Source organism: Xanthomonas sp. NCPPB 3761 (assembly GCF_041475705.2).
GTDB classification, from domain to species: Bacteria; Pseudomonadota; Gammaproteobacteria; order Xanthomonadales; family Xanthomonadaceae; genus Xanthomonas; species Xanthomonas phaseoli.
This window is the reverse complement of sequence record NZ_CM191262.1, coordinates 3,911,674-3,969,344: the sequence shown is the minus strand read 5'-3', so window position 1 is coordinate 3,969,344 and position 57,671 is coordinate 3,911,674. Positions and strand designations below refer to the sequence as shown.

Below are 57,671 nucleotides of genomic sequence, written 5' to 3'. Positions count from 1 at the left end.
ACCGTGACTGCGACCAAGGTCATCACCGCGGGCGGGCGCACCTTCGACCTGTGGGAAGGCCTCAATTCCGGCGCCGGCTATTACGTCTACACCTTCATTCCGACCGGGACCGCCGGCCAGCCGACGCTGAAGACCAGCGGCAGCCTCAACGTGGATGCCAAGCCGTTTCTGACCTGGCTGCAGAACAATCGCTCCAAGGATGGCCGCTACAGCAACAGCATGTATCTGCATGCGGCCGAAGCGGGGTTTGAAGTGGTACGCGGCAATGGATGGGCCAAGGTCAGCGCGACCTTGGATGCGAAGTAAGCGCAGTCCCCGCTGTGTTGTGCGTGTCGGCGGTACCGGTCGGCACGCACACGGTGTGTGTCGACGTTGGACAAGTCGCCGCCTGTGCGTCGTTCGCTAGTCAATGCCTGCGCAGCGCGCTGTGCACATGACAACGACATGCCGTGTGTGGCACCTGTCGTTTTGGCGTCGCATATCGGATGAGCTCACGGTGAGCAATGCGCAGGGATGACTGCGCCCGCGTGGCATGTGGTCGCGAAGGTGCTGGCGCGCAATGATGTGGAGCAGCGAACAACGTGCCGCTACACGGCCGGTGCCGGTGCGAAGAACATCGGAACAGCTGAGCGCTGCATGCCGACGCCACGCACCGGCTGCACGTGCCTGGCCGCTGCGCGGATCATGTGTTCGGACGCTGCTATAACGCCACCAGCTGAATGCTGTCGAACACGATTGCCGGGCCGAGGTAGCCGTTGTCGGGGGAGCCGGAGGCAATGCCGATCTCGATGCGGTTGTTGCCGGCCTGCAAGGCAGAGGCGGGGATGTCCACTTCGTAAAGGGTATTGTTGCCGCGCGCAGTGCCGCGCGTGATGCCGCGTGTCTTTGGTTGCGTGGGCGCAGCAGGCAGCGGGCCGTTCCAGCGTGCATTCACGCTGATCTGAGGCCGTGCGCCGCCCTGTGCCAACGGCACGAAGACACGCAGGCGATAGCCGCGCACCTCATTGGCGGGCAGGGTGAAGTCGATCCGGCTCGGGGTGTTGATGCCGCGCCACTGCACTGCCGGAAAGCTGCTCAGGCTGCTCGATCCCACGGTGTAGGTCGCCGCCGACCAGTGCATGCGCGCATCGGAAGGGTGCGCCCGCGGCAACAGGTCCGCATATCTGAATCCCGCTGGCGTGCCATCGGGAATGCCGATCTGCCACTTCACCGTGCCCGGCAAGGCAACTGCCTGCAGTGCGGCGTGCGCAGTGGCGCCGGCGGAAACCTCGATGTCGCGTTGTGCGACCTCCAGTTCGTTTTGATAGAGCGTCATGCGATAGCTGCCCGGGCGAACACCCGTCACCTGGTAGTCCCCATTGCCGTCGGCGGTGGCCCAGTACTGCGCCTGCGCGTTGCGCAGACCGATGACGGCCGGCTGGCCCTGCAGCACGCCGCCGACGTGCCCGCTCACGGTGCCGCGCCCGCTTGCCGGCACATCACCGCTCAAGCCCAGCGTGGCATCGACGAACGCAGTATCCAGCTGCGCACTCGACGGCAAGCTCCCATCGGTGAACAGCAGCCCGTACACCCCGTGCAGGCCGCCGCGAAAGGCCTCGGTCTGGGTGTGATCGGAATACATGTAGTTATAGAGCTCATGCGTCACGCTGGTTTTCTGGGTGGCGATGTCCTTGAAGAACGGGCCGCCCGCGCTGTGCTCGCGGTTGCCCATCAGCATGAATACCGCGACGCCAGGTCCACTGATGCCATGCACCTGGTCGTCCATCATTCGACGTGCGGAATAGAATTTGGAACTGGTGCGCCCATCCGGCAACACGAAGACATCGTTGCCTTCGATCGCTGTGCCGACGTTGGAATCGGGTTCCTGCTGCGCATTCGGCAACTTGGACACGTTCAAGCGGGCGACGAAGCGTAATTCGCCCACCGGCAGCAAGGTTGGCGCAGCGGTGGCCATGTAGATCGCGTTGCGGCCCTTGCGTGCGATGTAGTACTGGACCAGGTCGCCGGCCTTGGCCGACACCACGATCGTCCCGCCAACGATGCGTGCATCCACGCTGGCACTGCCTAGCCCCGACGCGAGGTGCGAGCCCTTCGATTCGGTGGTCTGCAGTTCGTTGCCGCGATAACGCATCGAGACGATGTCGCCATTTCGGGCATCGATGGCAAACACCAGCTCGGCGCCGGTGTCGACGATCACGCGGTCGCCGCTGCGGCTGATCCCGAAGTCGGCCAGCGCAGGTGCGCTGACGCCGGCATACAGCAGCAGTACGCAGACGAAGTGATGCCGACGATGGCGAAGCAGTCTGGCCAGCATTCGGAAGCAAGGCATGGTCGCGATGCATGCGCGCGATGCTAGGCGAGTGCTGAAGACAAAGACTGTGCGCACTGTTCGAAATTCCAGCGATCGAGTGGGGAGTCGTTGGCCAACCGCGGCATCGCCGAGCGTCGGCACAGTGGGCAACCGCAAAGCGCCGGCCTGGCGCCCGCAGTCGAAGAGGCTACCAAAAACCTTGAGAGCCGTTGCCGGTTGTCGGTTGGCGTGGACGGCATCCGGCAACCGCGCTGCACGAGCGGGACATGCGGCACGGATCTGCGGCCGCTTTCGGCCTGGCGGTGACGCAGTCGCCTTGCCAGCTGCCTCTGCGACGCACCGGCGTCGGTGCGCGGCTCAGCGCAAGGCATCCTGTGCCGAGACGATGTCCGCCATCCATTGCGTGCGCTTGCCGATCACGAAGCGGTATTGCGTTTGGTCATCCAGCCGCACCGCCAGCGACGTCGGCGCGATCGGCAGCAGGCCGAGCAGGCGCGTCTAGCAGGGCCGGACCGCCACGATCTGCCGCAAGGGCACGCTCAGCGACTGGCGCTGCACATTGAACGCATGCGGCTGAAACAGCAGCGCATCGGCGGTGAGAATCAGGCGCCCGCCCACTGCTTCCATTCCGCGCTGCAGATTGGCAGGTGCCTGGCGCAATACCGCACGTTCGATCGAACGCAAGCCGCTACCGTGGAAGAGCGAGCTCACGGTTGGGCAATGGCGAGGTGGGTACGCGGCGTGTGCCGTGGCAAGACGCCAAGGCGGCCAAGCGCTCTCAGGAGCGAAACCGAAAACATGCGATAGGCCTAGTGGGAAACATCATGACAGCGAAGGCGGCCGGCAAGATGCGGCAGGACTCCCTGACAGTACATCGCCTGTGCACAGCAACGAGGTGGTGAAGCGGTGCGCCGGTACCCGCTGTGCCGGCACGCTAACGATGAAAGACATGCTCAGGTGGCGCTTGAGCACCCCAGCGCACGCCTACTTCAGGTAGGCGCGCGGCAGCGGGCCGGCCTGCTGCAGGTAGCGGTCGCGCAGCTCGCTCTGGCGCGATCGCATCGGCATGTCGCGGCCGCCCAGCCAGACCTGCTCGGCATAATGCGCCACATCCAGCGGGTCGCCTTCCCACAGCACCAGGTCGGCCTGCTTGCCGACCGCAATGCTGCCGATGCGATCGCCCACGCCAAAGATGTCTGCGGGCACGCGGGTCAGACCGGCCAGGCCGGCTTCCCAGGGCAAGCCATTGGCAACTGCATTGCCGGCCAGCTGGCGCAGCTTGCGCGCGTTATGCGAGGCATCGCCGTTCTGGGTAAAGCTGACCTCCACACCGGCAGCGCGCAGACGTGCAGCATTTTCCAGCGTCGCGCCAATCTGGTCGAAGGTCGATGGCAGATCCGCCAGCGCGTCGACCAACACCGGCACCTTGGCCTGCGCCAGTTGCGGCGCGAGCTTCCAGGCTTCGGCGCCGCCGGCAATGGCAATGCGCACCTTTTCGCGCTGCGCCCAGCGCAACAGCTGGCGGATGTCGGCTGCCCGTTCCACCTGCACCACGATGCGACCCTGGCCGGCCAGATAGTGCGCGAGGACACCGCGTCCAACCGGGGTCAGCAATGCATGCGGCGAATCGGCCGGGATACGCCCGCGTGCCTCGGCGACCAGTTGATCCAGCAACATCCACTGCGCCGCGCGCGAGCTGCCGGTGAGATCTGACGCCGCTGCACCGATGCGAACAAACAAGGCATGCGGACCGACCGGATCCGGACTGCCATCCAGCCGCACGATGCCGCCCTGGCCGGCGATGAAGGCGCCACTGGTGGTCGCCCCCAGCGCGGTGAAGCCGATGCCCTCCACGCGCGCCACCGGCACCAGCACCGAGTCGGGGTTGTAGGCCAGGGTGACGTCGAATTCCGGGCGCATCGGTTGATCGGCCAGTTTGACGCCGCTGTCCACCGTGCTCTCTTCGCCAGAAACCTCTTCGATGCCGATCTCGGTAATGCCGCCGAACAAGGCCGGCGTCAGTGGCCGGCCGTTCGCTTCGACCACGCGGCCATCGGCAGGCGCTGCCAGGTTGCGGCCGATGGCGCGAATCACGCCGCCCTGCACCAGCACGTCGGTGTGCTGCAGGGTGCCTTGCGCGGTGGCGGTGTGCACGGTGGCGCCGCGAATCAGCACCTGCTGGCCGAAGGCCGGCAACGCCAGCGCGGCCATCACCAGTGCCGCGATCGCGCGCAACCGCGGGTGCACAACGGTGGCGCGGCTCATCGTGCCACCTCCTGGCCGAGCATGAAGTCCGACACCGGCTGCAGTGCGCGGTTATGCCGGTCGTAGACCTGGGCGCCGTCGATATACACCTGTTCGGCCAACGCATACGAACTGAAAGGGTTGCCGTTCCAGACCACCACATCGCCCATCTTGCCCGGCTCCAGTGCGCCGGTCTGCTGCTCGATGCCGAGTGCCTTGGCAGCATTGCTGGTGAGCCAGCGGATGGCGCGCTCCGGCGGAATCTCCATGCCACTGCGGCGCGCGTTGGCGATCACCTTGGCGGCCTCCTGATTGAGCCGCTGGATGCCTTCTTCCGAATCCGAATGCACGATGGCGCAGCTGTTGGCCGGGCGATCGACCAGTGCGATGTTTTCCTGGATGCCGTCGAAGGCTTCCATCTTGAAGCCCCACCAGTCGGCCCACAGCGCGCCGCAGACGTTGTCTTGCGCCAGGCGGTCGGCCAGCTTGTACGCCTCCACGCCGTGGTGGAAGGCGGCGATGTGGAAGCCGAACTCCTTGGACAGATCCAGCATGGTCGCCATTTCATCGGCGCGATAGCAGTGGATGTGCACGCGGATATCGCCGTTGATGGCACCGGCCAGCGTGTCGAGCTTGAGATCGCGCTTGCCGCCGGCATCGCCGCTGCTGTCGTTGTCGCCGCCGCGGCTCCACCAATGGCGCTTGTTGGCGGCTTTCTTTTTCGGTGTGTTCTTCTGCAGATACTCGGCCGCATCGATGAACGCGGCGCGGTAGCCGGCCACGTTGCCCATGCGCGTGCCAGGGCCACCTTTCTGGCCGTACACGCGTTTGGGGTTTTCGCCGCAGGCCATCTTCAGGCCCCATGGTGCACCGGGGAATTTCATGCCCTGGTAGGTGGTGGAGGCGACGTTCTTGAGCGTGACGCCGCGACCGCCGATCAGATTGGCCGAGCCCGGCAGCACCTGCAGCGAGGTGATGCCGCCGGCCAGCGCAGTGCCGAAGCCGGGGTCCTGCGGCCAGATCGAATGCTCGGCCCACACGTTGGGCGTCACCGGTGCGGTCATCTCGTTGCCGTCGCTATGCGCGCTGACGCCTGGGCTGGGATACACGCCCAGATGCGAGTGCACATCGATGATGCCGGGCGTCACCCACTTGCCGGTGCCGTCGATACGGCGCACGTCAGCGGGCGCCTCGAGCGCCTTGCCCACTGCAGCCACCTTGCCGTCGCGCAGCAACACGTCGGCATCGTCCAGCCGCTCGCCGGTGCCGGTGAGCACGGTGGCGTGCTGGATCAGCACCGGAGCGGACGCGAGCGCGCGATAGGTGCTGGGATACGGGTCTTGCACGAAGCGCGATGCCGCCGCTGCCGCAGACGCAGGCCCGCACAGCACCGCCGCGCCCAGCGCGGCGAACAGGATGGAACGCATGGATTTCCCCGGTCACACGAAAACGTCAGCCGCCAACCTAGTCGTCGGCGGCGTGCTTGCCAAGTGCTGCAGGTCGAGAGCGGCGGGCTCATCACATGTATCCGTGCATGCTATGCCGAATTCGTCAGGGGATATGTCGATGATTGCCAAAACAGAGCGCAACAAGCAGGCCGATGTGGTGTTGGCTTTCTGGGAGCTGGCCGGCGCGGCGCGCTGGTTCACGCACAACGACGCCTTCGACGCCAACTTTCGCCAGCATTTCAGCGAGCAGCACTTCGCTGCCGCGCGTGGCGAGTACGCGCAGTGGATGGCGCGCGCCGAAGACGCACTGGCCTTGCTGATCCTGCTGGATCAATTTCCACGCAATGCATTTCGCGGCAGTGCGCATGCCTATGCCACCGATGGCCTGGCACTGCGGCACGCCAAGCAGGCGCTCGCCAGCGGCTTCGATCAGCAGGTGTCGGCACAACTGCGGCTGTTTTTCTACCTGCCCTTCGAGCATGCCGAAGACGCCGAGGAGCAGGCGCGCGCGGTGCAGCTGATCACTGCACTGGGCGATGCGGAGACCACCCGTTGGGCGCTGGAGCATCAGCGCATCATTGCGCGCTTTGGCCGGTTCCCGCACCGCAATGCGGTGCGGGGACGTGAAACCACGGCAGAAGAGCAGCAGTTTCTGGATGACGGCGGATTTGCCGGTTGAAGACCGGCATCGGCCATCTGCATGCCCGAAGATCGAGGTCTGCCGCGCGGCGCGGATAGCCACCGTGCGATCGCCGGGCAGACGTGGGCATAACACCGCAGAAGATGCCACCATGCGCATGCGCACCAGGCAGCGTGCAAGCCGTCAAAACCGATCAGCAGCCGCCCGGCAATGCTTGCGAACGCCAGCTGGCGCCTTCGCCGAGCAGCAGATAAAACCCGTAACTTTCGTAGCCGCTTTCGGCCAGCACGAAATCAAGCGTGCCGTTGCCGTCGACATCGCCGAACTGCAGCAGATGCGTGCGCAGCGGCAGTTCTTCGCAATCGTCGCAGCCGCTGGCAGCGTGACCCTTGCGGAACTGCCAACGGCTGCCGTCATGCTCGAAGATCGCAAGGACGACGAGCACGCCGGTGGGGTTGTCCGGGTTACCGGTCTCGATGGGATGGTTGGAGGTCAGGATCGCCACGCGTCGCTGCGGTTGCTGCGTATCGGTGACGATCTGCAGCGCCGCCAGATCCTGCGCGCGATCGGCCTTGAACGCGGCCAGCGCCTGCGCCAGGGCTGCCGGCTTGACGCGCTTGCGCAGCTGCGCGGTGCTGTTCACCTGGGCAAACAGCTCGGCCTGTTCGCTGGCAGTGGCTGCGCGGCCGGCAAAGCGCTTGCCGGAATTCACATCCACGTTCGCCAGCAGCGGCGAGTCGGGTAGCGTGGGGTTGCCCTTAAGGCGCAGCTTCGCGGTGCCGCCGCACATGCTGTTGTCGTCCACCATCAGTGCCGCAAGCCGCACGTTGCCGGCGGAAGCGCCGGCGTTGAAAACCTGTAACGGCTGGCCCAGCAGCGTCTTGGGCAGGGTCGATTCCCTGGCGACGTCCTTGCCGAGCCAGACCGGGATGTATTCCAGCGGATCGTCGCTCGGCTGGTTGTCGTAGGTCTGAACCAACAGCACCGCGCGCGACGGCTGGGCAGCGTGGGTAGCCAACGGCAGCAGCGCAGCCAGGGCGACAGAGAGCAGGCGGGTATGCATTGCAGCGATGTCCTTATGCAGGTTGATCCATGAAAAAACGGACGCTCCAGGGAGCGCCCGTTTCGGTATGCGGTGTGCCGGCCTAAGCTGCCTGCGGGCAAGCTGCAGTTACGCGCTTGTCGCAGGCGCGGCAGTCCACACAGGCAGCATGATCGGTGAGCGGCAGCCGCGACCGTGCGACGACCGCTGATGTGTTGCTCAGTATTTCGCCACGCCGTTGTCCACCTCGTCCGACCAGGCATCGATGCCGCCGGTGACGTTGTAGACGTTGGTGAAGCCCAGGCCACGGAAATGTTCGGCGGCCTGCAGGCTGCGGCCGCCGCGGTGGCACAGGAACGCCAGCGGGGTGTCCTTGGGCAACTGTTCGATGGCGGCAAGCTCGTGCGCATCCAGCGTGCGGAACGGTGCGGCCACCGTGGCCAGCGCGCGCTCGTCGGCCGGGCGCACGTCCACCAGGGTCAGGCTGCCGGCCTTGAGCCGGTCGTCGGCGTCGCGCACCGACAACTCCTGCACCGGCTTGGGCGCATTGGGGTTATCGATGGCCAGGCCACGGCCGCGGATGTCGTCGACCCAATCGATGGTGATGCCATCGGCACGACGCGCGCTGGCCAGGTCGAACTGCACGCGCAGCCCGTTGGATTCAGCCGCAATCGCGTTCGGGTTGGTCGGCGCCAGCTGGAAGTTCGGCTGGAAATTGGCATCGATGGCCAGCGTCAGCGAGGCATCCGGCGCATCGGCCAGCGCACCCTTGAGCATCTCGACCGCGGCGGGGGTGATGGTGATCTTGGGCGGGCTGCGGTCGGGCGCCTGCAGGCCGAGCATGCTGCTCAGCTCGCCGCTGTCGGCCATCTGCACGATGATGTCGCTGCCGCCGATCAGCTCGCCGTCCACGTACAGCTGCGGAATGGTCGGCCAGTCGCCATAGGCCTTGATGCCCTCGCGGATTTCCTGGTCGGCCAGCACGTTGACGTGGGCATAGTCGATGCCCAGGCCGTCCAGTACGCCGACCGCCTTGGCCGAAAAACCGCACTGCGGCATGCCGGGCTGGCCTTTCATGAAGAGCACCACGCGGCTGGATTGCAGCAGCGTATCGATACGGGAACGCAGGGCGGGATCGAGAGACATGGCAGCACTTCGGTGGCAGCGTGGAGACCGGGCATTCTACGCCGCATGGCATCATTGGGCATGACCACGCCGGAAACGCTGTATCGCACCCCTTCGCGCCCGTACCGCTGGGTGGGCCTGTTTGCCCTCTCGCAGGTAGCGGTGGCCCTGCTGTGGTGGCATCTGGGCTGGGCCTGGGGGCTGCCTGCGCTGCTGCTGTCGCACGCGCTGTTCGTGGTGCCGGTGTTCCTGCCACGCGCGCGGCTGTATGCGCCGGTACTGGCGCGGCTGCCCGGTCGGGCGCCGCAGGTGTGGCTGACCATCGACGATGGCCCGTCCGACGATACCCCGGCCATCCTTGACCTGCTGGATGCGTACGACGCCAAGGCAACGTTCTTCGTGGTCGGCGCGCGTGCCGAGCAGCGTCCCGAGCTGGTGCGCGAGATGGTGCGGCGGGGGCATGGCATCGGCAACCACAGCCACACCCATCCGCAGGCCTGGTTCTGGGCGCTGGGGCCGCGCCGCATGGCGCAGGAAATCGGCCAGGCGCAGCGCGTGCTGGCCTGCATCACCGGCCAGGCGCCACGGCTGTACCGCTCGGTGGTGGGCATGACCAACCCCTTCGTCGCCTCGCCGCTGCGCGCGCACGGGCTGACCCGGGTGGCCTGGAGCGCGCGTGGCTTCGACGGCGTGCGCTGCGAGCCGGACACCACAATCGCCCGCATCGTGCGCGACCTGCAACCCGGCGCCATCGTGCTGCTGCATGAAGGCGCCGCGCACGGCCACAACCTCACCATCCTGCGCGGCGTGCTGGAGGCGATGCGGGCGCGTGGGTTGGTGGGGCGGCGGCCGGATTAAGCGCGACGAACAAAACGACTGCGCTCACCGCCTGGCGGGCGCGGCGCGGCATGTCACGTCCATGCATGCCAGGTTCTTCGCCCCTTCGACATCCACTCCACGATTGCTCGCCACGTGTAGCGCGTCGCCTGTCGCGCTCAGCGTGGCTCGGCCACGATCAACCAGTTGTTGAACGGCGTGTTGCCATACAGCGGCGCAAACGTGGCGCGCAGGCCGGCCGCATCCAGATGTTCCTGCAGGCTGTCGCGGGTGGGATAGCTGCGCGGCATCCGCTGCATCCAGCCGCTCAGGTGCGCCAGGACATCGGTAACACGGCTGGTGCGGCCACGGCTGCTGGCATCGCCCAGTGCGCTGCGAATCACCAGCTTCGCGCCAGGCGTGAGCATCTGCGCCACGCTGCGCAGCAGACTGGCCTGCATGTCCGCTTGCAGATACTGCAGCACATCCAGGATGGTGACGCTGCCCCGATGCTGCGGCCACGCCACGCTCAGATCGACCACCTCGAACTTGGTAGTGCCCAGGTTGGCGCGCTGCGCGATGTGCTGTGCGCGGCGAATCTTGGACGCATCCACGTCCACACCGTGATACGCCAATGCCTGACCATCGGCGTGCAGTGCATGGGCCAGCAGGCCGAGCCCGCAGCCCAGGTCCAGCACCGGCGCAGCGGTATTGCGCAGCTCGGCCAGCACGCCCGGATACAGCGGGTCGGTGCGCAGCTTGGCTTGCGTGTAGTAGTAGTCGTAGCGGTTGCCCAGCGGATGCGCCGGCAAAAAAGCGCGTGCAATCGTCAACGCCTGCGCGCGGCTCATCGGTTGGGTGGCAGTGGTGTGCAATGTCGTTCCTTGGCAATCAGGCGTGCTGCGCCGCTAGCTTAGGGCCTGCCGGGCTGGTTGGGGTAGGGCGGGTTGGCAGTTTGCGATGCGTGCCCACGGATGCATCGGTGCCTGGTATCTGACGTGCGCGCATTGAAAGGCCTGGCCGCGTCGCCCGTTGCTACCGCATGGCCTTGAAGGATGAGTGGCACAGACCGGATGCAACATTTCGCGCTACCCAAGCAAGCGCGAACCCACGCGCACAAAGCCATCGCGCCGATAAGCCCAGAACGCCACGTTGGCGTGGTGTCTTGCCAAGATCCTGGCGCGCAGTCATTCGATGGGCCTGGGCTACATGCAGGAACTGCAGCGTACGGTTGGTAGATCCTGGTCTCCGGCGCCGGCCGCAGCCACCTGGCGGCGTCGCAGTCTGTGTCGCCCAGCCTCGTTTTAGACGATGGTGTCCACCGAGCCAGTTGCCCCCAGCGCATCGCGCGCTGCCGGTAGCGCCAATGCTGTCCAGCGCGCATACATTGCACCGGAAGGATGCAAACCGTCGTCCACCAGCATGTCCACCGCATCGCCGCCATCGCGGCTGGTGGCCGTGATGTCGACAAAGCGCACGCCATGCGCACTGCAGCGGTCGACAGCGATTGCATTGAACGCATCGATCTGCGCACCGATCAATGCGACATCGCCACTTTGCGCGCGCGCAAACGGGGTCAGGCCCCAATCGGGAATCGACAGCACGAATACACGTGCCGGGTGTCCGTCTGCGAATGCAACTGCACGCAGCAGCAGGGCGTCGAACTGCTGGCGGTACTCGTCTAACGGACGCCCGCGGTACTGATTGTTGACGCCGATCAACAAGCTCACCAGCGCGAATGGCCCCTGCGGTGCAGCCGCGTCGATCCCGGCCTGCAATTCGTCGGTGGTCCAGCCGGTGGTGGCGATGATCTGCGGCGGCGCCACGTTCCAGCCGTATGCACGTAAGCCGTCGACCAGTTGCAGCGGCCAACGCTGCGCAGGCGCAACGCCTTCGCCGATCGTGTACGAATCGCCGAGCGCCAGATAGCGCAGCGGCGCGCCAAGCGCGGCCATCAGGCCACGCTGCGTGGCTTGAGTGGAACCACCTTGGTGACCGCTTCGGCGCGGCGTGCCAACGCACGGTCGATGCGGGCAAACACATCGCGCATCACACCGGCTTCCGGCATCAAGGTCACGCGGAAATGATGGCGATACGGCACGTTGAAGCTGGAGCCGGGCACCACCAGCACGCCTTCCTCGTTCATCAGATCGAGTGCGAATTCGTGATCGTCGAAGTTGCGCGCCGCCGCGCCCACTACCGCCGGGAACGCATACAGCGCCCCGGCCGGTGCCACCAGCTGCAGATGCTCGCTGGCCGCACAGGCCTCGATCACCGCGCGGCGGGTTTCATACAGACGTCCGCCGGGTGCGCACAATGCCGAGATGGTGTCCGGCCCGTTCACCGCCGCATCAATGGCGTACTGGCCTGGCACGTTGGCGCACAGGCGCAAGGCGCCGAGCAGGTCCATCGCGTTGCGCAAGTCGTTGATGCGCGCCTGCTCGCCAGAGAGCAGCGCCCAGCCCACGCGCCAGCCGCACGCGCGATGCACCTTGCTTAGCCCGCTGAAGGTGATGCACGGGTGCGTGCCGGCCAGCGGCGCGACCGGCACGAAGGCTGCGCCGTCGTACAGCACCTGGTCGTAGATCTCATCGACCATCAGCAGCAGGTTGTGCTTGGTGGCGATCGCCACGATGCGCTCCAGCAGCTCGCGCGAATAACTGGCGCCGCTGGGGTTGTTCGGATTGATCAGCACGATGGCGCGGGTGCGCGAGGACACCAGCGTCTCGATCTCCACCGGGTCCGGCTGGAAGCCGTTTTCCGGTGCGCAGCGGTAATACACCGGGCGTCCGTCGTTGAGGATGGTCGCCGCCGACCACAGCGGGTAATCGGGCGAAGGCACCAGCACTTCGTCGCCGGGATTGAGCAGCGCACGCAGCGACAGATCGATCAGTTCGCTGACGCCGTTGCCGATGAAGATCCGGTCCGGATGCGCGTCCGGATGTTGGCGCCGCGAGTACGCCTTGGCGACCGCTTCGCGCGCCTCCGGCAGGCCTTGCTGATGGGTGTACGGATCGGTGCGGCCCATGTCGTCGGCGATGGCACGCTGCAGATGCTCCGGCGCACGGAACCCGAATGCACCCGGGTTGCCGATATTGAGCTTGATCAGCTTGCGGCCCTGCGCCTCCAACTCCCGCGCTCGCAGCGCCAGTTCGCCCCGGATTTCGTAGCGGACTTCGGACAGACGCTCACGAATCGCGAGCGGCTTTTGCGGGGCAGTGGACATGCGATGGGCCGGTTGTAGGCGTGAGGCTTGGCATGGTATCGGAAATATGACAAGCGGACATGCTTGCATCAGCAACGATGTCAAGCGGCGCGTCAGCCTCCGGCCAACACACGCTTGCACAAGCCGCTGCGGCCAGCCAGCTAGAATCGCCCCATGAGCACGCCTTCCCCCGACTACCCCACCCTCCAATCCATCGGCTGGCCCTGGCCCGGGCCGCCGGAAGAGGCGGCCTGGCAGGCGATCTTCGCCGCGCATCCGCAGGCATTGCCGGCGCGGGTGGTGGAACAGCACCGTACCGGCTATGTGGTGGCCGATACGCCGGAGGCCAGCCTGAAGGCCGAGTCGTTGCCGGAGTGGCAGCGGCCGCGCTTTCCCAGCCATGAGCGGGCGGCGGTGGGCGATTGGGTGTTGATGGAGGGCAAGCGCATCGTGGCGTTGCTGCCGCGGCGCACCTCGATCAAGCGGGGGGCGGCCGGCGAGCATTACCACCAGCAGGTGATCGCGGCCAATATCGATACGGTGTTCATCGTGTGCGGGCTGGATGCGGACTTCAATCCGCGCCGCATCGAACGCTATCTGTTGCTGGTCGGCGGTGGCGGTGCGCAGCCGGTGGTGGTGCTGACCAAGGCCGACCAGACCGAATACGCCGAGGATGCGTTGGCGGTGCTGGAAGAGCTGGAGGCGCAGAATATTCCGTTGCGCGCGGTCAATGCCAAGGATCCGGCCAGCGTGGCCGCGTTGCGGCCATGGCTGGGCGACGGCCGCACGGCGGTGCTGGTGGGTTCCTCCGGTGCGGGCAAATCGACCCTGACCAATACCTTGCTCGGCACGCAGAAGATGAAGACCAATGCCGTGCGCGAGAACGATTCGCGCGGCCGGCATACCACCACGCACCGTGCGTTGATTCCGTTGCCTTCCGGCGCCTGCCTGATCGACACGCCCGGGATGCGCGAGCTCAAGCCGACCGGTGAAGAGGATCTGGCCGAAGGCGGTTTCTCGGACGTGGAGACCTTGGCGGCGCAGTGCCGCTTCAACGATTGCGCGCATATCGCCGAGCCGGGCTGTGCGGTGCGTGCGGCGATCGATGCAGGCGAGCTCGACCCGGAGCGCGTTGCCAACTACATGAAGCTGCGGGTGGAAGTGGCCAGCGCGGCCGAAAAACTTGCCACCCGTGTTGCGCAGAACAATCGCGGCAAGGGCTCGGGCAAGCGACCGGCCAGCGTCGATCGCCCCGGGCGGCGCTGATGCCGCCGCGCAAGGGGCCGCCGGACATCGTCCATCACGCGGCGCTGGATGCGCGCCTGGTCAAGGCCGTACGCGGTGTGCGTCTGCTGGCCTTGGCCAGCTGGCCGCGCTCGCTGCAGGAGCCGTTTCTCGACAGCGTGGCGCGCGGGCAGCCTAAATTGCCGCAGGTCGAGTACCCGGCACTGGATTTCGCCGATACCCGGCGCGAGCTGGCCGCCATTGCCAAGCACGCCGACCCGCATCATCCGCTGGGTGAATACCTCATCGATTCGGCGCATAGCTGGAGTCTTGCCGCAGGGTTGCTGGAGTCTTTGGGCACCACGGCGGTGAGCGATTACTCGGCGCAATTGTTCGGCGTGCCGGAGGACCCGATGCCGGGCAACGGGCCGAGCACCCGCGAAGCGGCGCAGCATTTCATCCAGATCGCGCAGGAGCTGGATCGCGAACTGATGGCGCCGGAAGAGCAGGTGCCGGTCTCGGCCACCGCCTTGCGCATGCAGTTGCAGAACGACCTGGACGGGTTTTTCGAAGGGCGCGTCATCACCGTCACGCTCGATCCGGATCTGCTGGCCAAGGCTGCGGCCGGCGCGCATCGCATTCGCTTGCGTACCGGTGCCACGTTCAGCGATTACGACCGCGCGCAGCTGTTCCATCACGAAGCGCTGGTGCATTCGCTGACGGCGCTCAACGGGCGCGCGCAGGTGCATCTGCCCAGCCTGGGCATTTCTTCCCCGCGCACGACCGCAACGCAGGAAGGCCTGGCCACGTTTGCCGAGCAGATCACCGGCAGCATCGATATCGAGCGCATGAAGCGCATCAGCCTGCGCATCGAAGCGATTGCGATGGCGCGTTCGGGTGCGGATTTCATCGAGGTATTTCGCTATTTCACCGCAGGCGGGCAGAGCGCTGCAGAAAGTTTTTCATCGGCGCAGCGCGTGTTCCGCGGCGTGCCGACCAGTGGCGGCGGTGCCTTCACCAAGGACACCGTGTATCTGCGCGGTTTGGTGGCGGTGCACACCTTCTTCCGCCATTCGTTACAGCGCGACCAGCTGCAGCTGTGCCGTTACCTGTTCGCCGGCAAGATGGCATTGGGCGATGTGGCGCGCTTTGCGCCGTTGTTCGACAGCGGCGTACTGGTCGCGCCACGCTGGCTGCCGCCGTGGGTGAGCCGTATCAGCGGGCTGGCCGGTATGTTGGCGTTCTCGTTGTTCGCCAACCGCATCCGCATGGATCAACTGCAGCCGCCGGCAATGAATGTGTGAGGCAAGGCGTTTGCTGCGGTTACGGCGCATCGCGGCGCCAGACAGTTGCTGGCGAGGCTGGCGAGACGTTGTTGGGTGAGCGCGGATGGCGCGCAGCAGCCGGCAAGTGAAAGACACATGCGGCGCCCCGAATACCGACGGCGCCTGTTAGCCGCACTCGCTTGTTGGACGCAATCGCTATGTTCATGAACATATGCAGCGGGCACCACGCGCTCTACACGGGGCTGCAACGGGCTGAACCGCACACTAGCCGCCTTGCCCGTTTGGGCCATGACACGAGGCGATACGATGAACGTTTTGATGGTGCTGACGTCCCACGACCAGCTCGGCGACACCGGCAAGAAGACCGGGTTTTGGCTGGAAGAGTTTGCCGCGCCGTATTACGTGTTCAAGGATGCAGGCGCGCAGATCACCCTGGTCTCGCCCAAGGGCGGCCAGCCGCCCCTGGACCCCAAGAGCGACGAGCCCGACGCACAAACCGAGGCGACCAAGCGCTTCAAGCAGGATCCTGAGGCGCAAAAAGCCCTGGCAAGCACGCACCGTCTGGTCGATATCAAGGCCGAGGACTTCGATGTGCTGTTCTACCCGGGTGGCCACGGCCCGCTCTGGGATCTGGCCGAAGACGCCGATTCCATCGCGCTGATCGAAGCGTTCGCCAAGGCCGACAAGCCGCATGGCCTTGTCTGTCACGCGCCGGGCGCGCTGCGTCGGGTCAAGGGCAGCGACGGCAAACCGCTGGTCAACGGCCGCCGCGTCACCGGCTTCACCAATAGCGAAGAAGAGGGCGTGGGCCTGACCAAGATCGTGCCGTTCCTGGTCGAGGACGTGCTGACCGAACTCGGTGGCAAGTACGAAAAGGGCGCCGACTGGGGCGTGTACGTGGTCACCGACGGCACCCTGGTCACCGGTCAGAACCCGGCCTCGTCGGAGAAGACCGCACAAACGCTGCTCGCGATGGCAAAGCGCTGATCTTGGCAACCGACGGGCCCTAAAAAAGCCACTTTTTCGTCGGGATTTACGGCACAGCCCGCGCTCCGCTGGTGCGCGGGCTGTGCTGCACTTGCACTAGCAAAGGGGCAGCGAAGTGGCTTCAAGCGACGGTGCGGCTCATTAAACGCCCGGCAATCTGCTGCTCACGCCGATCGAGTGCATGTTCAGTTCCCACGCTGCAGCCAACGCACGCCATAAGCCGGAAGCACGATCGATCCATCGTCGCTCGCGGCTGCGCCATCGACCGCGTCATCGATCGCCAGCAATGTCCATCCATCGATGCCGGTTGCCGCAAGCTCCACGTCGAGCGACTGGTCGCTGAAGTTGTGCAAGGCGATAAAGCTGTCGCCGCGCGTCAACGCGAACACGCGAGAGTCATTCAACGCAATGCTGCCCAGCGCCTGATCTGCCGCCAGCGCGGTGAGCGCGGCACGTTGCCGGATCAATCCACGCAAACGCCGGTACACCGTGCCACTCAGGCTCTTGGCATCGTGACGCTGGGCGGCACGCTGCCAATCCATCGCCGGCCGATGCAGCCAACGGCCTTCATGCCGGCGCTGCGGATCGTCGCGATAGCCGGGGTCATTGACCATGGCCAATTCGTCGCCCATGTAGATCAGCGGCACACCTGGCATGGCAAGCGCAATGGCATACAGCAGCACCAGCCGGTCCACTGCAACGGCCAAAGCAGCAGCATCGCCTGCCTCCTGAGCGGACTGGATGCCCGCCAACGCAGCTGCCATGCCATTGGTGCCATGCACGCCGTCGCCGCTGCTCTGGAAACTCTCGCCGCGCGCGTAACTGCCCGGCACCGCGTTTGCATAGAAGCGCGCCACATCGCGCAGCGAAAACGGCGGTTGCGCGGCATTGCCGGAGGCTTCGTGCTGCAGCACATTCCAGCCAATATCGTCATGGCACCGCACATAGCTCAGCCACGCACAGTTGCGCGGCAGCGGTGGGCTGTGCGCGATCACGTTGTGCAGGATGTCGCCGCGTTGCAGCGCCAGTGCCGACCAGCCGGCCGCCATCAAGGTGCTGTGATACGCCAGGTGGCATTCGTGGCCCTGGTCCGTGCCGCTACCGAAGTACGGTGGCAGTTGCGTCATCGGCACGATGGCTTCGGCCTTCATCACCACCGCCGGTGCGACGATATCGGTCACCGCACGCAGCGCCACCAGCAGGGTGTGCGCTTCGGGCTGGTTCATGCAATCGGTGCCGAGGCGCTTCCACAAGTAAGCCGTGGAGTCCAGGCGGAAAGCTTCCACGCCCAGGTTGGCCAGCTGCAGCATCGCCAGGGCCATGTCGCCGAAGACCGCCGGGTTGCTCCAGTTCAAATCCCACTGATACGGATAGAACGTGGTCCACATCCATGAAGCGGCATCGTCCACCCAGGTGAAGTTGCCGGGCGCGGTGTGCGGAAACACTTGCCCCAGCGTGACTTCGTACCGGTCGGGCAAGATGCGGTCGGCAAAGTGATGGTAGTAGTCGAGATAACGCGCGTCGCCGGCGCGAGCCGCCCGTGCCCAGGCGTGATCGTCGGCGGTGTGATTGAGCACGAAGTCCGCGCACAGGCTGATGCCGGCGTCGCGCAGGCGCGTGGTGAGCGCGACCAAGTCGTCGTTGCTCCCCAGGCTGGGTTCCACCTGGCCGTAATCGCTGACAGCAAAGCCGCCATCGTTGTCGCCAGCGCGTGCGCGCAGGAACGGCAGCAGATGCAGGTAGCGCACGCCCAGTTCCTGCAGATAAGGCACGTGTTCGGCCACGCCTTGCAGCGTGCCGGCGAAGCGGTCTGCGTAGGCGCTGTAGCCGAGCATGTCTTGTTCGCCGAACCAACCGGCGTGCCGGGTGCTGTCGAGCGTTTGCAAGGCTTGCGTGCGTTGCCGGGCGATAGTGCCTACCTCGCCCAGCCACTGCGCCAACCACGACGCATAGTCGGCACGCTGGCCGTAGAGCGCGTCCAGGGCATCCAGCAAACGCGACGCGTGCTGGTCGTAGCGCGACAACAGCACCTCGGCGCGTTGCGGGTCCAGCGGCGCGGCAAAGGCCGCGCGCATTGTGGCGGTATCGATCGGGCAGGTGCTCATTGGAAGCCGCCGGGCAGGGCCCGGCGCGGGGTCCTTAAAAGTCGTAACGCAGGCTGATGCTGGTGGTACGGCCGGCAATCGAACGCGCACGGATGATTCCATTGGCCGGAATGGTCGCTTCTTCTGCTTCGGTCAGGCCAAAGGTGTTGAACAGGTTGTTGACGTTGAGCGCCACGGTGAGCGCATCGGTGATGCGGTAGTCGCCGAACAGGTTCACCTGCGTGTAGCCGGGCATCTTCAACTGATTGGCGTCCTGCGTGTAGGCGTCGGTGGTGCCGATCAGGTTGACGCCGAACTGGTAGCTGTCGCCACGGTAGCTGGGCGTGAGCTGCCACACCACATCGGCCTGCCGACGCGGCACGTTGCCGGCATTTTCCGGGGTGATCTGATCCCGCGAGATTTCTGCATCGGTCCAGGTCAGGCCGCCGTTGAGGGTGAACCCTTCATGGCGATAGCTGGCTTCCAGTTCCACGCCGTGCGCTTCATAGCTGCGATTGAAGAAACGCTGGCTGGTGATTTCGAAGTTCTGCTCCTGGGTACGTGCCGAGAACGCAGTAGCGAACAGGCTCAGCCCGTCGCGGCGCCACTTCAGGCCGGCTTCGGCCTGGCGCACCACATTGACGCCTTCCTCGGAGGACACCGAACCGTCGTCGCGCACCACACCGAACAACAGCCGGTCTGCGTTGGCGCGTGCGCCGCGGCTGATACGCGCAAACGCGCCCAGGTCGTCGGTGATGAGGTAGTTGCCGCCCAGCGAGTACGACAGGTAATTCCAGTCGTAGTCCACCGGGCGCGAATTGGCGGTGTCCACCGTGGCCACGCGCTGTTCCACCGGCTGGATCACGCCATCGCCGTTGACGTCCAGGTTCTGAGCGATGGCAGTGCCGTTGTAGCTGCCGCGCGCGTCGCCCATGTCGTAGCGCAGGCTGCCGTCGATGCTGAACTTGCCGCTGTCGAAGGTCAGCGCAACGTAGGGTGCGTTGACGTCGTAGCGCACGTCGTAGCTGCGGGTGACGCAGCAGTCGCCCCAGAACGGCGTGCCGTAGGCGTACAGGCCGTTCTGCGAGCGCGACATGCCCGTCGCATCCACCACGTTGAGCAAGCGCGAATTGCGGCCCAGACTCTGCACGTACGAGTTCCAGGTCCAGTCCATGTCGATGGTCTGGCGCGAGCTGTAATAGCCCATGCGCAGGTTCAGCGTACGCCCGTCACCGCCGAACTCGCGCGAGACGCTGAGGTCGTTGGTGACGTTGCCCAGGTCGTTGATGGCCACGTTGAACAGGTGCGTGCGGATCGCAGTGCCGGTATAGGTCTGGCCGGCGTCGGGGCCGCTGGCCTGCACCAGCTGCGCGCCGGCACCGCCGATGGAAGCGGCCAGCGACGCGGCGTCGGTGACTTCGGCCGGGAACGGGCTGACGAAGCGGCCGCTATTGTCGGCGACGCGGAACTTCTCGCTCAGGTTCCAGCCATTGCCCAGGTCGAACCAGGCTTCGGCACCGATGGTGCGCGAGATGGGGTGCATGCCGTCGCCCAGATCGGTGCGGCGCGGCTGGTTGTTGCCGTCCAGGCCCACGTCGGTTCGGAAATTGCGGCTGTACAAGGTGTCGTTGCCGGGATCGAAACCGGGAAAGCCGCCCAGGTCTGGCGAGCCATCGCGGCCGCGCACCGAGGTGGGTACCGGCAGGTAGCCAGCGGCGCGGTCGTTGAGGTATTTGCCGTACAGGCGCACGTAGCCGTTCTCGAACAGGCGGGTGAGGTTGGCCTTGAGTTGGCCGCCCTTGTCGGTGGTGTAACCGGCATCGCGCACGCCATCGCCCTGGCGGAAGAAGCCGCCGATGTTGAACTGCCACTGCTCGGCGAACGGTGCGCCGTAATTGAAATCGATGCGGGTGTTGTCGTAGTCCAGGCCGCGGCTGACGCCGACGCTGCCGCCTGCGGTGTCGCCGGTTTTGCTGATGAAGTTGATGATGCCGCCGGGCGCATTGCTGGTGAAGGTGGACGCCGAGCCGCCGCGGATGGCTTCGATGCGGTCCAGGGTGAAATCCGAACGCAGGAAGATGTCCGAGTTGCCGAAGGCGATATCGCCGAACTCCATCACCGGCAAGCCGTCTTCCTGCAGCTGCAGGAATTTCGCGCCGCCGGAGGCCACCGGCAAGCCACGCACGGCGATGTTGGCATTTCCTTCGCCACCGCTGGACTCGGAGCGGATACCGGGAATGTTGCGGAAAATTTCTGCGGTGCTGCGCGGCGCCGATTGCTCGATGGCCTCGGCACCGACGGTGCTGACCGAGACGCTGGACTTGAGTTTGGTGGTGGCGGTGGACGTACCGGTGACGAACACCGAATCCAGGTTGACCGCGGCGCTGTCGGCAGCCGGCGGCGTGGCCGGCACAGCGGCGGCGTCCTGGGCCAGCGCGGCGGGCGCGCACAGGCAGGACACGACCGCGCAGGCCAGAGCATGCAGGCGCATGGTGTGCAGGGTGGACATTGCGATTCTCTCTCTCACAGGTGGTGGTGTGCCGACGCCTGCATCGTCCCCTCCCAGGGAGTGGCCATGTGTGGCCTGCAGTGCGAGCGCAGTAATACGCTGCAATACAATCGATTGCAATCTTGCGGCGCAGCATAAATTGCAATCTTCGTAAGCTTTATTTCAGAAAGGCACTGTGTTGCGACGCAGCTTTACAATCGATTGCAAAGGCGGCAAGTTACAGTGCGCTGCGGCCAGTGGGAGCCGCACCGATGCCCAGGGCCTTGCATGTCGTCGACCGTTCCTCCGCTCTCCTTTGTACGCATCCTGGCGCTCAATGCCGGGTTCTTTGGCGTGCAATACAGCTTCGGGCTGCAGCAGAGCAACATGAGCCCGATTTACAACTACCTGGGCGCCGACCACGCCAACCTGCCGTACCTGTGGCTGGCCGGGCCAATCACCGGCCTGGTGCTGCAGCCGTTCGTTGGCGCCTGGAGCGATCGCTCGGTGACGCGGTGGGGCCGGCGCATGCCGTACATGGTGCTGGGCGCGCTGGTGTGCAGCCTGTGTCTGCTGGCGATGCCGTTCAGTACCGCGCTGTGGATGGCAGTGTGCCTGCTGTGGGTGCTGGATGCGGCCAACAATGTGGCGATGGAGCCTTACCGTGCACTGGTGAGCGACGTACTGGCGCCGCCGCAGCGGCCGCTGGGTTATCTGACGCAGAGCGCATTTACCGGCCTTGCGCAGACGCTGGCCTACCTGACGCCGCCGTTGCTGGTGTGGCTGGGCATGAACCAGGATGCTGCCAACGCGCACCACATCCCTTACGTCACCATTGCCGCGTTCGTGATCGGCGCGGGCTTTTCAGCAGGCTCGATCCTGCTCACCGCGCGCAGCGTGCGCGAGCCGGCGATCGCGCCGGCAGAGATCGCGCGCATCCGCCAGAGTGGCGCTGGGCTGGGCGCGACCGTGCGCGAAATCGGCAGCGCGCTGCGCCAGATGCCGCCCACCATGCGCCAGTTGGCGCCGGTGATGTTGTTTCAGTGGTACGCGATCTTTTGCTACTGGCAATACATCGTGCTGTCGCTGTCGACCACGTTGTTCGGCACCACCGACCCCACCTCGCATGGGTTTCGCGAGGCCGGCCTAGTCAATGGGCAGATCGGCGGGTTCTACAATTTCGTCGCGTTTCTGGCGGCGTTTGCGATGGTGCCGGTGGTGCGTCGCTTCGGTCCCAAGTACACGCATGCGGCCTGCCTGGTCGCCGCCGGTATCGGCATGTGGCTGCTGCCTGGCATCGAAAATCGCTGGCTGATGTTGCTGCCGATGATCGGCATTGGCCTGGCCTGGGCCAGCATGATGGGCAACCCTTACCTGATGCTGGCCGACAGCATCCCGCCCGAGCGCACTGGCGTGTACATGGGCTTGTTCAACCTGTTCATCGTGCTGCCGATGCTGATCCAGATCGTCACTTTGCCGCTGTATTACGAGCATGTGCTGCATGGCGACCCGCGCAACGTGGTCCGCCTGGCCGGCGCGCTGATGCTGGCAGCGGCAGCGGCGATGCTGTGCGTGCGCGTCCGCAAGCCGAAAGTGATCCTGACAGATTCTTAGCAATACCTAGCTGACATCGCCGGCTGCCGAAGATGCGAGACGTGCATGCCTGCCGGGTTGCCGAGTACGGTGGAGCCACTGGCCGCCTGCTCCCCTCATCCGCCCTTCGGGCACCTTCTCCCGCAGGCGGGAGAAGGACGCGGACTGCCGGCTGGTATCTCCGAATCCGCAATCCGCAATCCGCAGTCCGCAATCCCGAATCCGCAGTCCGCAATCCCGAATCCCGAATCCCGAATCCCCAATCCCCAATCCCCAATCCCCAATCCCCGCTTCACGCCGACTCGCGCACCACCAGCTTCACCGGCATTTCAACCGATTGCACCTGCTCGCCTGCAATCAGCGCCAGCAGCCGGTCTACCAACAGCCGCGCAGCCAGGCCCAGATCCTGCTGCACGGTGGTCAGCGGCGGTTGGCTATAGGCGGCCAGCGGGATGTCGTCGAAGCCCACCAGCGAGATGTCCTGTGGCACGCGGTGGCCGGCCTCGACCAGGGCACGGATGGCACCCACGGCGATCACATCGGAGGCGGCGAACAAGCCATCGGGCGGGTCGGCTTTCTTGAGCATCGCGCGGGTGAGGCGGTAGGCATCTTCGCTGACGAAATGGCTGCGCGCGTGCAGCCGCGTATCGAATTCCAGCCCGTGCCGTTCCAGCGTGTGGCGATAGCCGGCAAACCTTGGCGCCACCTCCGGCAACTGGTCATCGCCCAGAAAGGCGATGCGCTGGCGGCCGCTGGCGATGAGATGTTCGGTGGCGAGCACGCCGCCCTGGAAATTGTCGCTGCCCACGCTGATGTACGACTGCCCATCGATGCGGCTGCCCCATACCGCCATCGGCAGGCCGTCGCGTGCGGCTGCATCCAGCGCGGCGTGTTCGAAACTTTGTCCCAGCACGATGACGCCGTCGGAGCGGCTGCCGCGCGCAAGTTGTTCCACCCAGCCATCCTGATGCCGGTCCAGCTTGGAGAGCAGCATGCTGTAGCCGCGTCCGGTGAGCTCTTCGGCCAGCAGCGCCAGCATGGTCATCAGGAACGGGTCGGAAAGCGGCTGATCCAGCGCATGCATCATCGGCACCGCCACGCTCACGGTGTTGGAGCGTTTGGCGCGCAGGCTGCGTGCCACCGGGTCGACCTGGTAGCCGGCATCGGCCGCAATCTGCTTGATGTAGGCGCGGGTGCGTTCGGCCACGACCGGGCTGCCGGCCAGGGCCCGCGACACAGTGGATTCGGATACGCCCGCCATCCGCGCGATGTCGGCCATCTGCGGACGGGCAGTGAGCGTGGTGCGGTCTGAAGGTTTGGCCATGGCAGCGCGCTGCGGAAAAGCCAGAGTGTAATCAGTTCGCACTAGAGGCGGGTTGTCCGCGCGGTGGCGGCTGCTTGTGCACGCGGGCAGGGCGCACACGCGCACGAATCTCCTAGCCTTGTGGGCGCTCCCGTAGATCGGGCGCCGGACGTGCAGGGGAGGCGGGCAGCGGGGCATCGGCAGTGCGCGGTGACAGTGTGGTGCGCCCGCTCAACCCATGTAGAGCCCGCCGTTGACCGCGTAGTCGGCACCGGTGACATACGCGGCATCGTCAGACGCCAACCAGGCGCACAGGCCGGCCACTTCGACCGGTTTGCCGAGCCGGCGCACCGGCACCGAGGTGGCCAGGCGATCGAGCACATCCGGCGGAAAACTGCTGATCGAGGCGCTGGCGATATAGCCGGGCGAGATGGTGTTGACGGTGACCCCGCGCGAGGCGACCTCTTGCGCCAACGCGCGACTGAAGCCATGCATGGCCGCCTTGGCGGTGGCGAAGTTGATCTGACCGATCTGGCCCTTGTGCGCGCTGACCGAGCCGATATTGACGATGCGTCCCCATCCGCGCGAGGTCATGCCATCGACCACCTGCTTGGTGATGTTGAACAACGAATGCAGGTTGCTGGCGATCACCGCATTCCAGTCGTCGCGGCTCATCTGCCGGAACAAGGTGTCGCGGCTACCGCCGGCATTGTTGACCAGCACATCGATCTCGCCGACTTCGGCCTTGACCTTGGCGAACGCAGCCACGGTGGATTCCCAATCGGCGGCATTGCCTTCGGATGCCACGAAATCGAAGCCCAACTCGCGTTGCTCGCGCAACCACGACGCCTTGCGCGGCGAATTGGGTCCGCAACCGGCAACCACGGTGTGCCCGCTGCGCGCCAGCTTCTGGCAGATCGCGGTGCCGACACTGCCCATGCCACTGGTGACGTATGCGATGCGGAGAGTCATTTCGTAACTCCTTCGGAGTTGGGATTCGGGATTGGGGATGAGGGGATTCGTAACAGCGGGTATTGGTTCGCTCTGGCTTTGGCGAATCCCCAATCCCGAATGCCGAATCCCGGCGCGCGGCTAGCGCGCTAACGGAAACAAGCCAAACAACAATCCGCCGCCCAGCATCAACAGCGAAATCAGCACCGCCCACTTGAGCGTGAAGCGTTGATGGTCGGCGAAATCGACCTTGGCCAGGCCGACCAGAAGATAGGTCGATGGCACCAGGGGGCTGAGCAGGTGCACCGGCTGGCCGGCGAGCGAGGCGCGGGCCATTTCCACCGGGGTGATGCCGTAATGACTGGCGGCTTCGGACAGGATCGGCAGCACGCCGAAATAGAACGCGTCGTTGGACATGAAAAACGTAAACGGCATGCTGACGATCGCCGTGATCACCGCCAGATACGGGCCCCAGCTGTCGGGAATGACGGCCAGAAAACTGCGCGACATCGCTTCGACCATGCCGGTGTTGGACAGGATGCCGGTGAAGATGCCGGCGGCGAAGATCAGCGACACCACCGACAGCACATTGCCGGCGTGATTGACCAGGCGGCGGCGCTGCTCGGCCAGGTTGGGGTAGTTGATCATCAGCGCCAGCGCGAAGCCGATCATGAACAGCACCGGCATCGGCAGCACGCCCTTCACCAGCGCGCCCATCAAGACCAACGTCAACAGCAGATTCACCCACAGCAGCTTGGGCCGCTTCATGTCCTCGGTGTCTTCCACGCGCGGCAGTGCGTCGTTGTCTTCGGGGATGCTGGTGTCCAGCCAGTTGCCGTCCGCCGGCAGGCGCACCACGCCCAGGCGGCGACGCTCGCGCATGCCCAGATACCAGGCCAGCGTGAGAATGCCGGCGATCGCCAACACCATGGCCGGCACCAACGGCACGAACACATCGGCCGGATCCACATGCAGCGCGGTAGCGGCACGCGCGGTGGGGCCGCCCCACGGGGTCAGGTTCATCACGCCGCTGGCGAGGATGGTGACGCAGGTCAGGTTGAGCGCGTTCATGCCCAGGCGCTGGTACAGCGGCAACATCGCAGAGACGGTGATCATGTAGGTGGTCGAGCCGTCGCCGTCGAGCGAGATCAGCAGCGCCAGGATCGCCGTACCCATCACGATCTTCAGCGGATCGCCCTTGACCAGGCGCAGGATGCGGCCGACCAGCGGATCGAACAGCCCGGCATCGATCATCACCCCGAAATACAGGATGGCGAACATCAGCATCACGCCGGTGGGCGCGATCTTCTTGATGCCTTCGAGCATCATGTCGTTGATGCCGGTGCCGAAGCCGCCCAGCAACGCGAACACGATCGGCACCGTGATCAGAGCCACCAGCGGCGACAACCGCTTGCTCATGATCAGGTACATGAAGGTGATCACCATTCCGAAACCGAGCGCGGTCAGCATGCGGGCAAATCCTTTGAGGCGTACAGCAAGGGGAGAGTGGAGCTCAGGAGTGCGCAGGATGCGCAGCGCCGACGATGCAGGTGCGCGGTTGCTGCGGAAGGCACGCGAGCTAGTGCAAGCGCGGCGCTGCGCGCGGGTATGGCCAGGTAGCGGCGCGCAGCACCGAGATGCGCGAACGGCGTGCGCACCTCGGTCGTTCCGATTGCCGACACGATGCAGTTGCGCATCAGAAGTCGTACTGGAAGCGGCCGGTTACCGCCAGCGTGTGGTCGACCACCGCATCCATGGTGCGGTCGCGGTTGCGGCTATCGATCACGTTGAGCATCACGCGCAGGTTCGGCTTGAAGTACCAGTTTCCGCCCAGCGTCCACGACTGCGTGCTGGCGTTGATGAAGTCCGGTTGCCCGTCCAGATGCTGGTTGCCACGCATGTAGTCGTAGCGCAATGCCAGCTCGAGCGCACCGGAGGGGCGGTTGGGCGTGGCGATGCGGCTGAAGCGGCCGGTCTTGCGGTCGTAGCCGCGCGATTCGCCGGTGACGAACCAGCTGACCAACCCATAGCTGGCCAACACCTTGGCGTGCTGCGCGCCATCGTCGAGCAGGCCGCCGCTGAATTCGCTCTGCCACGACCACGGGCCGAGCACTTCGGCGTATTCCAGCGACCATTTGTCGAAATCGGTGTCGCGGCCATCGGCAAAGCGCGCCAGGGTGATGCGGCTATTGTTGGCCAGATCGTTTTCCGGACGAGGGCGGATCAGCAGCGACGAAGCGCCCCCGCTGCCCGGATGCGAATAGCGCTCGTGCGCCAGCGAGATACCCAGGTGGCGCAAGCGTGCCTCGCCCATCTCCGGGGCGTAGGTCAGGCGCGTGCCGAGCGCGCCGCCCTTGGTCGAGGAATTGTCGATGCTTTCCAGGCTGTAGGCGGACGTGGACCAGGTCGCATCCGGGCGATTGGTCTGCCAGGAAATGGCCTTGCGGTAGATCGGCGCCAGCGTGGTCGAGGCGTAGCCGCGTTCCAGGAACGGGCCGTAGTTGGAGCCGGTGCGATCGTCCAGCGAGAAGTACTGCTTGAACTGGCCAACGGTCAGCGTGCCGGCCGAAAATTTCTTGGCGATATAGACATCGCGCGCCAGGATGCCGCGGCTGCCCGGTTCGTATTGCAGGCCGGCGAAATCTGCCTCGGCCTTGTAATTGAACCCGTAGAACTTGCCCGACACATCCAGCCACACGCGGCGGAACTGGGTGTCGTTGGGCTCGCGCGCACCGCGGTCGTCGTTGTCGAACACGGTGAAGTCCCAATGCACGCGCCCGCCCACTTCGGCAGTGACCGGGCCGGCCTCGTCGGCGGCATGTGCCGCCGGTGCCAGGCAGATCGCCGCGCAGGCGCCGAAGGCACGCAAACGCAAGGTGTCGTTGCTCACAGACCCTCCCAGGTACATGTGTGAATCACGTTTGGCGATGCGCCGCACAACCGCCGCGGCGTGTTGGCAGCAGCCTAGTCCGGCGAAGCTGTCATGGACCTGTCAGTGCGTGGGAATGGGAAATCGGGAATGGGGAATCGCAACAGCGGGATTCCGGCAACGGGTGCCTAGGTGTAGAAGCTTTTGTTCTCCGGGCCTGTTACCTTCCGGCCGCGACCAACCGCCGTTCCGATTCCCCATTCCCTATTCCCCAATCCCCATTCACGAATCCCTGCCACATGCGCCTTCTCCTAGTCGAAGACAACGCCGACCTCGCCGATGCGATCGTGCGGCGCATGCGCCGTAGCGGGCATGCGGTGGATTGGCAGGCCGATGGATTGGCGGCGGCGAGTGTGCTGCGGTATCAGAGCTTCGACCTGGTGGTGCTGGATATCGGATTGCCCAAACTCGATGGGCTGCGGGTGCTGGCCGGCATGCGCGAGCGGGGCGACACCACGCCGGTGCTGATGCTGACCGCGCGCGATGGCATCGAAGACCGCGTGCAGGCACTGGACGTCGGTGCCGACGATTACCTGGGCAAGCCGTTCGACTTCCGCGAGTTCGAAGCGCGTTGCCGGGTATTGCTGCGGCGCAGTCGTGGCCAGGCCAGCGAGGTGGTGCAGATCGGCGGATTCGTCTTCGACAATGCTGCGCATGCGCTGCTGCTGGATGGCGTGCCCATCGAGTTGCCCAATCGCGAATATCGCCTGTTCGAAATCCTGATCGGACGGCTCGGGCAGGTGGTGGGCAAGGACGAGATCGGCAACGGCTTGTTCGGCTTCGACGATGACGCCGGGCCCAATGCGATCGAGCTGTATGTCGGCCGGCTGCGGCGCAAACTGGCCGCCGCGCCGTTGCGTATCGTCACCGTGCGCGGTGCCGGTTACAAACTCGAAGAAGCCGACCCGCATGCGCCGGTGGAGCCGGGCGTCGATGGCTGAGCCGCTGGCAGTGGCACCGTCGATCCGGCGCACCTTGCTGCTGTATCTGGGCAGCCTGTCGCTGCTGGGTGCGGTGGTGCTGTTCTTTGCCGCACGCGATTACGGCGAGCGGGCGGCCAATCGGTCCTACGATCACCTGCTGGTGTCCTCGGCCCTGTCGATCATCGACAGCGTGGCGTTGGTCGGCGGCGACTGGCAGGTGGATCTGCCGTATGCCTCGCTGGATCTGCTCGGCATGGCACCGGAGGACCGCGTGTTCTATCGCGTGTTCGATGCACAGGGCCGCACCATCACCGGCGAAGACACGCTGCCGCTGCCGCCGCGTGCGCCCCGCGACGAGCGGCCACTGTTGTTCGATGCGCAGTACAGCGGCGAGCCGGTGCGCTTTGCGGTGGTGATGCATCGGGTGGCCTCGGCCTCGGGGCAGGGCGAGGTGCGCGTGCAGGTGGGCCAGACCCGGCGCGCACGCGATGCGGTGGCGCGCGATGTGGTGCTCAACGCCTTGGTGGCGATCGGCGTACTGTCGTTGCTGGCGCTGGGCCTGGTCTGGCTGGGTGTCTACCGCGCGTTGCGGCCGCTGCAGCGTATCGAGCGCGATCTGTCGCGACGCGAACCCTCCGACCTCAAGCCGCTGAACGTGCCGGCGCCGCAGGAAATGCAGTTGATGGTGAGCGCGCTCAACCGGTTCATGGCGCGGCTATCGTCCAGTAACGAAACCCTGCGCGCGTTCATGGCCGAGGCCGCGCACCAGATGCGCACGCCGCTGGCGGCCTTGCGCGCGCAGGCGCAGCTGGCGATGGACGACGACGACCCGCACGAGATGCAACGCAGTTTGGTGGCGATCGAGCGCAACGCCAGCCACATGAGCCGCTTGCTCAATCAGTTGCTCAGCGATGCCAGCGCGATCCATCGCGCCAACCTGCAGCGATTTGCCACCGTGGATCTGGCCGACGTATTGCATCAGGCCCTGTACGAAGCACTGCCGCGCAGCCCAGGCGCACCGCGCGTGCAGCTGGCGATCGACCCGAAGCCGGCGCTGCTGCGTGGTGATGCACTGCTCCTGCGCGAGGCGCTGAAAAACCTGATCGACAACGCCTGCAAATACGGGGCCGGCGGCCCGCTGCAGGTGGCGCTCACCAGCGACGGCAACCATCACGTGCTGACCATCGCCGATCATGGCCCCGGCATTCCGCCTGCCGAAGCCGAGCGGGTGTTCGAGCGTTTCGTACGCGGGGCGGATGCGCCGGCCGGCGGCGCCGGGCTGGGGTTGGCCATCGTCAAGCGCGTGGTGGAAGCGCATGGTGGGCGCATCGATCTGGCCAACCGCATCGGTGGCGGCTTGATCGCCTCGCTGCATTTTCCCGGAGGAGGCGCATGATGCGGCGGAGATGGATGCTGGCGACGTGGATACTGGTAGTGCTGCTGGTTCATGGCACCGCCTGCGCGGCGCCAGGCGATGTGCGTCGCTTTCCTGCACAGGGCCCGGTGCGTGTGCAGCTGCGCGTGCAGGGCTCCACCGACCTGGAAGTGTTCGGTGCAGTCATCCGCGACTATCAAAGGTTGCACCCGGGCACCGAGGTGATCTACGAAGATGTCATCGCCTGGGACATCTACGACCGTTATCTGCATCCAAGCCATGGCGCACCTGCTGCAGACATGCTGATCAGCGCGAGCATGGACCTGCAGACAAAACTGGTGAACGACGGCCATGCGTTGACGCATCGCTCCGCACAGACCGAAGCCTTGCCGGCATGGGCGCAATGGCGGCATGAAGTGTTCGGCATCAGCTACGAGCCGGTGGCCATCGTCTACAACACACGCAAGCTGGATGCCGCCCGCGTGCCGCGCACGCGCCGGCAATTGCTGGCGTTGTTGCGCGCGCCCGATGCACCGCTGCGCGGCAAGGTCGGCACCTACGATGTCGAACGCAGCGGCGTGGGGTATCTGTTCGCGACCCAGGACGGCCAAGTGGGCAGTATCGCCGGGGCGCTGCTCGCGGCGCTGGGGGCCAACCGGGTGGTGCTGGAAGAGCGCACCGGCAGCCTGCTCGATCGCGTCAGCCGTGGCGAGCTGTTGCTGGCCTATAACGTGCTTGGCTCCTACGCACAGGCCCGCATCGATGCGGGCGCGCCGCTGGGCATCGTGCAGCCGCAGGACTACACGCTGGTGGCGTTGCGCACGGCAGTGATCCCCAAGACGGCGCCGCATGCGCCGGAGGCGCGCCGGTTTCTCGACTATCTGCTCTCGCCGCGCGGCCAGCAGGTGCTGTCGCGCGAGGCGCGGCTAATGCCGATCCTGCCGGCGGCCGGTGGGCGTGGCGGTTCGGCGCAGCCGCCGTTCCGCCCGATCCCGCTCGGTCCCGGTCTGCTGGTGTATCTGGACAAGCTCAAACGCCGCCAGTTCCTGGATGCCTGGCGGGCAAGCACGCAGCCGCCGCGCTAGCGCGTGTTGTGCGCTTTGAGGTGAGATGCGTTGGCCGTCGGCGAAGCGGGTGCTGCGTGGCGCCGACTTGACTGGCGCCAAGGTAAGCCGCGCGGCGGCCGCTCCGTGCCGCTGGCGGGCCAACCCTGGCGGAAGCGCCCTGTGGCGCGCCGAGACCGCGTTGCGCGCCTTGCCCAAGCGGCCAGCCTGGGCAAGGCGCACGCCTTGTCTGGGCGCGCCACAGGACGCGTCGCACTCACCTCAAAGCGCGTGGCACGCTCTTGGGCAGGGTATCGGCGGCGGCACATGTGCCAGACTTGGCGCATGGCCGATCTCACCATTCTCGTCGCCGACGACCACCCGCTGTTCCGCGCCGCCGTCATCCACGTGCTGCAGCAGACCCTGCCGCAGACCAACGTGGTGGAAGCCTCCAGCGCCGCCACCTTGAGCGCGATGCTGCGTTCGCACCCGCAGGCCGAGCTGGTGCTGCTGGATCTGGCCATGCCCGGTGCACGCGGTTTTTCGGCGCTGCTGCATGTGCGTGGCGAGCACCCGGACATTCCGGTGGTGGTGATCTCCTCCAACGATCATCCGCGGGTTATCCGGCGTGCGCAGCAGTTCGGTGCGGCCGGATTCATTCCCAAATCCACGCCGGCCGAATCGATCGGCACCGCGGTGGCCAGCGTGCTGGAAGGCGGCACCTGGTTCCCACCGATGACGGCCGAGCGCTCGGAGGCCGACGCACAACTGGCCTCCAAACTCGCCCAGCTCACCCCGCAACAGTTCCGTGTGCTGCTGAGCCTGGCCGATGGCCTGCTCAACAAGCAGATCGCGCACGAGCTGGGCCTGGCCGAGAACACCGTCAAGGTGCACGTCACCGCCATCCTGAAAAAGCTCGACTGCTACAGCCGCACCCAGGCCGCGGTATTGGTCAAGGCGCTGGAGCCGGAAGGCGAGGGCTGATCCAGCGTGCGGCGTGGATCGCTGCGCATTGCGGTCTGCAGCAGGCGCAACGCGTCGCCCATGCAGCGGGTGCGGCGGTGCGAGGCCCGGCGATCAAGCATGGCAAGCAGCCCGTTTTTTCAATCGCCCTAAGCCGGTGGCTGCCGATAGAACACCATGCCGCCATGATGCAGCTCATCATCGGTGACGAAGCGGCCATCGGCGGTGAAGCCGGTGTCGTCCCAGTATTCGATGTGATTGCCGGTGATTTCGTAGCGCCCCTGGTAGGCGCTTTGGCGTGTGCCGCGGGCTTCGTCGTAGCGGCCGTTCGGCAGGAGTTCCTGCCGGATCCGGCCGTCGCCGGTGACCCACATGCCGAGATAGGGGTGTGCTTGCATCGGATGTCCTGGTTGCCGGGTCGCGATAGTGGTGGGCGCCGTGGGCGGTTGCGTCGCTGCCGCGAACGGGCAGGCGAGCGCCGAGCCGGCGCCCAGCGCCACCGCGATGGCGGCTTTCATCGGTGTGTCGCTCATGGGCTTGCCCTGCGTTGCAGTTGGCGATGGCCGCGCTGCAGCACGGCGTCGTAGGCGGGCAGGTCGAGGAAGGCGTTGACCTCGACCGCCTTGCCATCGGCCATACGCATGATCCATGCGTAACGATTGCGATAGCTGCTGCCATCGCGCAGCGTGGCCACGCCTTCCCACTGCACGATGACGTGCTCGCCATCGGCCCAGAGGCGTTGCTGCACCGGCCGCAGTGGCGAGGCCAGGCGTTCGCTCAGCGGACGCACCGCCGCCTCGACCAACACCTCGCGACCACGCAAGGTGCCGGCACTCGGACCGGAGCCTTCGATGGTCCACACCACCTCGGGCGACAGCAGCGTCTCGAAGATGCCGCTGCCCCCGTTTTGCCACTGCGCGAAGGCCGCTTCGACGATGCGCTTGTTGCAGATGGGCGCCGGTTGCCCTGCACAGGCGCCTGTGGATGCAACGTCATTGCCTGTGGCGCCGACGTTGCCCGCGAACGCGGCGGCGACAAGCAGCGCTGCCGCCGCGAGGGTTGAGAGTCTGGTCATGGCTGCTCCGTGGTGATCAGGTGCGCAGCTGCACGTGATGGGTGCCGTAGATCAACTGCTGCGCCATCGGCCTGCCGATGAAGCGTTCGGGGAAGATCGGCGGCACTGCGCTGACCGCGTCCAGGCGCGCAACGTGCTCATCGCTGAGCACGATCTCCAGCGCGCCGAAATTGTCTTCGGCCTGCTGCAAGGTGCGTGCGCCCATCACCGGCGACACGACGGCGGGGTTGCGCAGGGTCCAGGCCAGCGCCACCTGCGAGCGCGATGCGCCCAGTTCATCGGCGACCGCACCGACCACATCGGCGATCTCCAGCGAGCGTGCATTGAGATGCCCGGTCGAGGCGATCACGCCCTTGCTGCTGCTCGACACCTCTGCCGCATTGTCGTCGGTCAGATCGGCGCGGCTGTATTTGCCGGTGAGGATGCCGCCGCCCAGCGGCGACCACGGCAACACGCCCAGGCCGAGTTCGCGCGCCATCGGCAGCAGCTCGTGTTCGACGCTGCGTTCGACCAGGCTGTACTCGATCTGCAACGCCACCAACGGCGACCAGCCACGCAGGTCGGCCAGGGTCTGCAATTGCGCCACGCGCCAGGCCGGCGTATTGCAGATACCCAGATAGAGCACCTTGCCCGCTTGCACCAGATGCTCCAGCCCGCGCATCACTTCGTCCGGTGCGGTGGTGAAATCCCAGGCGTGCAGGTAAAGCAGGTCGATCCGGTCGGTGGCAAGTTGGCGCAGGCTGGTTTCCACCGAGCGAATCAGGTTCAGGCGATGATTGCCGCCGGAATTGATGTTGTCCGCATCGCGTGCCATGGTGAATTTGGTGGCCAGCACGAAGCGTTCGCGTCGGTCCTTGACCAACTCACCGAGGATGCGTTCGGAGCCGCCATTGGTGTAGTTCACCGCCGTGTCGATGAAGTTGCCGCCGCGGTCGGCATAGGCGTCGAAGATGCGCCTGGCTTCGCCTGCATCCGCGCCCCAGCCCCAGGCTTCGCCGAAGGTCATGGTGCCCAGCGACAGGGGCGAGACGCGCAGGCCGGAACGGCCGAGCAGGCGGTAGTGGTCCAGTGAGCGTGGCTGATGCATGCGTGATGTCTCCCGGTAGCGACGTGGTGCGTGTTGCCAGCCACTGTGCCGCGGCGCGGGGAGCAAGCGTGAGCCTGGTTATCCGGCATCCTTGCCTGATCGTCCGAATGGCCGATGCAGCGCCAGCGCGCAGGCGGTTTGTTGCGAGACGTGGGAGTTGCGGGGTCACGTTCGAAGTGGGTGGCTGCCCAATGCGAACGCATGCACTGCGCCTGGAATGCAGCGGCTTCGTCGCGTCGGACGCAGCACCGCAGGCAAGCGTCTATGCTATGGCGACCGCCATCGAACACTGAAGCTGCGGCACCGTGACCATCAAATTCGATCTCAACGATCTGCAGGCATTCCGTGCGGTTGCCGAGAACGGCAGCTTTCGCCGCGCTGCCGAACGCATCCGCATCACCCAGCCGGCGCTCAGCCGCAGGATCGACAAGCTCGAGTCGGCGTTGAACGTCAAGCTGTTCGAGCGCACCACGCGCAAGGTCACCCTCACCACCGTCGGCCAGGCGTTCATGCCGCAGGTCGAGCGCATGCTCGATGACCTGGACATGGCGCTGATGAGCATCGGCGATGCAGGTTCCAGCAGGATGGGGACGGTAACCGTGGCCTGCGTGCCATCTGCCGCGTACTACTTCATGCCGCAGGCGATCCACGGGCTGCATCAGTTGTTTCCGAAGATCCGCATCCGGCTGTTCGACGGCAGTGCCAGTCACGTCAGTGCGGCAGTGGCTTCCGGCGAAGCGGATTTCGGGGTCAGCTTCAGCGGCAACCTGGCGCCGGAGGTGGAGTTCGAACCGTTGTTGCAAGAGCGCTATGTGATTGCCTGCCGCCAGGACCATCCGCTGTCCGGGCGCGCACAGGTCAGCTGGCAGGAGGCCTGCGCTTACGACTACATCACGCTGGACAAGACATCGGGCAACCGGCTGGTGCTGGATCGGGCGCTGGCTGCATTCACGCCGGACAAGCCGAGCATCTGCGAGACCCGACATGTCACCACGTTGCTGGGATTGGTAGAGGCCGGCGTCGGTATTGCCGCCGTGCCTTCCATCGCCATGCCGTCCGGCCCGCATCCGGTGCTGGCGGCGGTGCCGCTGGTCGAACCGGAGGTATCGCGCAACGTGGGGCTGCTCAAACGTCGCGGACGCACGCTGACACCCACCGCGCTCGAACTGGCGGAACTGGTGCGACGGATGCCCGCACGTTCAAGGTGACACCGGATCCAGGCCGGTCACGCGCGCAACCGCCTGCACCTCACCCGACTGCAGGTACGCCAGCAGGCGCCTGGCTGCTTCGGGGTGCTGCGCGTTGACCGGCACACCGGCCGCGTAGCGCGTGATCGACTGCAACGGCTCGGGGATCTTGCCGACAAACTCCACGCCTGCCACCGGAAGCAGTTCGGCCACCTGCTGAAAGCCGAGCTGATAGCTGCCATCGGCCACCACCGTGGCCACCGGGATGCGCGGAATCTTCTTGCTCTTGGCCATCATCGGGCCCTGGATCTGCAACTGCTTGAACAGCGTGGTCTCGATGTAGACGCCGCTGGCGCTGTCGGAATAGGCCACCGAATCGGCGTGCAGCAGCGTGTGTTTGAAGTGCTCGACGCTGTCGATCGTGGGCTTGGGTGCACCGCTGCGCACCACCATGCCGATCCTCGAATCGGCCAGCTCCACCCGCGATGCCGCATCGACCACGCCGGCATCGATGAGCTTCTGCAACGCGCTCCCCACCATGATCACCACATCGGCAGGCTCGCCGCGTGCGAGCCGGTTGGGAATGGCTTGTGGCGTTTGGCCCATGGAAGGGCCAAGCAGGGTGGTGATCTTCACCCCGCTCTGCGTGGTGTATTGCGGCGCCAGGCGTTCGAAGGCGGCGGTGAAACCGCCGGAGGTCATCACGGTCAACTCCTGCGCGCCTGCCGTTGTCGCCAGCAGGACCGTTGCAACGATCGCACCCAGCCACTTCTTCCACATGGCGTGCCTCATTTGGTGGCCCCTGCCGCAGCATGGCCGCTCGCCGGCGCTGGATTGGCTTGGCGGCGATACAGAAACAGCGTGGCTCCCAGTGCGCACACCGCTGCGAAGACCAACCAGTAGCCAGGCGCGGCCTTGTCGCCGGTGACGTGGATCAGCCAGGTGGACATCACCGGCGTAAAACCGCCAAACACCGCGGTCGCCAGGCTGTAGGCAAGCGAAAATCCCGCCACCCGCACATGCGCCGGCATCCGTTCGGTGAGCGCCGGGATCATGGCGCCGTTGTAGATGCCGTAGATGAAGGACAGCCACAGCAGCGCCTGCAACATATGCGCAAAGCTCGGTGCGGCCGCAAGCAACGCAAGTACCGGATAGGCGGTCACGCTGCACACCACCGCCATGGTCACCAGCAGCGGCTTGCGGCCGAAGCGGTCGCTGAGTGCGCCCCCGATCGGCAGCCAGATGAAATTGGAGACGCCCACCAACAGCGTGACGATCAACGCATCGCCGGTACTGAGTTTGAGCACGCTCTTGCCGAAGGTGGGGGCGTAGACGGTGATCAGATAGAACGCGGTCGTCGTCAGCGCGACCATCAAGCCGCCGGCAATCACGATGCCTGCATTGTCCGCCAGCCCGCGCATCACCTGCTTCATCGTGACCGGCTGCCGGCGCTGGGCAAATTCCGCCGTCTCTTCCAGGCTTCGCCGCAGCAAGAAGATGAAAGGGATGATGACGCAACCGATGCCGAACGGAATCCGCCAGCCCCACTGCGCCAGATCCTGCGGCGCCATCAGCTGGTTGAGCGCAAACCCGATCGCGGCCGCAGCGACGATGGCGAGCTGCTGGCTGGCCGATTGCCAACTGGCGTAGAAGCCGCGCCGGCCCGGTGTGGCCATCTCGGCCAGATACACCGACACGCCGCCCATTTCGGCGCCGGCCGAAAAGCCCTGCAGCAAGCGCCCAAGCAGCACCAGGGCCGGGGCCCACAAGCCGATGCTGGCGTAGCCTGGCACCAGCACGATCAGCACGGTACCGCTGGCCATGATGGCCAAGGTGACGATCAGGCCTTTGCGGCGCCCGACATCGTCGATATAGGCACCCAGGATCACCGCACCCAGCGGCCGCATCAAAAAGCCTGCGCCGAACACGGCGAAGGTCATCATCAGGGACGCGAATTCGTTGTTCGCCGGGAAGAACGCCGCGGCGATCTGGGTGGCGTAAAAACCGAACAGGAAGAAGTCGAACTGTTCGAGGAAGTTGCCCGAGGTCACCCTCAGCACCATCCCGAGTTTCGACTGTTGCGTTGCCTCGCTGCGGGAACTGCGCATAAATCGCCCTCCACGATAGATATGCATGGACGTATGACATCCGAGGCACTCGATTCTGGTCGAGATGGTGGATGTTGATAATTGCTGCTTTCTCATCGATTGATGCGCGTACAACATCGGCCTGCGCGGCTGCAATGCCACACGTGCAGTGACCTCGCCACGACGCGCACGCCGCATCCGCCAACGGCCGCTGGCGTTGCCGCGTGAAGTCAAGCTCGATCCGCCTATGCCGTCGCCGCAGGTGCTCTGGTGGCCTGCCACTGCGCCGATCGGGTCGGTGGGTGCGCTGCCGGTCCTGGGCGCAGGAGAGGAAGCAGGCAGCGCTACCCGCGCCGCATCAACATCTGCGTCACCAACGCACGCAGGGCCGGTGGGCGGACCGGTTTGGACAAAAATCCCCAGCCCAGATCCAGCGCATGCTCGCGCAGGACAGGGTCGGGTTCTGCGGTGACCAGGATCACGCGTGGCTCGCGTTGCCAGCGTTCCACCAACTGCGACAGCAGCATGGGGCCGTGGTGTGCGCCCATGCGCACATCCAGCAGCAGTTCCGGCACCTCCTCGGCATTGGCAGCGCTCAATGCCTCATCCGGGCCGCCGGCAAAATCCACACGGCATTCCCAGCGTTCCAGCAGCGTGCGCGTGGCCTCGCACACCAAGGGCTCATCATCCACGCACCACACCCGGCAGCCATGCAGGATGGGGTCGTTGCCGTGTTCGGCAGTGCCGACAGGCGCCGGCAGTTGCCGTGCGATGGCGGTGCGATCGCCTATCGGGACCGTCACCGAAAACACGCTGCCGGCGCCCAGGGTGGAACGCAGCCCGATGCGATGGCCGAGCAGGCGGCCGATGCGCTCGACGATGGCCAGGCCCAGGCCTGCGCCGCGATCGTTGGCCACGCCGTCGTCCAGGCGGCGGAATTCCTCGAAGATTTCGTGTTGCAAGGCTTCGGGAATGCCGGGCCCCTGGTCGTGCACTTCGATGCGCAGCCAGCCGCCGCGGCGGCGGCAGCCGATCAGCACGCGTCCGCGCGGCGTGTAGCGGATGGCGTTGGAGAGAAAGTTCTGCAGGATGCGGCGCAGCAGGTTTTCATCGCTCAACACCACCGCCGAGGTCGGCACCGATTCCAGCACCAGCCCGCGGTCTTCGGCCAGGATGCCGAAATCGCGCGCCAGGGTGTCCAGCAAGGGCGCAAGCGCAAAGTCGCGCACCTGGGTCTTCAGGCTGCCCGCTTCCAGGCGCGAGATGTCGAGCAGGCTGTTGAGGATGGCGTCCTGCGCCGCCAGCGCACCGTCGATGTTGTCGACCACGCGCGCGCTGCCAGCCTCGCGCACTTGCCCACGCAACACCGAGACGAACATGCGCGCGGCGTTGAGCGGCTGCAGCAGGTCGTGCACCGCCGAGGCGACGAAGCGGGTCTTGTAGCGGTTGGCGCTTTCGGCTTCGCGCTTGGCCGCCGCCAGGTCGCGGGTGCGCTCGGCCACGCGGTGTTCCAGCGCGTCGGCCAACGAACGCAGTTCGCGTGCGGCGTTCTTGTAGCTGGTGATGTCGGCGTAACTGGTGACAAAGCCGCCATCGGGCAGCGGATTGCCGCGGATTTCCAGCACCGTGCCATCTTCTTTTTCGCTCTCGCGCATATGCGGTTTTCCGCCGCGCAAGTGATTCAGGCGCCGCTCGATCGCCGCTTCGATCGGTCCCGGCCCCAGCAGGCCACGGCGTGCATTGAAGCGGAACAGGTCTTCGATCGGGCGGCCGATCTTGAGCAGTTCCGGCGGAAACCGGAACAGCTCCACATAGCGCGAATTCCACGCCACCAGGTTGAGCGCCTCGTCGATCACCACCACGCCTTGCGGCAGGTGTTCCAGGCTGCGGCTCAGGCCGGCATTGGCCTGCTGCGCGGCGGTGACCACGCCGTCCTGGGCGGTGCGCAGTTCTTCGGCGTGTTGCTGCAGCAAGGTTTCCAGTTCGTGCCGGCTGCGCTGGCGCAACGCCGACAGCCGCCGCCGTTGCTGCACGAACAACCACAGCAGGGCCAGGGCCAGCCACGCGCCGGCGGCGGCAATCGCCGCGGCGCGGCCGGCAGCGGCGCTGGCGCGGGTGTCGTGCAGCAGATGCAGGCGCCAGCCGCTTTCGGGCACTTCCAGGGTCTGCCACAGCACCTGCGCGCCGAGCGGCGGGTCGCGCACGTCGGCCAGCACCCCACCGTACCCGGTTTGCTCGATCAGCCGGCGCCGCAGCGGCAGCAATTGCTGGTCGGCGTACTGGCGGGTGCTCTGCAGTTCGCGGCGATCGCGGTCGCTGAGCGGGGCCAGCACGCGGTAGCGCCATTCCGGCTGGCTGGCCAGAAACACCACATCGTGCGCGTCCGACGCCAGCACGATGTCCGGGGTCTGCAGCCACTCACGCTCCAGTGCAGCCAGGGCGATCTTGATCACCACCACGCCCTGCACCTGGCCGGCGCCGTCGACAATGGCCTGCGACAGGAAATAGCCTGGCTCGCTGGTGGTCATGCCGATGCCGTAGAAGCTGCCGCTGCCGGTGGCCAGCGCCTGCTGGTAATACGGACGGAAGGCGTAGTCCACGCCCACGTTGCTGCGTGGCGCCCGCCAGTTGCTGGCGGCCAGCGCCACGCCGTCATGGTTGATCAAGGTCAGCGTGGACGACTGCGTGACATTGTTGGCGCGTTCGAGCTTGCGGTTGAGCGCATCCACCTGTGCCGGCGACAGCGGGCCGGACACGGCCGCGCGCAACTCCGGGTCCAGCGCCAGAATCTGCGGCAACGTGCGGTAGCGGTCCACGCGCTGCTGCAGCGCCTGCGCGTAGAGCCGCAGCTGGCGGCGCACGGTGGCGCTTTCATCGTGCAGCGCGCTCTGTTCGACGAAGTGCCCGGCCGCGACCATGGCCACAATCATCCCGCCCAGCACGATGGCCAAGGCGAGCAGCAGGCGACGGCGTTGCGATGCGTACATGGCCGTAAGTATGGCGGTCTGCCGGCGGATCGCGCAGCCACCAGCGTGGATGGCCAAGAGCGGTTGCGCTCACCGCAGACAGACGCGGCCGGCGCTCGGTGCCGCATGCGTCACGCGTAGACGACGGTTCCGGGCGTCGGTGCGCCTATGCCCGGCAACCGCTTGCGATATGGGTCAGCCGCTCTCATCGCGCGCTTGGCAAGCGCCGGATACGACAACGGCCGCACCCGTGACGGATGCGGCCGTGTCCAATGCCTGTTGCGGTGCGATGCCAGCCGCGCGCCGGCGAACCGGCGTGCGGCCATCACACGCGGCAGTGCGTCGGCGCGAATCGCCTGCGCGCTGCCTTGCTCAGTGCGGCTTAGAACTGCACCTGCGCACGCAGTTCCATGATGTGCGGGGTTTCATGCACGCCGTTGCGCGAGGAATCCACCCAGCTGTAGTTGGCCTGGAACTTGAAGTGGCTGGTGAGGTACCAGTTGGCGCCGATGGTGGTGTCGTGCTGACGGCCGCCGTGGACGTTGTTGTCTTCCAGGTTCAGGCGGCTGTAGCGGGCGGTCAGCTCGACCGCGCCGTAGTCATGCGACGGCTTGATGTTGCCCGGCACGCCGCCGGCATAGCTGCGCGATTCGCCGGTCAGCGTCCAGGTGCCGTAGACGTACTGGCCCTGGGCGATGAAGTGCGGCTGGTTGGCATTGCGCGCCACTTCGGCACGCAGCGCTTCGCTCTGCAGCGAGAACGGGCCATGGATCCACACCGCTTCCAGGCCGGTGCGGATCACATGGTCCACATCGAGGATGGTGCCGGTGTCGATCAGGCGCACATCGGTCAGGCCGGCTTCCGGGCGCGCACGCAGGCGCACCCGCGGGCTGAACGACACGCCGCGGCCGTCGCTGTAACCGCGCGGGTTTTCGATCGAGCCGGCGATGCCCAGATGCAGCACGTCGCCTTCGGCCTTCATCGGGGTCCATGCCACGTGCACGGCCTGGGTGGTGCCCGGGTTGTCGCCCTGCAGATCCTTGCCGCCGTAAGCGCCGGCCTGCAGCAGGTACTGCTGACGTTCCAGCGTCCATTCCGCGCCGGTCCGGCGACCCTGGAACACCGCCTGGATCGGCAGGCCCAGTTCCATGAAGCTGCCCGCACGCGAGCTCTGCACCGCCTCCAGGCCCACCGGCACCTTCATGTAGCCCAGGCGCACCCGGCCGTAATCCTGGCCGAACAGGGCCTTGGTCTCGAACCGGTAGAACACGTCCAGCCACAGCTTGGACTCGAAGTCGTAGTACACCATGGCGTCGTAGACGCCCTTCTTCTTGATGGTGGCGCCGAATTCCTTGCGGCGGAAGTCGTTGCGGTCTTCCAGGCGGTCGTCGCCGGAGAAGTTGTTGTCGTCGTAGGCGTAGTTGCCGGTCAGGCCCAGCTCGGTGCCGTCACCGAAGGTGTACTTGGTCGGCCAGTTTTCGATCGAGGTGGCTGCATTGGCAGCGGCGGGGACGATGGCAGCAGCCAACGCCAGGACAAGCAGATTGAGGCGCATAGGTATGGTCTTCGGCAATGAGAAGGGGCCGGGCGTCCTGCCATGGCGGTCGCAATGAATGTCTTCAGCAAGCGCGCAGGGTCCGGACGACGGCAGCACAGAAACGGTGTCTGCGTTAAACGGAATTAACGGCCGGCGGCGGCGCGGCTGAAGTGTAAGCCCACGTTCAGCCGCTGGACATGGGGTAGTACCAATGGGCTATCGGCCGGGGCTGTGACGTGCGGCCAGAATGCGTGCAACGGGTGCTGGCTCGGCACCTTCTCTCGTCCCTCGGAGTGGTGTCATGCACATCAGCAAGCCTGCCGGCCCCCTGCCGGCGTCCGTCCCCTTCTATCGCCAACTGTATTTTCAGGTGGTGGTGGCGATCGTCCTCGGCGCCCTGCTGGGCCATTTCGAGCCCGCCTTCGCCGAAAGCCTCAAGCCGCTGGGCGACGCCTTCATCAAGCTGGTGAAGATGATCATCGCCCCGGTGATCTTCCTGACCATCGTCACCGGCATCGCCGGCATGACCCATCTCAAGACGGTGGGCCGGGTGTTCGGCAAGGCGATGGCCTACTTCCTGTTCTTTTCCACCTTGGCGCTGGTGGTCGGTCTGGTCGTTGCCCATGTGGTGCAGCCCGGCGCCGGCATGAACATCAATCCGGCCGATCTGGACCAGAGTGCGGTCAAGAGCTACGTCGAGAAGTCGCATGACCTGACCCTGGTCGGCTTCCTGATGGACATCATCCCCAACTCGCTGATCGGCGCCTTCACCGGCGATCAGGTCGTCAACGGCAAGCTGACCGGGCCGAACATCCTGCAGGTGCTGTTCGTGGCGGTGCTGTTCGGCGTGTCGCTGGCGCTGGTGGGAGAGCGCGGCAAGCCGGTGCTGAACCTGCTGGAAGCGCTGATCGCCCCGGTGTTCAAGCTGGTGCATATCCTGATGCGTGCCGCCCCGATCGGTGCCTTCGGCGCCATCGCCTTCACCATCGGCAAGTACGGCGTGGAGTCGCTGGTCAATTTGGCCTGGCTGGTGGGCTCGTTTTATCTGACATCCTTGTTGTTCGTGCTGGTGATCCTGGGTCTGGTGAGCCGGCTGTGCGGGTTTTCGGTGCTCAAACTGATCCGTTACCTGAAAGCCGAGCTGCTGCTGGTGCTGGGCACCTCTTCGTCCGAGTCGGCGTTGCCGTCGCTGATGGAGAAGATGGAAAAGGCCGGTTGCGAGAAGTCGGTGGTGGGCCTGGTAGTGCCGACCGGCTACTCGTTCAATCTGGACGGCACCAATATCTACATGACGCTGGCGGCGCTGTTCATCGCCCAGGCCACCAATACCGAACTGACCCTGGGCCACCAGATCGCCCTGCTGGCCGTGGCGATGCTCAGCTCCAAGGGCGCGGCCGGCGTCACCGGTGCCGGCTTCATCACCCTGGCTGCCACGCTGGCGGTGGTACCGGAAGTGCCGGTGGCCGGCATGGCGCTGATTCTGGGCGTGGACCGTTTCATGAGCGAATGCCGCTCGCTGACCAACTTCATCGGCAACGCGGTGGCCACCGTGGTGGTCTCGCGCTGGGAAAACGCCCTGGACCGCGACCGGCTCAAGCTGGTGCTGGACGGCGGCGAACCACCGCTGCTGGCCCCGGTCGGCCAACCCGGCGTGGCACCTGCCAGCCTGCGTTGATGCTTCCTACGGCCCTGTCTTCCGTCGGTATCAACGACGGGATGCAGGGCCGTTCTTGTTTGGCCTCCACGCCGGCTGCGTCGCCCGCCACGCCGCGGCCGTGATCTCCCTGCCGCGCTGACAGCTGCGCGACAGGCCCTTGTTCAGGCAGGAGGGTAGAATTCAGCCTCCTGCGCCTTTGAGACCCACACCACCGATGTCCACCGACGACTTCAAACAGGCCGCCCTCGACTATCACCGCCAGCAGCCGGCCGGCAAGATCAAGGTCACCGCGACCAAGCCGATGCTGACCCAGCGCGATCTGTCGCTGGCGTATTCGCCGGGCGTGGCGTTCGCCTGCGAGGCCATCGTCGAAGATGCCACCCAGGCCAGCGAGCTCACCGCGCGCGGCAATCTGGTGGCGGTCATCACCAACGGCACGGCGGTGCTGGGCCTGGGCAACATCGGCCCGCTGGCCTCCAAGCCGGTGATGGAAGGCAAGGGCGTGCTGTTCCAGAAGTTCGCCGGCATCGATGTGTTCGATATCGAAATCAACGAGAACGACCCGGACAAGCTGGTGGACATCATCGCCAGCCTGGAGCCGACCTTCGGCGGCATCAACCTGGAAGACATCAAGGCGCCGGAATGCTTCATCGTCGAGCGCAAGCTGCGCGAGCGGATGAACATCCCGGTGTTCCATGACGACCAGCACGGCACCGCGATCATCGTCGGCGCGGCGGTGCTCAACGCGCTGGTGGTCACCGGCAAGAAGATCGAAGAGGTCAAGCTGGCCACCACCGGCATGGGCGCGGCGGGCATTTCCTGCGTCAACATGTTGGTCTCGCTGGGCCTGAAGCCGGAGAACATCCTGGCGCTGGACCGCGATGGCGTGATCCATACCGGTCGCACCGACCTGGACCCGGACAAGCAGCGCTACGCGCGCGACACCGACAAGCGCACCCTGGCCGAAATCGTCGAAGGCGCCGATATCTTCCTGGGCCTGTCGGCCGCCGGCATCCTCAAGCCGGAGATGGTTGCCAGCATGGCGCGCCAGCCGGTGATCTTCGCGCTGGCCAATCCCAACCCGGAAATCACCCCGGAAGTGGCCAAGGCGGTGCGCCCGGATTGCATCATCGGCACCGGTCGGTCGGACTATCCGAACCAGATCAACAACGTGCTGTGCTTCCCCTATCTGTTCCGTGGTGCGCTGGACGTGGGCGCCACCGGCATCAACGAGGAAATGAAGATCGCCTGCGTCAAGGCGATCGCGGCGATGGCGCGGCGCGAGGCCTCCGACCTGGGCGCGGCCTATGGCGGCGAAACCCCGAGCTTTGGCCCCGATTACCTGATTCCGCGTCCGCTGGACCCGCGCCTGCTGGTCGAGCTGTCTTCGGCCGTGGCGCAGGCGGCGATGGATTCGGGCGTGGCCACGCGCCCGATTACCGACATGGAGGCCTACCGCGACAAGCTCGGCCAGTTCGTCTACCGCACCAGCCTGATGATGAAGCCGGTCTACGACCGCGCGCGCGCCGACAAGCAGCGCGTGGTGTATGCCGAAGGCGAAGAAGAAGTGGTGCTGCGCGCAGTGCAGAACGTGGTCGACGAAGGCCTGGCCTTCCCGATCCTGATCGGCCGCCCGGACGTGATCGAAGCACGCATCGAACGCATGGGTCTGCGCCTGACCGCTGGCGTGGACTTCGAGATCACCAATATCCTCGACGATCCCCGCTTCAACGATTACTGGCAGTACTACCACGCGCTCACCGAGCGTCGTGGCGTGACCGTCACCGCGGCCAAGGAGCTGATGCGCTCGCGCCCGACCCTGATCGCCGCCGTCATGGTGGCGCGCGGCGAAGCCGATGCGATGCTGTCCGGCGTGGTCGGTCGCTTCCACAAGAAGCTCGGTTATGCACGCAGCGTGATCCCGCTGGAGCCGCGGGTGAGCTCCACCTCGGCGATGACTGGCGTCATCAACCAGCTCGGCGTGTTCTTCTTCCTCGATACGCATGTGCAGGAAGACCCCACCGTCGAGCAGGTGGTGGAAGCGACGCTGCAGGCCGCCTATCGCCTCAAGCTGTTCGGCATCGAGCCCAATATCGCCTTGCTGTCGCATTCCAACTTCGGCAGCCACGACTCGCGCGATGCGCTGAAGATGCGCCAGGTGCGCGAGGCGCTGCTCAAGCGCAAGCCCGAGCTCAACATCGACGGCGAGATGCAGGGCGACACTGCCTGGGACGAGGCGCTGCGCAAGCAGATCATGCCCAACAGCACCTTGAAGGGCCGCGCCAACCTGTTCGTGTTGCCGAACCTGGAAGCGGCCAACATCGCCTACAACCTGGTGCGCGTGTTCACCGACGGCGTGGCGATCGGCCCGATCCTGATGGGCATCTCCAAGCCGGTGCATATCCTCACCACCAGCGCCACCTCGCGCCGGGTGATGAACATGACCGCCATCGCAGCGGTGGATGCGCAGATCCGCAGGCAACGCGATGCGGAAAAAGCGGCGGCCGACAAGGGCAACGACTGAGTCGAGATACTCACGACTTGCCAGGTGTCCAAGACTTGGCCGAGTGCTGCTTGATTTGAAGCAGCACGTGCTCGGCCGGCAGGACAACGGCCGAGAAGTGTCTTTCTCGATAGGGTGTTGCAAGGCGCCCGGGCACTCCGTAGCCATTCCGCAGCAACAACCCAAAAGCCCCTCTCCCGTGGGAGAGGGGTTGGGGTGAGGGTACGGGCCAGCCTTGGCATCGCAGCGGTCGAGAAGTTGTCACTGCAAGGCGCCCAGCAACTCAGCACCCAGCCAACAGCAACGACCCAAAAGCCCCTCTCCCCGCGGAAGAGGGGGTTGGGGTGAGGTACGGGCGACCCTTGGCATCGCAGCGTCCGCGAAGTTGTCACTGCAGGGCGCCCAACAACTCAGCACCCAGCCAGCAGCAACGACCCAAAAGCCCCTCTCCCCGCGGGAGAGGGGTTGGGGTGAGGGTACGGCCTACCCTTGCCATCGCAGCGTCCGCGAAGTTGTCACTGCAAGGCGCCCAACAACTCAGCACCCAGCCTGCAGCAACGACCCAAAAGCCCCTCTCCCCACGGGAGAAGGTTGGGGTGAGGGTACGGGCGAGCCTTGGCATCGCAGCGGTCGAGAAGTTGTCACTGCAAGGCGCCCAGCAACTCAGCACCCAGCCTGCAGCAACAACCCAAAAGCCCCTCTCCGCGCGGTAGAGGGGTGAGGGTACGGCCTACCCTTGGCAGCGACTCAGCGTCGACCATCCAAAACGTTGAAGAGCTACGCAAACAGCAGGCGTCGCGGGTCGTCGTCGTCCCAAGCGATCACGCTGAAACCTCAGGCCTCAGCGCCCATCCGGCACCGCGCCCAGTAACTCGATCTCTGCCACCTGTGCACGCGCGGGCGCGGTCCAATGCAGCCGATACTCCGCATACGAACCGGGCGTCGCGATCCGGAACGGGCGCGTTTGAAGCGGCCATGGAAAACGCTCCTCGCGGCGCGTATCGACGACGCGCCATTTGCCTCCTGCAGTGCGTGCTTCCAGCGTCCACGCAGCCGACGCAATCGCAGCGTCGCCGCTGGTTACGGTGTAAAGCATGGCCTCACCGCGATCGAGACCGCTCAGCGTCAGCACCGTAGCCGGCGACACCGCGCTCGCGCTGCCCGCATCGTCGTCATGCAAAGCCGCCAACGCGCGACCATCTGCCTGCGTTACGCGTGCGCTGGCACCCAGCAGGTCACGCAACGGGGCAGGGCGCTTGCCTGGCGCGGTCAACGACGGCGGCACATCGTCCGGCGCGCTGCCCCAGCGCGAGGGCGTGGGCCCCATCACGAAGTCCAGCGTCGCACCCTTGGCGATTGCCGCATGCGGCAACCAGGTCTTGTGCCACGGCTTGCCGTTGAGTTTGAGCGACTGCACATACACATTCTGCGGCGAGTTCTGCGGCGCATTGACCGTCAGGGTGCCGCCACCCGGCAAGCGCACGCGCGCCTGCTTGAACAGCGGCGAGCCGATCACATACTCCGGCGCTCCCATTCGCAACGGATACAGCCCCAGCGCAGCGAACAGATACCATGCCGACATCTCGCCGTTGTCTTCGTCGCCGGCATAGCCCTGGCCGATCTCGCTCCCCAAGTACAGACGCGCCAGAATCTCGCGGGTAATGCGCTGTGTCTTCCATGGCTGCCCGGCATACAGATACATCCACGGAATGTGGTGCGCAGTCTGGTTACTGTGCGCGTACATGCCCATGCGCACATCGCGCGCTTCGGTCATCTCATGAATGGTGTTGCCATACGAGCCTGCAAACTGCGCTTGAGCAGTTTCGGGCGTGGAAAAAAACGTATCCAACTTGGCGGCCAAGGCCGCGCGGCCGCCGTAGAGCGCAGCCAGGCCTTCGCCATCGTGCGGCGCGGTGAATGCAAACGTCCAGCCGCTGGATTCGGTGTAATCGTTGCCCCACACACGTGGGTCGTACTGCGCCGCATCCACGCGCCAGGCACCGTCGGGCTTGCGACCCTGGAAGAAGCCAACCGCCGGATCAAACAATGCCGCATACCCGGCCGCGCGGCGGCGAAAATACTGCGCCTCGGTCGCATAGCGTTCGCGCGCTGCCGCAGTCGCGGCCTGGCTGGACAATGCCTCGGCCATGTTGGCGATGCCGAAATCGTTGAGGGCGCCCTCCATCGACCACGACATGCCTTCGTGCGTTTCGGTATCGGTGTAGCCGCGGAAGGTGGAGCGCGCCATGCCCTTGCGACCCACATGCCGGTCCGGCGCAACGACCGTGGCGTTTTTCAGTGCAGCGGCGTAGGCCTCGGCCGGGTCGAAGCCTTGCACGCCTTTGCGCCATGCATCGGCAAACGCCACATCCGAGCTGGTGCCCACCATCAGGTCGGCATAGCCGGGCGATGACCACCGTGCGATCCAGCCACCTGCCCGCGATTGCTCGACAAACCCCTGCACCAGGGCACCGGCATCATCGGGCGCAAACAGGGCATACGCAGGCCAGGCCGTGCGAAACGTGTCCCATAGCCCGTTGTTGACGTACACCCGGCCATCGCGGATCGGTGCGAAGCTGCGCACCGCGCTGCCGTCGATATTGTCGTCCGACCAGCTGTTCTGGCTGGCGTAGCGCCAATCCGGCGCAGTCGCAGTGCCCACGTTTTCGTGCGCCGAGTTCGGATACAGGTACAACCGGTACAGGTTGGAATACAGCGTGGTGGCCTGGTCGGCAGTGGCGTCGGGCACCTCGAAGCGCCCCAGCACTGCATCCCAGGCCTCCTGCGCGCGCGCGGCCACCTGCTCGAAGCTCGCGTCTGCGGCAATTTCCAGGGCTGCATTGTGCTTGGCCTGCTCCACCGAAATCAGCGACGTGGCGATGCGCATCTGTACCTGTCGCGCGCTGCCGGCATCGAACTTGATCCATCCGGTGGGGCGGCCGGTGTCGAGCAGGCCGCTGCTGTGCCAGGGCCTGTCGAAGCTGGCATAGACGTACATGCGCGTTGCGCCCGTCGACAGACCGCTGCGTACATCGGTGTAGCCGGACAGTGTCTGGGTCGCCGCATCCAGCGTTAGCCCGCCGCGCGCATCCACGTTGTCGAACAGCAGATTGGCATTGCCGCGCGCCGGGAAGCGAAAGCGAAACAGCGCCGCGTGATCGGTCGGTGCGATCTCGGCATGGATGCCGTTATCCAACTGCACCGCGTAGCGATAGGGGCGGGCAGTTTCGGCGTCATGCGAAAACCCCAGTGCTCGTTTGCTGCGATCGGCGTCCGGCACGCCGGCAGTCAGCGAGGGCATCACCTGAAACGTCTGCCGGTCGCCCATCCACGGGCTGGGTTGATGGCTCAGCGACAGCGCCTGCAGGCGCGGGCGATTGTCGGCGCCGTTGTGCTCGTTCCAGCGATACAGCCAGGTCAACGTTCCCGCATCGGTGACCGGCGTCCAGAAGTTGAAACCGTGCGGCACGGCCGTGGCAGGAAAATTATTGCCGCGCGAAAACGTGCCATTGGATTGCGTGCCGCGCGTGGTCAGCACCCAATCGGAGGGCCGCCCTGCTGTTGCCAGCGGCACCTCGGCAATGGCGATATCGTCGATCCACCCGGCAGCGCGCGCGCCGGCCGGTGGCGCCACCTCCAGCTCGATCGCGCGCACGCGCCGCCCACGCAGTCCGGGCACATCTCCCAACCGCACCTGCTTGCGCGCCCACTGTTGTGGGTAAAGCGTCTTCGAATCGCCTTGCGCCTGCGCACCCAATGCCACGCCATGTTGATCGCGCGCTGCGCTGGCAGAGACATGTGTGCCGTCATCCAGCAGCAGATCCAGTGACACATAGGTCGAGGCCACATGATCGCTGCCCACGCTTTCCGGCAAGACCATCCACGACAGCGTGGTCTGCGTCTGGATCAGCAGATCGGTGGTGAACAACGCGCGCCGCCCACCCGCGCCGTTGCTCGCGTAATGCAACGCCTGCGCTCCGCTGTAGCCGGCGTTCGGCTTGGCGGCGTACGGCGCTGCCGGGCCGGCACCGATGGCAACCTGCACGGCGGCGTCGGTCGCCTGCGCCGGTACGGGGTCGCCGTGCTCGAACGCGCTTGCGAAGTGCGTGGCGGCCATCGCCGGCAACGCAGCGAGACCGAGCAGAGCAACGGCGATGGCGCGCGGTAGACCACGCGGATGCAGCAGGACAACAGGCAAGGTCACGGGGCAGTGTCTCCTTGGGGCACGTAGCGGCACGTGCGCTGGGCCGATGTTGCGCCCGGTATGGTTCACGTCGCCGGTTGGCGAAACGCTGGCTCCCGATGATAGGCGGCATGCGCGGTGCGGTGTCGTTGCACTGCCGCGCTGCCGATTGGGGTGTGCTGCAGGATCGCTGTCGTCATAGCGGCCTCGGCGATTGGATTGGCAACGCTTGCAACGAACTCCCGCGCGGGCCTGCACGCCCAGTCGATGGGCCGATCACCACGCAGGCTGCTAGAATCCGCGCTCTGCCTTTGCCTTCCGATCGCACCGCCATGAGCCAGACCGCCACCGCGCCCGCCAATGCGCAAACGCGTTACACCGTGCACCGCGGCGACCTGCCGCTGAGCTGCCCGACGCCGGAAATGGCGCTGTGGAACTCGCATCCGCGCGTGTACCTGCCGATCGAAGACGAGCCCAACGGCGAAGCCAAGTGCCCGTATTGCGGCGCACTGTTCGTGCTCGCCGACTGATACTGGCCGGATGCACCGCCTGACCGTGGTGCAACTGCTGCCGGCACTGCAGTCCGGCGGCGTCGAGCGCTCCACCCTGGAAATCGCTGCCGCGCTGGTGCGCGCCGGTCATCGCGCCGTCGTCGTCTCGGCCGGCGGCCGCCTGGTCCAGCCCCTGCTGGACGCTGGCGGGGAACATCTCACGCTGGAGATCGGCCGCAAATCGCTGCTGACGCTGCGGCACGTGGCCGGCTTGCGCCGCTTGTTCGCCGAACTCGGGGCCGACATCGTGCATGCACGTTCGCGGCTGCCGGCCTGGCTGGGCTGGTACGCGCTGCGCGGCATGCCCGCGGCGACGCGGCCGCGCCTGGTGACCACCGTGCATGGGCTCAATTCGCCCAGCCGCTATAGCGCCGTGATGACCTACGGCGAGCGCGTGATCTGCGTGTCCGAGACGGTGCGCAAATACGTGTGCAGGCACTACCCACAGACCGATCCGGCGCGCCTGCGCACCATTCCGCGCGGGGTGGATATCGCGCAGTTCCCGCGCCGGCTGCAGCCGGACCGCCGCGCTCGTGCATGGGTACAGACGCTGCTGCCCGGACTGCCGGCCGATGCACCGCTGCTTCTGCTACCGGGCCGCGGCACGCGCCTGAAGGGCCATGCCGATGGCCTGCAGCTGCTCGCCGACATCCGTGCAGCCGGCGTGCCGGCCTTTTTGTGGTTGCCCGGCGCACGCGAGCCCGGGCGCGAGGCGTATGTACGGGAGCTGGAGACGGAAGCCGCCAAGCTGGGCATTGCCGAGGCGGTCGCCTTGACCGAGCCCACCGCGCGCATCGCCGAGGCCTATGCGGCCAGCGATCTGGTGCTGCAGCTTTCGCGCAAGCCGGAAGCCTTCGGCCGCACCGTGGTGGAGGCGCTAGCGGTCGGCCGGCCGGTGCTGGGCTGGGCACACGGCGGCGTCGGCGAACTGCTGGCCGAGTTGCAGCCCGGTGGTGCGGTCGCTGCCTTCGATGCCCAGGCCTTATGCACGCAGGCGCTGCAGTTGCTGCAGCATGCCCCGGCAGCGCCGGCCGTGATCCCCTACACGTTGCAGGCCATGCAAACGGCCACCCTGAAGGTCTATGACGAACTCCGCCGCTGAGGCCCTCCCGCAGGCGCCCGTGTTGACGCCCGATGCCGGCCGCTGGGGGCCACTGTGGGTGATCGTGTTCGTGGCGTTGTGGCCCACGCCCGGCTTGGCGGAAACGGTGTTGTCGCTGGGTGCGTTGTTCGCGGCGTACCGCCTGTTGCACGCGCGCTTTCGCGGCGGCACGCGCCTGCTCAGCGGCGCGGCCTGGGCGCTGACCAGCGTGTTGTTCCTGGCGTACTGGTTGCCGCAGATGCTGTCGGCGTTCGACGCGGTGGATGCCGGCCGCGCGCTGCGCAAGTCGGCCACCGATCTGCGCTACCTGCCGTTCATGTGGTTATGCGCCATCGCCGTGGCCAATGCACAGCGTCGGCGCCGCACCTTTGCCGGGCTGGCGGTCATCGGTGGCGTGTGGACGCTGGACGCGTTGCTGCAGGCCGCCTTCGGTACCAGCCCATTGTTCTTTGGCATCGATCAGATCAAGCAGCTGATCAGCGGCCATGGCTTGTGCACGGCCCAGGAACTGGCGCTGGTGGACCGGTTGAGCGGCGTGCTGGGCCCCTGCAATCTGAAGTTCGGGCAGACCCTGGCCAGCCTGTCGCCGTTCCTGTTGCTGGCGTTGGGGCGGCGTCATGTCTTGGCCTGGCTTGTGGGTGCGGCGGCGGTCGGCATCGTGTTGGTCTTGGCCGGCTCGCGCGCGTCGTGGATCACCTATGGCGTGATCGTGCTGCTATCGGGCTGGCAGCTGCTGGGCGGGCGTCGTTTGCTGGCCGTGGCGGTGGCCGGCGCATTGCTGGCCGTGGCAGTGGTGGCGGTGGCGCCACAGGCGCGCGAGCGCATCCAGCGCACCACGCTGGCGTTCGGCAATGGCGAACAGGGCGTGGACCAGGCCCTGTCCGGGCGCGCCCAGATCTGGGAGGCGGCGCTGTGCATGATCCGCACGCATCCGCTCAACGGCGTGGGCGCGCGCGGGTTCCGGCAGGCCTATCCGGCCTGCAATCCGGCACCTGGCCAAGCGCCGGCATGGGGCGGTGGGCCGGCCTTTCATGCGCATCAGATCGTGCTCGAAATCCTGGCCGAAACCGGCGTGATCGGTTTGCTGCTGTGGCTGGCCGGCGCGGCGCAGGCATGGCGCGCGTGGCGCTACTCAAGCGCGGTGGCGCGCGAGCAGGCGCGGCCGGCGATGATCGCGCTGGTGGCCACGGTGTTTCCGTTCAACACCCATCTGGCGTTCTATTCCAGCTTCTGGGGCGGGCTGAGCCTGATGCTGGCCGGGCTGTATGCCGGTGCATTGCTCAACGACGATGCGGACCGCGCGCCGCAGTCACGCGGTGCGTGCGGTTGATCGGCACCTCGTTCGATTTGCGCGCTATGCAGCGCAACGCCCACACATGCGTTGCAGGTGTTCGCCGCCGGCGTCAGCGATAGAACGCGCTACGTCCGCCCGGCTGGCGCTTGAAGCGCCGATGGATCCACAGGTATTGGTCCGGCGCTTCGCGCACCATGTCTTCGATGGCGGCATTGACCTGCGTGGTATCGGCGATGACGTCATCGGACGGAATGTCGGCCAGCGGCGGTGCGATCTTGAGGATGTAACGGCCGCCTTCGCGACGATGGAAGTACGGCACCACTGCGCAGCCGGTCAACCGTGCCAGCTGATGCGTGGCGGTGATGGTGGAGGCCGGATGTCCGAAGAACGGCACGAACACGGTGTCCTTGCCGCGCATGTCCTGATCCGGCGCATACCACAGAAAACCGCCGCGCTTGAGATGCTTGATGGTGGCGCGCAGGTCTTCGTTGGCGAACATGTGCGTGGCATAGCGCAAGCGCCCACGCTTGACCGCCCACTCGAACACCGGGTTGCGATGCCTGCGGTACATGCCGGCCAGCGGCACGTAGTCGCAGAGCAGGCGCCCGCACATTTCCAGCGTCATGAAGTGGCCGGACACCAGCAACACGCCGCGTTCTTGCTGCTGCAGTTGCTGCAGATGCTCCAGGCCCTCGATCTGCACGCCTGGTCGAATGGCATCGATGCTGCCCCACCAGGCGCGCGCGAACTCGAACAGGCCCACGCCCAGCGCGTCGAAACTGTCGCGCAACAGCCGCGCCCGCCAGGCATCGTCCTGCTCGGGGAAACACAGTTTCAGGTTGACCTCGGCCGCGCGCCGACGCGTGCCCGCCAGGCGCATCGCAATCCAGCCCACGCCGCGGCCCACTGCACGTTGCAGCGTCCAGGGCAGGCGCCCGGCCACCACCATCACCGCCAGGCCCAGATACATCGGCCAGTGCTTGGGGTTGCGCAGGGAAGGGCGGACGGCGACGTTGGCGGGTTCGGACATGCGCCAATTCTAAGGGATTGCGCCTGGCGGGCAGCGTGCACATGCGCACGCACGGACGCTCCCGTATCCTGCACCGATGCGGAAAGACTCGATCGAATGGCTGTTGCGCGGGCTGTACTCGGCGCTGTTGTACCTGTTGCTGCCGGTCACGGTGTACCACCTGGTGTGGCGTGGCTTTCGCGTGCGCGAATACTTCAATCGCTGGAACGAGCGCTATGCGTCCTACACACATGCCTGCGGGCGCCCGCGCGTGTGGGTGCATGCGGTGTCGGTGGGCGAGGTCAACGCGGCCGCACCGCTGGTCAATGCGCTACGTGCGCAGCGCCCGGATATCCGTTGGGTCATCACCACCATCACCCCCACCGGCTCCGAGCGCGTGCGCGCGCTGTGGGGCGATGCGGTGGACCATGTGTATCTGCCCTATGACGTGCCGGGCAGCGTGGGGCGGTTTCTCGAACACTTCCGCCCGCGGCTGGCCTTGATCCTGGAAACCGAGCTGTGGCCGAACATGTTGTTCGGCTGCCGCGATCGCCAGATTCCGGTGTACATCCTCAACGCACGGTTGTCGGCGCGTTCGTTGCGTGGGTACCGGTTGCTGGCACCGTTGATCAGTCGCGCGCTGCGCACCGTCACCTGCGTGGCGGCACAGTCGCAGGACGATGCCGAGCGCTTTGTCACCCTGGGCGCGCGCCCGGATCAGGTGATCGCGCTGGGCAATCTCAAGTTCGATATCGCCGCGCCAGCGCAATTGCAGGCGTTGGTCGCACAGTTCCGCATGTACGTGCCGGCCACGCGCCCGGTCTGGATCGCCGCCAGCACGCACGAAGGCGAAGAGGCGGCCGTTGCCGATATCCACGCGCGTTTGCTGCTGCAATTTCCGGACGTGCTGCTGTTGTGGGCGCCGCGCCATCCCGAGCGCTTTCCCAAGGTCGAGACAGTGGCACGCGAGCGAGGTTGGCGCGTTGCCACGCGCAAGGCGCAGCAATGGCCGCAGGCAGGCGACAAGGTCTTCGTTATCGACACCCTGGGCGAGCTGATGAGCTTCTATGCGTGCGCGCAGGTGGCTTTCGTCGGTGGCAGCTTGCAGCCGATTGGCGGGCATAACCTGCTCGAGCCGGCCGCCGTTGGAACGCCGGCAATCACCGGCCCGCATCTGCATAACTTCTCGGAGATTTCGCGGCGCATGCGCGAAGCCGATGCCGTTGCCATCTGCGAGGATGCCGAGTGCGTCTACCAGGCATTGGCGCGCCTGCTCGCCGACCCCGCACAACGCGAGGCGATGACCGCTGCAGGCCTGGCGCTGGTCGCCAACGGCAAAGGCGCCGTGGCCCGCACCTTGGTGCAGATCGCGCCCGATCTGCCGCCGCTGGCGAGCGCGGGCGTTGTGGCGTGAGGGGTGTCGCTCGTTGCGTGGCGGCGTGCATGGACGTGCTGCACTCCACCGCGCCTGGCGCCGGAGTGCAGCCTTCGTTGCGGTCCGCAGTGAGCGTGTGCGTCGGGCAGTGAGATGCGCGTGGTGGGATCGCTTGCGTCGGAGGCTGCATGCCGGCGTTGCCGGTTTACCGCACTTGCAGCAGCCGTCACGACAGGTGCGCATGCGGTTGCATCGCGCACAAAAAAAGCGGGCCGTGGCCCGCTTTCTTGTGCATCCAGCTGGCCTTACTGCAACGAACCACTGCCCTGCAGCTTGGACTCGGCATCCTGCGATAGCAGGCGGTTGACGTCTTGCAGATCGGTGATGTCGAGCTTGCCGATGGCCTGGCCCAGCAGCAGGCGGTTCTGCAGGAAGTTGTAACGCGACTGTGCGTAGTTCAGCTGCGCCTGGAACAGCGTGCGCTGGTTTTGCACCACGTCCAGCACGGTGCGCGTGCCCACTTCCAGACCCACCTGCGAGGCGTCGTAGGCGGCTTGCGCCGACACCACGGCCAGGCGGCGGGCTTCCACCTCGCTTATACCGGCAACCACGGTCTGGTAGGCATTGCGGGTGTTGCGATCCAGCGCGCGCTTCTGCTGCTCGTAGGTGTCCTGCTGGATGTCGCGCTGCGACAGTGCCTGACGCACGGCCGACTGGGTTGCGCCGCCGGCAAAGATCGGAATCGTCAGCGTGATGCCGACCGAATCGGTATCGATGTCGCGACCTGCGGTGGTGAAGTTGCCTGCCGCCTCATCGACCGTTCCCTGGCCGCCCCAGCTGTTGCTGCGGCCGACATTGGCACCCAGGCTCAGCGTGGGCAGATGGCCGGCACGCGCGGCACTGACCTGCGCCTCGGCAGCGCTGACCTGCAACTGCTGCGCCTTCAATGCGGGGTTATCGGCGATCGCGGTGGCGACCAACTGATCCACGTTGCTGTAGGCGGCCGGCACTTCGGGACGGAACTCATCGGGCAACGCGCGCAAGCCGACCACCGGCTGGCCGGTCAGCTCGGTCAATGCCTGGTAGTAGTCCTTGAGCGTGTTGCGCGCGGTGATGGTGTCGGCGCGCGCCTGGTCGTACTGGGCGCGGGCTTCGTGCACGTCGGTGATCGGCGCCAGTCCCACTTCCAGACGCTTGTCGGCGTAGTCGAACTGCTTCTTTGCGGCCGCTTCGTTGGTCTCGGCCGCCGCCAGCGACTCGATCCCCACCAGTACCTGGAAATACGCCGCCGAGGTGCGGGTGATCAGGTCGTTGTTGGCCGATGCCAGGGTGAAATCCGCAGCCTTGGCCACTTCGCGCTGCGCACGCAGGTTGGAAAACTGCGCCCAGTTGAAGATGGTCTGGCTGCCCTGGATCACGTACTGGCGCTGCTTGGTCGTGGAGCGGCCATCGACGCCTTCCAGCTCACGGTGCGACTGGGTGTAGCTGGCGCTACCGTCCAGCTGCGGCAGCAACGCCGCACGCGCCTGCACCTGACCCTCCCGATTGACCAGGCGCGTGGACTCGGCCACGGCCAACTGCGGATCGCCGTTGCGGGCCATTTCGTAGACCTGCAGCAGGTCGGTGGCGTGCGCAGCCATGGGAGACAGGGCGGCGGCCAGGGCCAGGACGAGGGATCGGCGGATCATCGGGGAAGCTTCCTTGGGAATCAGAATTGGAATCGGGGCGTCGGTGCGGCGCCCTGGAGATAGGCGAGGTCGGTTTCGAACAACGATTCGATGCGCGGGGCGTTGACCTCGCCACGGACCAGGACCGCTTCCATCACCGGGTCGTGACCGCGCACGACGAACAACCGGCCGTTGGGGCGCAACCACTGCAGCCACTGGACGGGCAGGGTGTCGACCGCGCCGGTCACGCAGATGGCGTCGAAGCGACGCTCGCTCTGCCAGCCGAAGACATCGGCGGTTTCGATGCGGACGTTGCTGCCCAGGCCGGTGCGATCCAGATTGGCGCGCGCAGCCGCGGCCAGCGCCGGGTCGATCTCCAGGCTGAGCACTTCGCGTGCCAGCGCGGCCAGG

General features: G+C 66.0%; 43 protein-coding genes and 1 pseudogene (2 of these 44 only partly in view). 18 read left to right on the top strand and 26 right to left on the bottom strand.

Annotated features, from left to right (window positions below):
• Nucleotides 1–306 carry the 3' portion of a GH12 family glycosyl hydrolase domain-containing protein gene (locus ACCQ00_RS17160; RefSeq protein ID WP_039573736.1) on the top strand. Its footprint begins 510 nt before the window's first position, so only the last 306 of its 816 coding nucleotides appear in the window; the start codon falls outside the window, past its left edge; the stop codon is at nt 304–306.
• A 394-nt stretch (nt 307–700) separates the two neighbouring features.
• Here ACCQ00_RS17160 and ACCQ00_RS17155 read toward each other — a convergent pair whose 3' ends face one another.
• From ACCQ00_RS17155 to ACCQ00_RS17140, 4 genes and pseudogenes are all read right to left on the bottom strand, one after another.
• A complete protein-coding gene (locus ACCQ00_RS17155; RefSeq protein ID WP_039573734.1) occupies nt 701–2,314 on the bottom strand; it encodes a rhamnogalacturonan lyase B N-terminal domain-containing protein in 1,614 nt (537 codons plus the stop codon).
• Between the two features lie 354 nt (nt 2,315–2,668).
• Nucleotides 2,669–2,995 (bottom strand): annotated as a pseudogene (locus tag ACCQ00_RS17150) (hypothetical protein).
• 300 nt (nt 2,996–3,295) lie between these two features.
• Nucleotides 3,296–4,576: an amidohydrolase family protein gene (locus tag ACCQ00_RS17145; RefSeq protein WP_039573727.1), complete on the bottom strand. Its 1,281-nt coding sequence runs from the start codon at nt 4,574–4,576 to the stop codon at nt 3,296–3,298.
• Nucleotides 4,573–5,982, bottom strand: coding sequence for an amidohydrolase (locus tag ACCQ00_RS17140; protein WP_039584112.1), 1,410 nt, complete (start codon nt 5,980–5,982; stop codon nt 4,573–4,575). The genes ACCQ00_RS17145 and ACCQ00_RS17140 overlap by 4 nt, the downstream gene beginning before the upstream one ends.
• A 133-nt stretch (nt 5,983–6,115) precedes the next feature.
• Between ACCQ00_RS17140 and ACCQ00_RS17135 the strand changes: the two genes are divergently transcribed.
• Entirely contained in the window at nt 6,116–6,682 is a 567-nt protein-coding gene (locus tag ACCQ00_RS17135) for a DUF924 family protein (RefSeq protein ID WP_180301649.1), read from the top strand.
• Between the two features lie 154 nt (nt 6,683–6,836).
• Here the strand turns inward: ACCQ00_RS17135 and ACCQ00_RS17130 are convergent, their stop codons facing one another.
• Both ACCQ00_RS17130 and grxD read right to left on the bottom strand, forming a co-directional pair.
• Nucleotides 6,837–7,706 carry a hypothetical protein gene (locus ACCQ00_RS17130; protein ID WP_039572560.1) on the bottom strand — a complete coding sequence of 290 codons (870 nt, stop codon included), beginning with the start codon at nt 7,704–7,706 and terminating at the stop codon, nt 6,837–6,839.
• A gap of 198 nt (nt 7,707–7,904) precedes the next feature.
• Complete coding sequence (grxD, locus tag ACCQ00_RS17125; protein ID WP_039572563.1) at nt 7,905–8,831, bottom strand: Grx4 family monothiol glutaredoxin; 927 nt, start codon at nt 8,829–8,831, stop codon at nt 7,905–7,907.
• Nucleotides 8,832–8,876: 45 nt separating this feature from the next.
• Here grxD and ACCQ00_RS17120 point away from each other — a divergent pair, with 45 nt between their 5' ends.
• Entirely contained in the window at nt 8,877–9,668 is a 792-nt protein-coding gene (locus ACCQ00_RS17120) for a polysaccharide deacetylase family protein (protein WP_180301650.1), read from the top strand.
• 137 nt (nt 9,669–9,805) lie between these two features.
• On the opposite strand, the gene ACCQ00_RS17115 is transcribed toward ACCQ00_RS17120, so the two are convergent.
• The 3 genes from ACCQ00_RS17115 to ACCQ00_RS17105 form a co-directional block, all read right to left on the bottom strand.
• A complete protein-coding gene (locus tag ACCQ00_RS17115; protein WP_039572566.1) occupies nt 9,806–10,477 on the bottom strand; it encodes a methyltransferase in 672 nt (223 codons plus the stop codon).
• Nucleotides 10,478–10,930: 453 nt separating this feature from the next.
• The gene (locus tag ACCQ00_RS17110) at nt 10,931–11,581 is read right to left on the bottom strand and encodes an SGNH/GDSL hydrolase family protein (RefSeq protein WP_039572569.1); all 651 of its coding nucleotides are present in this window, start codon (nt 11,579–11,581) and stop codon (nt 10,931–10,933) included.
• A complete protein-coding gene (locus ACCQ00_RS17105; protein WP_039572572.1) occupies nt 11,581–12,852 on the bottom strand; it encodes a pyridoxal phosphate-dependent aminotransferase in 1,272 nt (423 codons plus the stop codon). Before ACCQ00_RS17105 ends, ACCQ00_RS17110 begins: the two co-directional genes overlap by 1 nt.
• A gap of 153 nt (nt 12,853–13,005) precedes the next feature.
• On the opposite strand from ACCQ00_RS17105, the gene rsgA reads away from it, so the two are divergent.
• The 3 genes from rsgA to ACCQ00_RS17090 all read left to right on the top strand — a co-directional run bounded on the left by rsgA (nt 13,006) and on the right by ACCQ00_RS17090 (nt 16,328).
• Nucleotides 13,006–14,097 carry a ribosome small subunit-dependent GTPase A gene (rsgA, locus tag ACCQ00_RS17100; protein WP_039572575.1) on the top strand — a complete coding sequence of 364 codons (1,092 nt, stop codon included), beginning with the start codon at nt 13,006–13,008 and terminating at the stop codon, nt 14,095–14,097.
• Nucleotides 14,097–15,359, top strand: a complete 1,263-nt coding sequence (locus tag ACCQ00_RS17095) for a flavohemoglobin expression-modulating QEGLA motif protein (RefSeq protein ID WP_039572577.1) — start codon at nt 14,097–14,099, stop codon at nt 15,357–15,359. The genes rsgA and ACCQ00_RS17095 overlap by 1 nt, the downstream gene beginning before the upstream one ends.
• 288 nt (nt 15,360–15,647) lie before the next feature.
• Nucleotides 15,648–16,328, top strand: coding sequence for a type 1 glutamine amidotransferase domain-containing protein (locus tag ACCQ00_RS17090; RefSeq protein WP_039572579.1), 681 nt, complete (start codon nt 15,648–15,650; stop codon nt 16,326–16,328).
• Nucleotides 16,329–16,513: 185 nt separating this feature from the next.
• Here ACCQ00_RS17090 and ACCQ00_RS17085 read toward each other — a convergent pair whose 3' ends face one another.
• Both ACCQ00_RS17085 and ACCQ00_RS17080 read right to left on the bottom strand, forming a co-directional pair.
• Nucleotides 16,514–18,433 carry an alpha-amylase family glycosyl hydrolase gene (locus ACCQ00_RS17085; RefSeq protein ID WP_372353992.1) on the bottom strand — a complete coding sequence of 640 codons (1,920 nt, stop codon included), beginning with the start codon at nt 18,431–18,433 and terminating at the stop codon, nt 16,514–16,516.
• Nucleotides 18,434–18,467: 34 nt separating this feature from the next.
• The gene (locus ACCQ00_RS17080) at nt 18,468–20,921 is read right to left on the bottom strand and encodes a TonB-dependent receptor domain-containing protein (RefSeq protein ID WP_039572583.1); all 2,454 of its coding nucleotides are present in this window, start codon (nt 20,919–20,921) and stop codon (nt 18,468–18,470) included.
• Nucleotides 20,922–21,188: 267 nt separating this feature from the next.
• On the opposite strand from ACCQ00_RS17080, the gene ACCQ00_RS17075 reads away from it, so the two are divergent.
• Nucleotides 21,189–22,514, top strand: coding sequence for an MFS transporter (locus ACCQ00_RS17075; protein WP_039572585.1), 1,326 nt, complete (start codon nt 21,189–21,191; stop codon nt 22,512–22,514).
• Nucleotides 22,515–22,785: 271 nt separating this feature from the next.
• Here the strand turns inward: ACCQ00_RS17075 and ACCQ00_RS17070 are convergent, their stop codons facing one another.
• The 4 genes from ACCQ00_RS17070 to ACCQ00_RS17055 all read right to left on the bottom strand — a co-directional run bounded on the left by ACCQ00_RS17070 (nt 22,786) and on the right by ACCQ00_RS17055 (nt 27,637).
• Nucleotides 22,786–23,817 (bottom strand): LacI family DNA-binding transcriptional regulator, encoded by a 1,032-nt coding sequence (locus ACCQ00_RS17070; protein ID WP_017157501.1) that lies wholly within the window; start codon nt 23,815–23,817, stop codon nt 22,786–22,788.
• Between the two features lie 210 nt (nt 23,818–24,027).
• Complete coding sequence (phbB, locus tag ACCQ00_RS17065; protein ID WP_039572588.1) at nt 24,028–24,768, bottom strand: acetoacetyl-CoA reductase; 741 nt, start codon at nt 24,766–24,768, stop codon at nt 24,028–24,030.
• Between the two features lie 120 nt (nt 24,769–24,888).
• Nucleotides 24,889–26,217: a CitMHS family transporter gene (locus ACCQ00_RS17060; RefSeq protein WP_017159492.1), complete on the bottom strand. Its 1,329-nt coding sequence runs from the start codon at nt 26,215–26,217 to the stop codon at nt 24,889–24,891.
• Nucleotides 26,218–26,443: 226 nt separating this feature from the next.
• Complete coding sequence (locus ACCQ00_RS17055; protein WP_039572591.1) at nt 26,444–27,637, bottom strand: OprO/OprP family phosphate-selective porin; 1,194 nt, start codon at nt 27,635–27,637, stop codon at nt 26,444–26,446.
• Between the two features lie 278 nt (nt 27,638–27,915).
• On the opposite strand from ACCQ00_RS17055, the gene ACCQ00_RS17050 reads away from it, so the two are divergent.
• The 4 genes from ACCQ00_RS17050 to ACCQ00_RS17035 all read left to right on the top strand — a co-directional run bounded on the left by ACCQ00_RS17050 (nt 27,916) and on the right by ACCQ00_RS17035 (nt 32,001).
• The gene (locus tag ACCQ00_RS17050) at nt 27,916–28,617 is read left to right on the top strand and encodes a response regulator (protein ID WP_039572596.1); all 702 of its coding nucleotides are present in this window, start codon (nt 27,916–27,918) and stop codon (nt 28,615–28,617) included.
• Entirely contained in the window at nt 28,610–29,995 is a 1,386-nt protein-coding gene (locus ACCQ00_RS17045) for a sensor histidine kinase (RefSeq protein ID WP_039572599.1), read from the top strand. The genes ACCQ00_RS17050 and ACCQ00_RS17045 overlap by 8 nt, the downstream gene beginning before the upstream one ends.
• Before the next feature lie 14 nt (nt 29,996–30,009).
• A complete protein-coding gene (locus ACCQ00_RS17040; protein WP_039572601.1) occupies nt 30,010–31,059 on the top strand; it encodes an ABC transporter substrate-binding protein in 1,050 nt (349 codons plus the stop codon).
• Nucleotides 31,060–31,362: 303 nt separating this feature from the next.
• On the top strand, nt 31,363–32,001 hold the full coding sequence (locus ACCQ00_RS17035; protein WP_372353991.1) for a response regulator transcription factor: 639 nt from the start codon (nt 31,363–31,365) through the stop codon (nt 31,999–32,001).
• 128 nt (nt 32,002–32,129) lie between these two features.
• On the opposite strand, the gene ACCQ00_RS17030 is transcribed toward ACCQ00_RS17035, so the two are convergent.
• From ACCQ00_RS17030 to ACCQ00_RS17020, 3 genes are read right to left on the bottom strand one after another with little or no spacing between them, the layout of a single operon-like run.
• On the bottom strand, nt 32,130–32,498 hold the full coding sequence (locus ACCQ00_RS17030) for an Atu4866 domain-containing protein (RefSeq protein WP_039572728.1): 369 nt from the start codon (nt 32,496–32,498) through the stop codon (nt 32,130–32,132).
• 11 nt (nt 32,499–32,509) lie between these two features.
• Nucleotides 32,510–33,055 (bottom strand): nuclear transport factor 2 family protein, encoded by a 546-nt coding sequence (locus tag ACCQ00_RS17025; protein WP_372353990.1) that lies wholly within the window; start codon nt 33,053–33,055, stop codon nt 32,510–32,512.
• A gap of 16 nt (nt 33,056–33,071) precedes the next feature.
• Nucleotides 33,072–34,142: an aldo/keto reductase gene (locus ACCQ00_RS17020; RefSeq protein ID WP_039572605.1), complete on the bottom strand. Its 1,071-nt coding sequence runs from the start codon at nt 34,140–34,142 to the stop codon at nt 33,072–33,074.
• Nucleotides 34,143–34,447: 305 nt separating this feature from the next.
• On the opposite strand from ACCQ00_RS17020, the gene ACCQ00_RS17015 reads away from it, so the two are divergent.
• Nucleotides 34,448–35,350 (top strand): LysR family transcriptional regulator, encoded by a 903-nt coding sequence (locus ACCQ00_RS17015; RefSeq protein ID WP_039572607.1) that lies wholly within the window; start codon nt 34,448–34,450, stop codon nt 35,348–35,350.
• Here ACCQ00_RS17015 and ACCQ00_RS17010 read toward each other — a convergent pair.
• The 4 genes from ACCQ00_RS17010 to ACCQ00_RS16995 all read right to left on the bottom strand — a co-directional run bounded on the left by ACCQ00_RS17010 (nt 35,342) and on the right by ACCQ00_RS16995 (nt 41,937).
• Nucleotides 35,342–36,109 carry a substrate-binding domain-containing protein gene (locus tag ACCQ00_RS17010; RefSeq protein ID WP_039572609.1) on the bottom strand — a complete coding sequence of 256 codons (768 nt, stop codon included), beginning with the start codon at nt 36,107–36,109 and terminating at the stop codon, nt 35,342–35,344. The two genes, ACCQ00_RS17015 and ACCQ00_RS17010, sit on opposite strands and share 9 nt — an antisense overlap.
• A gap of 8 nt (nt 36,110–36,117) precedes the next feature.
• On the bottom strand, nt 36,118–37,464 hold the full coding sequence (locus ACCQ00_RS17005) for an MFS transporter (protein ID WP_039572611.1): 1,347 nt from the start codon (nt 37,462–37,464) through the stop codon (nt 36,118–36,120).
• Between the two features lie 296 nt (nt 37,465–37,760).
• Complete coding sequence (locus ACCQ00_RS17000) at nt 37,761–40,403, bottom strand: hybrid sensor histidine kinase/response regulator (protein WP_039572615.1); 2,643 nt, start codon at nt 40,401–40,403, stop codon at nt 37,761–37,763.
• A gap of 361 nt (nt 40,404–40,764) precedes the next feature.
• A complete protein-coding gene (locus tag ACCQ00_RS16995) occupies nt 40,765–41,937 on the bottom strand; it encodes an OprO/OprP family phosphate-selective porin (protein ID WP_017157486.1) in 1,173 nt (390 codons plus the stop codon).
• A 283-nt stretch (nt 41,938–42,220) separates the two neighbouring features.
• Between ACCQ00_RS16995 and ACCQ00_RS16990 the strand changes: the two genes are divergently transcribed.
• Nucleotides 42,221–43,594 carry a dicarboxylate/amino acid:cation symporter gene (locus ACCQ00_RS16990; protein ID WP_003483384.1) on the top strand — a complete coding sequence of 458 codons (1,374 nt, stop codon included), beginning with the start codon at nt 42,221–42,223 and terminating at the stop codon, nt 43,592–43,594.
• Between the two features lie 196 nt (nt 43,595–43,790).
• Nucleotides 43,791–46,100 carry an NADP-dependent malic enzyme gene (locus ACCQ00_RS16985; RefSeq protein WP_039572618.1) on the top strand — a complete coding sequence of 770 codons (2,310 nt, stop codon included), beginning with the start codon at nt 43,791–43,793 and terminating at the stop codon, nt 46,098–46,100.
• A gap of 820 nt (nt 46,101–46,920) precedes the next feature.
• Here ACCQ00_RS16985 and ACCQ00_RS16980 read toward each other — a convergent pair.
• Entirely contained in the window at nt 46,921–50,283 is a 3,363-nt protein-coding gene (locus ACCQ00_RS16980; protein WP_039572621.1) for a GH92 family glycosyl hydrolase, read from the bottom strand.
• A 311-nt stretch (nt 50,284–50,594) separates the two neighbouring features.
• Between ACCQ00_RS16980 and ACCQ00_RS16975 the strand changes: the two genes are divergently transcribed.
• From ACCQ00_RS16975 to ACCQ00_RS16965, 3 genes are read left to right on the top strand one after another with little or no spacing between them, the layout of a single operon-like run.
• Nucleotides 50,595–50,792, top strand: a complete 198-nt coding sequence (locus ACCQ00_RS16975) for a zinc-finger domain-containing protein (protein ID WP_017157483.1) — start codon at nt 50,595–50,597, stop codon at nt 50,790–50,792.
• 10 nt (nt 50,793–50,802) lie between these two features.
• Nucleotides 50,803–51,915 (top strand): glycosyltransferase, encoded by a 1,113-nt coding sequence (locus ACCQ00_RS16970; RefSeq protein ID WP_039572623.1) that lies wholly within the window; start codon nt 50,803–50,805, stop codon nt 51,913–51,915.
• A complete protein-coding gene (locus ACCQ00_RS16965) occupies nt 51,896–53,245 on the top strand; it encodes an O-antigen ligase family protein (RefSeq protein WP_039572626.1) in 1,350 nt (449 codons plus the stop codon). Before ACCQ00_RS16970 ends, ACCQ00_RS16965 begins: the two co-directional genes overlap by 20 nt.
• Before the next feature lie 73 nt (nt 53,246–53,318).
• Here ACCQ00_RS16965 and ACCQ00_RS16960 read toward each other — a convergent pair whose 3' ends face one another.
• Entirely contained in the window at nt 53,319–54,239 is a 921-nt protein-coding gene (locus ACCQ00_RS16960) for an LpxL/LpxP family Kdo(2)-lipid IV(A) lauroyl/palmitoleoyl acyltransferase (RefSeq protein WP_017157480.1), read from the bottom strand.
• 76 nt (nt 54,240–54,315) lie between these two features.
• Between ACCQ00_RS16960 and waaA the strand changes: the two genes are divergently transcribed.
• Nucleotides 54,316–55,632, top strand: coding sequence for a lipid IV(A) 3-deoxy-D-manno-octulosonic acid transferase (gene waaA, locus ACCQ00_RS16955; protein WP_039572629.1), 1,317 nt, complete (start codon nt 54,316–54,318; stop codon nt 55,630–55,632).
• 266 nt (nt 55,633–55,898) lie between these two features.
• On the opposite strand, the gene ACCQ00_RS16950 is transcribed toward waaA, so the two are convergent.
• Complete coding sequence (locus tag ACCQ00_RS16950; protein WP_039572634.1) at nt 55,899–57,281, bottom strand: TolC family outer membrane protein; 1,383 nt, start codon at nt 57,279–57,281, stop codon at nt 55,899–55,901.
• Nucleotides 57,282–57,301: 20 nt separating this feature from the next.
• Nucleotides 57,302–57,671, bottom strand: the 3' portion of a protein-coding gene (locus ACCQ00_RS16945) for a protein-L-isoaspartate O-methyltransferase family protein (protein ID WP_017157477.1). The gene runs 287 nt beyond the window's last position; only the last 370 of its 657 coding nucleotides appear in the window; its start codon lies off the right edge, out of view — the gene reads right to left on this strand; its stop codon occupies nt 57,302–57,304.

What these genes read in the sequence shown, in the direction of transcription:
- ACCQ00_RS17155 (WP_039573734.1), bottom strand. Translation starts at nt 2,314, where the DNA reads ATGCTGGCCAGACTGCTTCGCCATCGTCGGCATCACTTCGTCTGCGTA.
- ACCQ00_RS17145 (WP_039573727.1), bottom strand. Translation starts at nt 4,576, where the DNA reads ATGAGCCGCGCCACCGTTGTGCACCCGCGGTTGCGCGCGATCGCGGCA.
- ACCQ00_RS17140 (WP_039584112.1), bottom strand. Translation starts at nt 5,982, where the DNA reads ATGCGTTCCATCCTGTTCGCCGCGCTGGGCGCGGCGGTGCTGTGCGGG.
- ACCQ00_RS17135 (WP_180301649.1), top strand. Translation starts at nt 6,116, where the DNA reads ATGTCGATGATTGCCAAAACAGAGCGCAACAAGCAGGCCGATGTGGTG.
- ACCQ00_RS17130 (WP_039572560.1), bottom strand. Translation starts at nt 7,706, where the DNA reads ATGCATACCCGCCTGCTCTCTGTCGCCCTGGCTGCGCTGCTGCCGTTG.
- grxD (WP_039572563.1), bottom strand. Translation starts at nt 8,831, where the DNA reads ATGTCTCTCGATCCCGCCCTGCGTTCCCGTATCGATACGCTGCTGCAA.
- ACCQ00_RS17120 (WP_180301650.1), top strand. Translation starts at nt 8,877, where the DNA reads ATGGCATCATTGGGCATGACCACGCCGGAAACGCTGTATCGCACCCCT.
- ACCQ00_RS17115 (WP_039572566.1), bottom strand. Translation starts at nt 10,477, where the DNA reads ATGAGCCGCGCGCAGGCGTTGACGATTGCACGCGCTTTTTTGCCGGCG.
- ACCQ00_RS17110 (WP_039572569.1), bottom strand. Translation starts at nt 11,581, where the DNA reads ATGGCCGCGCTTGGCGCGCCGCTGCGCTATCTGGCGCTCGGCGATTCG.
- ACCQ00_RS17105 (WP_039572572.1), bottom strand. Translation starts at nt 12,852, where the DNA reads ATGTCCACTGCCCCGCAAAAGCCGCTCGCGATTCGTGAGCGTCTGTCC.
- rsgA (WP_039572575.1), top strand. Translation starts at nt 13,006, where the DNA reads ATGAGCACGCCTTCCCCCGACTACCCCACCCTCCAATCCATCGGCTGG.
- ACCQ00_RS17095 (WP_039572577.1), top strand. Translation starts at nt 14,097, where the DNA reads ATGCCGCCGCGCAAGGGGCCGCCGGACATCGTCCATCACGCGGCGCTG.
- ACCQ00_RS17090 (WP_039572579.1), top strand. Translation starts at nt 15,648, where the DNA reads ATGAACGTTTTGATGGTGCTGACGTCCCACGACCAGCTCGGCGACACC.
- ACCQ00_RS17085 (WP_372353992.1), bottom strand. Translation starts at nt 18,433, where the DNA reads ATGAGCACCTGCCCGATCGATACCGCCACAATGCGCGCGGCCTTTGCC.
- ACCQ00_RS17080 (WP_039572583.1), bottom strand. Translation starts at nt 20,921, where the DNA reads ATGTCCACCCTGCACACCATGCGCCTGCATGCTCTGGCCTGCGCGGTC.
- ACCQ00_RS17075 (WP_039572585.1), top strand. Translation starts at nt 21,189, where the DNA reads ATGTCGTCGACCGTTCCTCCGCTCTCCTTTGTACGCATCCTGGCGCTC.
- ACCQ00_RS17070 (WP_017157501.1), bottom strand. Translation starts at nt 23,817, where the DNA reads ATGGCCAAACCTTCAGACCGCACCACGCTCACTGCCCGTCCGCAGATG.
- phbB (WP_039572588.1), bottom strand. Translation starts at nt 24,768, where the DNA reads ATGACTCTCCGCATCGCATACGTCACCAGTGGCATGGGCAGTGTCGGC.
- ACCQ00_RS17060 (WP_017159492.1), bottom strand. Translation starts at nt 26,217, where the DNA reads ATGCTGACCGCGCTCGGTTTCGGAATGGTGATCACCTTCATGTACCTG.
- ACCQ00_RS17050 (WP_039572596.1), top strand. Translation starts at nt 27,916, where the DNA reads ATGCGCCTTCTCCTAGTCGAAGACAACGCCGACCTCGCCGATGCGATC.
- ACCQ00_RS17045 (WP_039572599.1), top strand. Translation starts at nt 28,610, where the DNA reads ATGGCTGAGCCGCTGGCAGTGGCACCGTCGATCCGGCGCACCTTGCTG.
- ACCQ00_RS17040 (WP_039572601.1), top strand. Translation starts at nt 30,010, where the DNA reads ATGCTGGCGACGTGGATACTGGTAGTGCTGCTGGTTCATGGCACCGCC.
- ACCQ00_RS17035 (WP_372353991.1), top strand. Translation starts at nt 31,363, where the DNA reads ATGGCCGATCTCACCATTCTCGTCGCCGACGACCACCCGCTGTTCCGC.
- ACCQ00_RS17030 (WP_039572728.1), bottom strand. Translation starts at nt 32,498, where the DNA reads ATGAAAGCCGCCATCGCGGTGGCGCTGGGCGCCGGCTCGGCGCTCGCC.
- ACCQ00_RS17025 (WP_372353990.1), bottom strand. Translation starts at nt 33,055, where the DNA reads ATGACCAGACTCTCAACCCTCGCGGCGGCAGCGCTGCTTGTCGCCGCC.
- ACCQ00_RS17020 (WP_039572605.1), bottom strand. Translation starts at nt 34,142, where the DNA reads ATGCATCAGCCACGCTCACTGGACCACTACCGCCTGCTCGGCCGTTCC.
- ACCQ00_RS17010 (WP_039572609.1), bottom strand. Translation starts at nt 36,109, where the DNA reads ATGTGGAAGAAGTGGCTGGGTGCGATCGTTGCAACGGTCCTGCTGGCG.
- ACCQ00_RS17005 (WP_039572611.1), bottom strand. Translation starts at nt 37,464, where the DNA reads ATGCATATCTATCGTGGAGGGCGATTTATGCGCAGTTCCCGCAGCGAG.
- ACCQ00_RS17000 (WP_039572615.1), bottom strand. Translation starts at nt 40,403, where the DNA reads ATGTACGCATCGCAACGCCGTCGCCTGCTGCTCGCCTTGGCCATCGTG.
- ACCQ00_RS16995 (WP_017157486.1), bottom strand. Translation starts at nt 41,937, where the DNA reads ATGCGCCTCAATCTGCTTGTCCTGGCGTTGGCTGCTGCCATCGTCCCC.
- ACCQ00_RS16990 (WP_003483384.1), top strand. Translation starts at nt 42,221, where the DNA reads ATGCACATCAGCAAGCCTGCCGGCCCCCTGCCGGCGTCCGTCCCCTTC.
- ACCQ00_RS16985 (WP_039572618.1), top strand. Translation starts at nt 43,791, where the DNA reads ATGTCCACCGACGACTTCAAACAGGCCGCCCTCGACTATCACCGCCAG.
- ACCQ00_RS16975 (WP_017157483.1), top strand. Translation starts at nt 50,595, where the DNA reads ATGAGCCAGACCGCCACCGCGCCCGCCAATGCGCAAACGCGTTACACC.
- ACCQ00_RS16970 (WP_039572623.1), top strand. Translation starts at nt 50,803, where the DNA reads ATGCACCGCCTGACCGTGGTGCAACTGCTGCCGGCACTGCAGTCCGGC.
- ACCQ00_RS16965 (WP_039572626.1), top strand. Translation starts at nt 51,896, where the DNA reads ATGACGAACTCCGCCGCTGAGGCCCTCCCGCAGGCGCCCGTGTTGACG.
- ACCQ00_RS16960 (WP_017157480.1), bottom strand. Translation starts at nt 54,239, where the DNA reads ATGTCCGAACCCGCCAACGTCGCCGTCCGCCCTTCCCTGCGCAACCCC.
- waaA (WP_039572629.1), top strand. Translation starts at nt 54,316, where the DNA reads ATGCGGAAAGACTCGATCGAATGGCTGTTGCGCGGGCTGTACTCGGCG.
- ACCQ00_RS16950 (WP_039572634.1), bottom strand. Translation starts at nt 57,281, where the DNA reads ATGATCCGCCGATCCCTCGTCCTGGCCCTGGCCGCCGCCCTGTCTCCC.